Source organism: Streptomyces thermoalcalitolerans (assembly GCF_039525155.1).
Classification (GTDB): Bacteria; Actinomycetota; Actinomycetes; order Streptomycetales; family Streptomycetaceae; genus Streptomyces; species Streptomyces thermovulgaris.
Genome location: NZ_BAAAHG010000046.1, coordinates 1 through 51,608, shown reverse-complemented (window position 1 = coordinate 51,608; position 51,608 = coordinate 1). Strand labels below are relative to the sequence as shown.

The window sequence follows — 51,608 nt, the reverse complement described above, 5'->3', positions numbered from 1 at the left end:
CTCACCCTGCTTCCCCTACGCGCAGGGGTGGTCCCGACTGGGTGATCCGAACACTGGCGAAGGTGGTCTGCTTCCCCTACGCGCAGGGGTGGTCCCGACTGGGTGATCCGAACACTGGCGAAGGTGGTCTGCTTCCCCTACGCGCAGGGGTGGTCCCGCTCCCGCCCCGACCGGCATCCCCACCCTGGCCTGCTTCCCCTACGCGCAGGGGTGGTCCCAGGGCGTAGTAGCCGACGCCGAACGCACCGGTCTGCTTCCCCTACGCGCAGGGGTGGTCCCCGCAGCCACCGCTGCTTTGCCTGATGGACCTGCTGCTTCCCCTACGCGCAGGGGTGGTCCCCACTACTGGGAGAACGTCTACCTGGGGCTGCCCTGCTTCCCCTACGCGCAGGGGTGGTCCCGTCGGCCGCAGAGCCGCCAAAAAGGTGTCGTGCTGCTTCCCCTACGCGCAGGGGTGGTCCCGCCTGGACCACGTAGATGTCGATCACGAAGGGCTGCTTCCCCTACGCGCAGGGGTGGTCCCCAGTCCCAATCTGGCTCACGTCTGGGGGCTCTCTGCTTCCCCTACGCGCAGGGGTGGTCCCACGTCGACCCCGAACTCGAAGTAGGCGCCCGGCTGCTTCCCCTACGCGCAGGGGTGGTCCCGGCGTGGTGGTGTATGCCGAGGGCGGCAAGCTCTGCTTCCCCTACGCGCAGGGGTGGTCCCCAGTGGTCGGCGCGCTGCGCAGAGTGCGGCCGCTGCTTCCCCTACGCGCAGGGGTGGTCTCACCACCACTCGGAACCCCCACCCGGGAGGCGCCTGCTCCCCCGTGCGGGGGAAATGGTCTAGCGGCTGAGGTCGAGGCCATGGGCAAAGAGCTGTTGCTCCTTGCCCGCCACGGACACAGGCCCCCGGTCGCCCTTACCTCGAGGGGCGGCCGGGGGCGTCTGCTGCCTGGGGTGCCAGGCGTGTCTCGGCGGTCGTCAGCTCTTGCTTGCCTCCGGGTCCCCGGTGGTGTCGCGCATCCGGTAGGCGGTCCGGTTCGCGTACTGCCGCAGTTCGCGCCGCAGGTAGTCCGCGCGGCCCGGGTCGTACAGCAGGGCCGCTGCGAGGACCCCGCCGCCCACGGCGTCGTAGATCTGTCGCTGCTGGGCCAGGGCGCGCTCCATGATGGCGATGGCCTCCGCCCCTGCATCCAGCTCCTCCCGGCTCACGTCGCCGTCCGTGTCGTCCGGCTGCTGCTGGTCGGCGGCGGCCTGCGCCGGCATCGGGGGCGGCGCAGGAGCGAGCCGGGGCGCGCGGCCCTCGGCGGCCGCCACGGTGAGGACGTCACGCACCTGGTCCGGGCCGGCGAGGTGACGGGGCGGCGGGAGGACGGCGCGGGCCTCGGCGAGCGCGGCCGCGGTGACCTTCCCGCCGGTCAGTTCCCGGGCCTCGCGGTACAGGGCAACCGTCACCTCGGGTCCGTACGTCTTGAGGACGGGCGCTAGCTCCCGGGCCTGCGCCTCGTTGGTGTCTCCAATTGGAGACACCAGGGCAGCGGGCCGCCACGCCTCGATCATCCGGTAGGCGTGGGCCCGCTTCATCTCCCACACATCAGCGACGTAATCCGCGAACGTCGCGTGCGTCTCGCGGTAGAGCCTGGCCCGGTTGATGATCTCCAGCGCCTTGCCCGCGACGATGACGGACTTCCGGAACCCGTGGAGCGCCTGCTCGCACAGGGCGAGGTGCTTGCGTTCGCGTTCGTCCAGCGGCCGCGTCACGGTCTCCGGGACGTCGTACGGCGTGGGGAGCTGCGCGATGTCCAGCGGGGCCGAGATGTCCGCTCCGGTCAGCGAGGCAACCACCGAGGCGGACCGCGCGGCCGCCGGGGTGCCGACGGGCTCCAGCTCGTCGACGTCGTCGGGCTCGTCGCTCCGGGTCGACACCATGGCCAGGGCGGGACGGCGGCTCATGCGGCGGCCTCCTTCGCAGGCAGGATGACGGCGGCGGCCTGGTCGTAGTCCCCGGCCGGGGCCGCCTCGGGCGCGTACAGCCGGATCGGCTGCTCCGCCAGCGGGGCCTCCGCCGCGCGGACGCTGCGCCGGATCGGGACGACGGCCGCCTCCGGGTAGTCCTCCGCCACCTGCGCGGCGAGCTGCCGGGCAAAGGTCGACTTGTCCCACGCGGTCAGCAGCACCGCGCCCACGCGCAGCTTGGGGTTGGTCTTGCGCTGCACGCTGCGGATCGTCCGGTGAAGGCTGGCCATGCCCTTCATGTCCAGGCCGCCGACCTTGATGGGCACCAGGGCCTCGTCGGCGGCGGTGAGCGCGGCCACGGTGACCAGCCCGAGGGACGGCGCCCCGTCGATCAGTGTCACGTCGTACGGGGAGCGGCCGCCGGCCTGCTCCGCCTCCTGGGCGAGCGCGGCCGCCAGGGCCTGCTCCGCCCCGATCGGCCGCTCGTACTCCACCCGGGCCAGGTCCAGGCCGGACGGGACGATGTCGATGCCCTCGAACGCGGTCGGATAGGTCGCTTCGGTCAGCGTGCACTCGTCGAAGAACACCGACCGCAGCGAATGACGCGGGCCGTCCGGATACTGCGGGACTAGCCACACCGACAGGGCGGCCTCCTGGTGGTCGCCGTCGACGACACGCACCCGGTACCCGGCCGCCGCCCACGCGGCCGCGAGCTCCACGGTCGTCGTGGTCTTGCCCGCGCCGCCCTTCTGGTTCACCACGACGAACACGCGCGGTGCGGCCGCCGGGCGAAACGTCGGGGGTACGAGGATCTCCGGCCGCCACTCCCGATACGGGGTGGCGGCGTCCCATGCCGTGACGATCTCCAGCCGGTCGCCCGGCGTACTGGTCAATGACGGCAGCGCCGTCCTTGGTGATTCGGTCATGCCCCGGAACCTAACCTCCTGGGGCGTGACGTTCGCCAGACACCCGGTCGATGCTTCCATGAAGTGATCCGGTATGGGCGTCCAGCTCCTCCTCGCCGCGGATAAAGCGAAAACGCGGGCGCGCTGCATGAGCCGGCGTTCACATCGGTAGGAGGAGCGCTCGCGTGAGGCTGCGGCCCGGAGATAGGTATGCCGGGTCTGGGGTTTTGATGGGACAGGCTGATCGTGCCCAGCGTATGTCGGCCTTGGCGGGGGCCTCCCCGTCGCTTGCGGCGGCCTGTCCGATGAGGTCTGTCTGCTCTCCAGCACACCAGTGCGGCGGCCAGCTGGCTGGCCGCCGCACTCCGCTGAAGTCCACTTCGGGCCCTGCACCTGTAGCAATATGCCAGTGACGTTATCGCTACATGGTTGAGGGCAGCACTTTAGTAGATTCTTCCTCCGTCAGCTACCTGATCTGGGTTTGCTAAGAACTGTTCGATCTCTGCGAAGAAACGACTAAGCTCACTCTTTGTGAGATGCTTTCCAACTTCTTCCCTCCAGTAGTTTTCTTGTGATTCTTCCGGTTCGCGCGGTTCGCAGATCTTGTGACGAAGTGCAGCGATGCGAGCGTGTAGCAAGGTCACCTGCTTGAAGTGCTTTTGCTCTTCATGCAGTACTTCAAGGTAGTCCTTTGCGTCTTCGTCGCCAGACTTCGCTGCCTTTTCCCACCAAATCCTGGCGGCATCGGGAAGGTTCATCACTTCCAGGAGTTCCGCGACACGTCTCTCGTCGGACGGAGTAAGGGCCGATTTCTGCCACTTGCGCACGAGTGACGAGAGTTCTTCGAACGCTTGGAGAGGAATCTCGTTTTTCTTCTCCCAGAAGGCCAGTGCCCGATTCAGAACCCCGGCCGGGGGTCGGCCCTCGGGCCGACCCCCGGCCGTGTGATCCGATACTTCTCCCAGCCTGCGTTCGCCGTGAAGCGCCTGGTCGAAGAGTTCCAGCAAGACCAGTGCCGCAAGGGCGCTCCACCGCTCAGGGGGTGTTTGACTGTTCATGCTGTCACCTCCTCCGACAACGCAGTGATGTCCTTCACCAGCCTTCGCAAGGCTGCTTTCATGTATTTCTGTACGGTATCTTCATGGACGCCCAACTTCTTTGCCACCTCTGAGCGGGGCATCTGCTTGAGTAGGCAGAGGGTCACTACCTCCCTCTGGCGCTTCGGAAGCCCCATAACGAAGCGGTGAATCTCTGCCCGCACTTCAGCAACTTCCGAAAGGCCTAAAGAAGAGCGTTGCTCAGGAAGGTCTTCCGGAGCCGTGGGGATGGCCCTCTGCCGTCCCACCCTTCGAAATTCGTCACGAAGCACGTTTTTAAGGACGGCGCGGCTGTAGGCCTTCAGGCGACCGGGGCCCCACCCTTCCAAGGTGGAGTACTTCTTGTAAATCTTCTCCAACGTAATCTGGACGGCATCTTCAGTAAAATCTTGGTCGCCTGCTGCGCGCGCGATAGCCAGCAAAGAAGGTCTTATCTGAGCGAAATGGTTGTTTGGGTCACCGTCATGCTCGGGGGCCTCGCAGACTTCGTTGGTCAACTTGCCCTCCGATCCGGCGGCCGCAGACGGCTCCCGCCCGGCGGAGGGGAGCGCGGACGGGGCCAACAGGGCGGGTGTCAGACGGCGGCCGCGGGCCGTTCCCAGGCCACGCCGGGCGGGTCGTCCAGGTCGGAGTAGTCCGCCTCATCCATGGCGCGGGTCGGGTCCAGCATCTCGGTGTCCTCGGCGGCCGCGGCCTCGCAGTGCAGGCAGCAGGCGGGCTGTCCGGTCATGTCGGTCTCCTCCTGGTCGGTAGTGGTCAGGTCTTGCGTAGCAGGCCACGCGGTGGGGCGTGGCCGGTTGCGGAAACTGATCAGAGCCCGATGTCCTCGGTCGCGGCGTCCTCCCACCGCTCTCCCTCGTCGACGTACTCCCAGAACACGGGGGAGCTGGGCGACCACCCGCCCTGTGCGCGCAGCTTCTCCACGCGCTTGCCGCGCTTGCGGCCGGTGGTGACCAGGCCGCGCCGGGCGGAGTGCCCGGTGAGATGCACGTCCAGCCCGGCCCGGCGGGCGGCCCGGGTGATGACCAGGCGGCAGGCGTCCGGGCTCAGCCGGTGCGCGCCGAGCCTGCCCACCTGGTCCACCGGCAGGAAGGCCGGATCTCCCGGGGACAGGCCGGCGGCCTCCTTCCACGCGAGCCAGCAGCGCACCGGGCAGGTGTCGGGATTGCTGCCGTAGCGCACCGGCACCGTGCGGGACGGGCGCCCTTTCACGGACGGGACGCGGACCTCCAGGCCCTCCGCGACGAGGCGGATGCCGTCGACGTCGAGCGCGGCGACCTCCGAGGAGCGCCCCGCGATGGCGAAGGCGAGGGTGATCAGGGCGCGGTCACGCAGCCGCGCCAGCTCCGGGAGCCGCTGCGTGCCCCGGCGACGGCCGCCGCCGGGAGGCTTGGGCCGGTCGGCGGGCGCGGTGGCCATCGCGCGCAGGTGCTCCGGGGTCGCGCTCACAGCCTTGCCGCGGCCGCGCTGCGCCCTCGTCTCGTCGGCGCGGATACGGCGCAGCGCCTCCCGGGCCGCCTTGGTCGCCTCCTTCGGCACGTCCACGCCCCGGGCCCGTGCCTCCACGGTCACCCCGGTGATCCGCCGGTTGATCGTGTTCGGCGCGGCCTGCTTCACCTCGTCCAGCCAGACGACGAACGAGACGAGGGAGCCGCGCTGTACGGCGGTGTCCGGCAGCCGGTGCCCGGTGCGCGGGGCGAGCCAGTCCAGGAACTCGCACCACAGCTGCCAGTCGCGGGCGTACCCGGTGCGGGTCCTGTACGGGCGGGCGGCGTCCAGATGCGCCGTGGCGGCCTGGTCCAGCGCGGCGAGGACGGCAGCGGTCGCCTCGTCCTCGCGGACGGCGACGGCGGCGCCGGCCTCCGTCTCGTCCAGCGGCAGCAGCTCCGCCGTGACGACCTCAGCGCTCACGGGTCCTCAGCTCCTCCCGGCGCAGGACCTCCGCGGCCTCCTCCTCGGCGGACAGGTGGGTCACCGGCCCCCACGGCGGCGGTGTCGGGGTGTCGGCCCACTGCCCGGCGATGTGCGCCAGGCGGTTCCACTCCCGGCGGATCGCCTGGCGGAGCTCCAGCGCGTAGGCGGTCGTCCAGTCCGGCAGCTCGTCCCGCCGCGCGACGAGGTGGCGCAGCGTCCCGACGAGGTCTGGGATCACGAGGTCCAGCCCGGTGACCGCGCGGCGGGCGTCGGTGCCGGGCTCGGTGCCGGTGATCGCGTGGGACAGGCGCGCGGACAGGTACTCAAACAGGGCGTCGGCGTGGGCGGCCGTGACGTGGTCGGCGTAGCGGACCGGGCGGAGGTCGCGGGTGTCGTCCGTCGTCGTGTCGGTCATGTCGGGGCGTCTCCTCGGCTGGTGAAGGCCGGTCAGGTGACCTGTCGTCACCCCCTTTTACCGGCTCGGATATTGAATGTTATCCGAGTCGGTAACGCGACGGATGCGAAACACGGCAACAGGCACGACACATGCGACGGCTCGTTGAGCCGGGCAGGCCCGGCCGGGACCGCCCGCCGGAACGGACATCACGAGGAGAGCGCAATGGGACGCAACAAGTCGGCCCGGCAGCAGCGGCAGGACCGGCAACGCCGGGCACGCCAGGCACGGGCGCAGGCGACGGCCGAACCGCTGGTGACCTTCCACCAGGTGAGCACTCCGGAGGAGGTCGCGGCGGCACTGGAGCAGATGCTGCCGACGCCGAAGAGCGGCGACTGGCGGCCGGACGTCCTCGGGCAGGACCGCCTGTCCATGCAGCCCGGCCCGGACGGCTGGCCGCTGATCAACGGGCACCGGGTCACCGAGGAGATGTGCGCGGCGCTCCGGGCCGAGCGGCCGGAGCAGGCCGCCTACTTCCAGTACGAGGACCTGGTGGAGATGGCGCAGGCCATGGGGCCCGAGGTCGACGGGCCGCTGTTCGGCAGGCCCTGGTAGCGGCCGGAAGCGCCGGCGGGCGCTCGGCGGATGGCGTACGCGGCCAGGCTCCACAGGAGTACGAGGGCGAGCGCGGCAAGGTAGAGCGGGGTCATGGACGTCGGTCCGTTCTGCTGGTGCCGGACAGGCCCCGGCTCTCAAGCCTTCGCCCTTGAAGTCGCGCCCAGGACAGTACGGCTCGCCCATGATCCGCGTCACACTCCCCAGCAACCCCACCTGTTTCATAGGTGGTGGCCCTTGCCGCGGTCGCGGACCTCTTCGCCGGGGCAGAAGACCATCACGAGGGGCACCGGGAGGCCACCATGGGGGGGCGCAAGGCGACCTGGTCGTTCTGATTCCGGAGCGCCGTGAGATCGGCATCTCCGCAGGGGAAACCTCCCCGGAGGCACGAACGCCCACCAGCTGGCGGAGCGCGAGCAGCGCCGACCGGGCCTCGGACATGTTCGAGGGCCTCCAAGAGGGTCGTCGCTGGATGGAGGACGTCGACCAGGCCCCCATCCTGAACGACCCGATGCCATCTTCGCCGGCCTGGGCGCGGTGCGCTTCCCCGGCTCCGCCACAGCCGAGCAGGCCGCCGCGAGCGAGCCGCCGCCCTGCACAAGCGGCTACGCCAGCTGCAGGGACGGGACCAGAAGCTGACCGCGGAGAGCCAGTGGCTCAGGACGGCACAGCCCTTTGAGGCAGCCGCCACCTACGAGGGCTTGTCATCGCCGAGCCGGAGCTAGCCGAAGAGCACCAGGCAAGTGCCGCCCGGTACCGCGACTACACCGCCACCCACCACGAACTCGCCGACCTGCTCGGTGCGCAGACCACCCCGTAAAAGGCGTTCCGCGCCAGCCATCTGCCACCAGAATGATCAGGAAGCCGGTTCCGCAGGCGGCTGCCTGCGGAATCAACCACGTGACAAGGAGAGTTCATGTCGAGTCCCGACTTCGCCAACGGCGCCGATCGGTACGCCCACGTACCGACAGCAATGGTGTACGACACGTTCGCCGAGACGGCCGCCCGGCTGACCGGCCGTTATGTCTACCTCTCGGACAACGCGGCCAGCCCTGAGGAGCGCGAGCAGTGGCGGCAGAAGGTGATGGAGCTGCAGGAAGCCGAGGAAGCCGTCCCGCCTTACGACCGGGACCAACTCATCGCGCACATCCAGCGCTGGAAGGCCGAACTGGCGCGGCTGAAGGATAACCATGGCTGAGGCCAGCGACTTCTTCCTCACCGACAAGGAGCTACGCGACCGGTTCGAGGAAGACGTCCGGGACTTCGTCTTCTCCCGCTACACCCCGCAGGAGCAGCCGGTGCTCGTCCTGCTGGGCGGACAGCCGGCGGCGGGCAAGACCCAGGCCATGAAGGCCGCACGACAACGGTACGCCGACCGGCAGCTCGTGCCCTTGACCGGGGACAAGCTGCGTCCGTACCACCCCCGCCACGAGGAGATCCTGGAGAACGAGCCGTGGCTGTTCCCCAACGCCACCGGGCAGGCCTCCGGTGCCTGGGTGCGGATGAGCATCGAGTACGCGCGGGACCACCGCTACAGCCTGATGCTGGAGGGCGTCTTCCGGGACCCGGCCATGACGCTGGCCACGGCCGAGGAGTTCGCCGGACTCGGCTACCGCGTCGAGGTCGTCGGGCTGGGGGTGCGTGCCGAGCGCAGTCGGCTGGACAGCCTGAACCGATTCCTGGAGGGCGGCCGCTGGACACCGCCGGACCTGCACGACCTGGCGTACCGGATGATGCCGGAGACGATCGCGGCCGCTGAGGCCAGCCCGGCCGTGCACCGCATCACCATCACTGACCGCACCGGCGCCGACCTGTATGTCAATGACCGTGCGCCGGACGGACGGTGGACCGGCGAGCCGGCGGCCGTGGACGCCTTGCAAGCCAGTCGGGCCCGGCCGCTGCCCCCGGATGAAGTGGCCGACTGGCTGGGCCTGCACCAGCAGATCGTGACGGAGTTCGCGGTGCGCGGCCAGGTCAACGCCACGTCCATACCCGTGCTGCAGCAGGTGGCCGTCGACGCCGAGACGGTCGCCGCCATGGATCCCGACCCGCAGAGCCCGGCCCGTCTCATGCACACGGCGGTGCGGCCGCTGCTGCGGGTCCTGGCCTCCGAGCCGCTCTCCCCAGGCGCTCCACTGCCGCCGCTGCTGGAACCCGACAGCGTCCTGGCAGCCCGGGCGGAGCGGATGGCTCGGGCGGCCGCAGAGTCAGCTCCGGATATTCCCGGACCGCGGGTGGACCCGGTCCAACTGCTGATCGAGCAGGGCGCGCCAGCGGAGCTGATCGAGCGGGCGCGCACCACCGCACGCGAGGACCAGGCGTACGCGCAAGAGGCGGCCCGACGCGCGAAAGCGCAGAACGGCCACCGGCAGGAAGCCGTCGAGCGCATCTCCACCGAGCTGCAGCGGCGCCAGGGACTTCCGCCCGCGATGCGCCAGGCCGAGGACGCGGTGCGCCAACGCCTGCATGACCGTCTGCACAGGGTCTCGCCGCCGCAGACACCCCCACAGCCCGACGGTCCCCGCATACAAGCGCCACAGCAGCGCCCGCAAGGCCGCAGCCAGTCGCTTTAGCGAGCGGGACCCGGGAGGCGGCTTCCCTCCCGGGTTCTGTTGCCCACGCCGTGCTCAGCGTGCGGTCACCAGTCGGCCCGGTTAGCGGATTCCCCCTGCCGCCGTGCCTGATCGACCGGCCCCGAGGCGAATGCCGACGGGCCGGCCGCCGGACGCGGCGCCGGGGCAGTGGCCCGCTGCTGCCGCCGCTCGGCCGCCTCGGCCTGCTGCTGGGCGGGGGTGAGGTGCCGGCGTCGGCGGAGCTCGGCGTCGGCCTGCTCGGTCTGCTCGTGCAGCCGCTCGGCCCGGGCGTGCGCCTTCGCGGCTTGCTCGCGGGCGTACTGCTGGTCTTCGCGAGCGGCGATGCGGGCCCGCTCGATCAGCTCGCGCTCGGCCCCCTGGTCGGCCAGGCGCTGGGCCACGAGGGCGGCGCCGTCGGGCGCGTCGGCTTCCGCCAGGCGCCGGGCGGCTTCCTCGGCGCGGAGCAGCCGGGCTTGCCGCTGTCTGATCTCCCAGTCCGTCAGCAGCCGCAGCGGCATAGGGGAGTCGAGTCTCAGCGCCTCCGTCGCCGCACCGGGCCACGCGGGCGTGGCGCGCACGGGTTCTTCCGGGGTGCTCACCGGCGGTCTCCTCCTTCGCTCGGTGTGGACACGGGCACTACGCCGACATGCCCGGGGAGCCCGTCGTGGCGGGCGGGGCGGCGGAAGCGGCGACCTTGGGGCGTGGCGCGGCCACCTGTGGGGCGGCGGCGCGGCGGGCTGCGGAGCCGGTGAGCCCGGGCGGCAGGGTGACCGCGAGCCGTCCGCCGTGGTGCTCGGCCAGCGTGGCGACGGCCCGCAGGGCGTCGACGTCGGCCTCGGCGAAGCGGGGCGGCTGTCCGGCCCGGGCGCGTTCGGCGTTCGCGGCCTCGGCCCGCTCCACCAGGGCCTGGGCGCTGCGGCCGACGTCACCATAGGGGCCAGCCGCCGGGCCGGGGCCGTCGGGCAGGTCTGCAGCGGGCAATCGCTGCCACGCCTGGCGGAAGGCGACCACCCGGGGGTGGTCGGAGGCGGTGGTCAGCTCCTGCCCCATGGGGGTCTGCCGCCACGCCTGGAAGGCCTGGGCGACCTCCCGGGAGGCCTGCGCGGCCTCCTCGCGCGTCCCGTACGGGACCGGGGCGCCGGTCCGCAGGGTGGCGCGCAACTGCCCCACCTCGGCGGCGTGGTCGCCGACCGCGGCGGCCGAGGCCGGGCGGTCGGGGCGCGGGATGCCGGGGGCGCTGTAAATGAGGGCGGCGTCGCTGAGCTTGAGCAGGGCCTCGGCGGTGGGCAGGTCGCCACCGCGGCGGCCGCGGCGCACCCGGTCGGCGAGGGCCCGCGCGCCTCGGGCGATCGCCGTGGTGGTCCGGATGGAGACCGTGCGCCAGAAGCCCTGTACGCGCAGGTCGTTGCGCAGCTGCTCGAGGTACGCGCCCGCCCGCTCACTGAGCACGTTCCACAGGTGGGTGGTGGCGCCCCGGACGGTCTGCAGCTGCTGCCACTCCGGGAAGTCCTGCAGCGCGGCGGCGTGGGTATCGGCCTGCCGCAGGGCGGCGTTGACCGGCTCCGGATCACGCCGAGCGGGCACGGGGGCGCCGCGGTCGGCCCCGGGGACGGGCGTCGCCTGCCGCTCGCCGTCCGCGCGGGGAGCGGGCACGGCGAGCAGCCACTGTTCCTCCAGCTCGCGCAGCGGTGCCTCGACGGCTTCGAGCAGGTCTTCGACCGTGCCGTGCTCGGGCGGGACGATGTCGGCCCAGGCCTCGGCGACAGTGGAGGCGAAGGCCTGCCTGAGGTCGACGGATTCGTACGCGTCGGCCCCCGGGGCGGCCGGGCGGTTCCCGGTGCGCGTCTCCTCGGGCGGCTGGGTCTCGGATGCCGTCTTGAGCCGCCACTGCGGGGCGCCGTAGGCGTCGTAGAGGACACCGCTTTCCTCTCGCCAGGTCCCGGTCGGCAGGTCGGTGCCGGTCCACAGCGGCAGTCCCTGCTGCTCCCGGGAAGGTGCCGCCGCGGCCCGGGCCAACGCGCGGGCCTGCAGCGCGTCGCCCCGCTCCTGCGCGGGCGGCTCCGGCCGGATGCCGGGCTGGCTCTCCGGCTGTGTCCGGGCCACGGCCGTCTCGGCGGTCTGCGGGCGCTCGCCGCCGACGGCGGCGGGGGCGGGAGCTGTCTCCTCGCGGGACGGCTCCGGTGCCGCCTCGGCGGCGGGTGGGGCGAAGCGGGCCGGGGGTGCCTGAGCCGGTTCGGTGGCGGGCGTGGCCATGGAGGGCTCCTCCGTTCGTTCTGGTGCGGCGGTCTGCGGCCGGGTGGCCGGGGCCTCCGGCGGGGGCGGGGCATCGCCCGTACCGGCTCCAGGCGCAGCGGGGGGCGTGCCGGCGGCGAGCTTTCTGGTGCGCCGCTCCGGCACGGGCGGGTCCTCGGTGGACGGCACCTCGCCGGCCGCGGCCGGTTCCTCGGTGGCCGCCGGTGCCGCGTCGGTGGTGTCGCTGTCGCCCGCCTGTGCCGGGGGTGCTGCGTCCGGCATGGCGTCAGGGTCTGTGTCCGCAGCCGGGGATGCGCTCTGCGGCTCGGCCGCCGGGGCCTGCGGTTGAGAGGTTCTGTGGCCCGCGTCGGCCGCCTGCGGGGGAGAGGGGCGTGTGCCGACGGCGTCAGGCCCTGGCATCGGCTCCCGGAAATCGGCCCGCGAGGCAGGGGAGGTCTGTTCGGTGCTCGCTTCGTCGTCGCCGAACAGCCCGAGCTGTTCCACGGCGGTGCCGACGGTCGTGTCGTAAGTGGTGTGGGCGGCCGCCGGCCCGTCGTCCGGCTGTCCTTCCAGCGCGGTCTGCGAGGGCACGTCGGGCGTGGTTCCGGCCGTCGGCTGGGCCCGGTTCTCCTGCGGGTTGCCGCTGTCCGTCTCCGGTTCCGGCTCAAGGCCCTGGTAGGTGTAGGCGGCGCCCAGGGCGTCGAAGGCTGCCCGCAGGCCGCGGACGGCGCCTTCCCGCTCGTCGAGGGGCGTGTGCCGCGGCTGGTACCACATCTGCTGACGGCGCGACCAGCGGAAGCCGTTGTCGTGCAGCGCCTCGTGCACCATGCGTTCGCCTCGCCGGGTGCCGTGCACGGTCGTGCCCTCGGCGTCGTGCTTGATCAGGACGGTGGCCGGGGGCTGCTCGGCCGCGGGCTCCGGCGCCGGGGGAAGCTCGATGACCGCGCCGGGCGGGGCCGCGAGGATCGCCTCCAGATCCACTGTCAGCAGTGGCTCGGTCTCGCCGCTGTAGAGGGTGATCAGGTCGGCGGAGAGGAGCGTCAGCTGCTCACCTGCCCGGCCTCGCTCTTCGCCGACCTCGTAGATGACGAACGCGCGGGGGCCGCGCGGGTAGACGCCGGCCAGCCGCTCACCGGTGTGGGCGATCTTCTCGGCCAGGTCGAGCAGCGGGTTGTCCGGGTCGTAGCTGTAGCCGACCCCGGGGCGGTCGATGTAGGCGACCACCTCCGCGCCGGAGAGGCCGTGCCTCTGCAGCAGCGGCTCGTAGTAGCGCAGAACCGCCGCGCACCGGGCCATCTCGGGGGAGGGCCCCGTGTGCGGCTCCGGCTCAGCTGCGGCGGAGGGGGCCGCAGCCGCCTCCTGCGTGGTCGGGGTCTCCGTCTGCCGGCCGCCAGCCTGGCCGTGGGGAGCGCGATCGCGCATGGCGCCGGGCAGGTCCTGTGGAGGTGTCTGCTCGGCGTCCTCGGTCTCCGGCTCGGGTGGCGCGGGCGTCTGTTCCCCGGCTGAGGCCGATGCCGCCTCCTGAGGCGGCGGGGCCGACGGCGCGCCGCCCGGTGCGGGGGCTTCCGCGGCGGCTGCGGCAGGCCCGGCCTCCTCGATCGGCATGGCATCGGGGGCCGGCGTCTCTGGCCGCTCCAGGGCGGCGGGCTCCGCCGGAGCCTGGGTGGTGGTCTCGTCCGTCGGTGGCGGGCCGGTTTCGGGGGCGTCGACGGCGGCTGGCTCCTTGAGGGCCGCCGTGCTCGCGCCGGACCCGGTACGGAGGTCGCCGCGGGCCAGGGATCGGGCCTGTTCCTGGATGGCGTGCTCGTCGGCGATGGCCTTGCGGAGTGTGGCGATCTCCTCGCGCAGGGACGCCAGTTCCTCGTTCAGCTCCCGCGCGTACTCCGCGTTCACGCCCGCGGCGCGCTCGACGCGGTCGGCGAGGGCGGCCTCCTTCTCGTTGGCGACGACGAGCCTGCCCAGGGCGCGTTCCTCGCGCTCCTTGGACCGGGCGTGCAGGCGGTAGGGGTTGTCCTCCTTGGGCCGCAGATTGGCGGCGATCTCCTCGCGGCGGCCGCGCTGGGCGGCCACGGACTTGCTGAGCTTGTCGATGTCCTCCTCCAGGCGGCTCAGGAAGCGCTCCAATGCCTGGACGGCGCCGCGCCCGGTGGCCTGGGTGACGTGGGTGGCCTGCCATTGGGCTCGGTCGTCGCGCTGGCCCAGGGGAGTGACGTGGCCCCAGGCGAAGCGCAGGCGCAGCTGACGGCGACCGGCGTGGTCAAAGGAGACTTCCCCGTGGAAGTCCAGGCCGCCCAGTGTGCCGATCGGGACGCGCTGCCCGGGCCGCAGGGACTGGTCGCGGGCGAGTTCCACCATGCGGGTGCCCAGGGCGTCCGCGGCTTCCTCGCGGCTGCGGTAGGTGGCGTCTTCCACGGTCATGGCGAACGCGTCGCCGCTGGTGGGGCGGCGCCGCAGCAGCGCCGCCCGCATCCCCGCCAGGGCCGTGTCCGCTTGGGTGAGGAAGTCGTCCAGGTCGGCGAGCTGCTGGGCGCGGGAGTCCTGCTGCCGGTCCCAGCTGCGGGCCAGGCCCTGGAGCCGGGCGCGTTCGGCGGTGGCCTCCGCGAGCTGGAGGATGGTCGGGTCACCGGAGGACAGCGCGGCGAGCATGCCGAGGTTGATGGCTTCGGCGCCGATGTCCTCGATCTCGCGCAGGTTGAAGTCGCTGCGCTGGATCTGGCTGATGAACCGCGCCTTGCGGGCGAGGGTGGTCAGCCGGAACTCGTCGAAGGTCCTCTCGGTGATGTAGTAGAGGATCCGCACGTCGTCGGGTGTGCCGTCGACCCACGGGACGTTGAGGTTGCCGCGCCGCTCGATGCGGCCGTCCCGCTGCGCCATGTCCGCCGGCCGCCACGGGTAGGACAGGTGGTGCAGCGCGACCGCCCGGTCCTGGATGTTCGTGCCCGTGCCCATCTTCTGGGTGGAGCCGATCAGGACGCTGACCCGCCCGGCCCGGCAGTCGGCGAACAGCTTTTCCTTCTTGCGGTCGGTGTTCGCCTCGTGGACGAAGCGGATGGACTCGCGCGGCAGACCGCGCTCCACCAGCTCCTCGCGCAGGTCCGCGTACAGGTCGGCGCCGTGCTTGGCGGTGCTGCCGGGGGTGCCCTCGTCCAGGAAGACCAGTTGGAGGCCGCCCGGCAGGGGCTGGGGTGTGGGGTCGTGCTGGGAGGCGGGGTAGACGATGTCCTTCGTCTCCCGCCAGATCTCGGCGATCTTCTCCGCCGCGTACGGCAGCTTGCTGCCCAGGTCCTTGCCGCCGGCCCCAGCGTCCATGCCGCTGGCGGCCAGGGCGTCGGAGGCGTCGACCAGGTCCAAATCGAGGGAGGCGCGCAGGCCTTCGCCGAGGGCCTTGAGCACGCCGCCGGGCTTGCGCACCCATGGCTGGTGCGGCAGCGCCTTGATGAACTCCCGCTGGGCCGGGGTGGGCGGGATGAGGACCGTTTCGCCGCGCTGGCCGTCCTCGGTGTGCCGCACGGGCGGCGTGGGCAGGTTGAGGTCCTCGGCCAGGCGCACGTCGGCGAAGGTGCGGTAGGCGGCCATCAGCTCCGGCACGTTGAAGAACCGGGAGAACCGGGCCTTGTAGACGTAGCCGTTGCCCTTCGCGTCGGGCTCCAGTTGGGAGACGACCTCGCCGAAGGTGGCGGCCCAGTTGTCGAAGGCGGCCAGCCCCATCTCTTCGAGCAGGTGCGGGGCGAGGTAGCGCATGAGGACGTAGGCCTCGGTGACGCTGTTGGCGATCGGCGTGCCGGTGGCCAGGGTGGCGACGCGGCCGGAGTCGTTCGTCTCGCGCAGCCAGCTCAGCACCATGTGGAGCTTGGTCGCCTTCGCGGCGCCCTCGATGGCGGCCCCGGGGATCGCCGAGACGGTGCGCAGGTTCTTGTACTCGTGCGCTTCGTCGAGGAACAGGTAGTCGATGCCGGTGTCCTCCAGGAAGACGCCGACGTCGTCGGACATCGACTCGATCTGCTGCTCGATGGTCGCCTCGGCGTTGGCGATGGTGTTCTCGATCTGCTTGACCGTGCGCGAGTCCATGCCGGATTCGGCGGCGCGCTCCAGCTGCTCGCGCAGCGAGGCCGTCTCCCTGGCCAGGTAGGTGCGCTGGGTCTGCGGGCGCAGCGGCACCCGGTTGAAGGCCTCGTGGGTGAGGATCACCGCGTCCCAGTCGCCGCCCGCGATCCGTGCCATGAACTTGGCGCGGCGCTTCTTGCCCAGGTCGCTCGCGCTGATCGCCAGCAGCTTGGCGTTCGGGTAGAGCTCCCGGAACTCGCGGGTCCACTGCTTGAGCATGTGGTTGGGGACCACGATGCACGGTTTCTTGGCCAGGCCGGTGCGGCGCAGCTCCATCGCGCCGGCCGCCATCGTGGCCGTCTTGCCCGCGCCGACGACGTGGGCGAGCAGCGCGGTCGGCTCGTTGACGATCCGGCGGATCGCCGCATTCTGGTGCGGCCGCATCTCCCAGTCGGCGACGAGGCCGGGCAGGGTGAGCGGCAGGGTGCTGTACTCCGGCAGCACCAGGTTGTTGAACTGCTCGTTGTAGAGCGTCGCGAGTCGGGCCGCCCGGTTCTCGTCCGCCCACACCCAGTCCTCGAAGGCGTCGGCGATGAGCTTGGCCTTCTCCTGGGCGGCATCGGTGGCGTCCTGGTCGACGTAGGTGCGGCCCTCGCTGTCGGTGTGGGTAACCCGGATGATGGAGTCCGTCTGCCGCAGCAGGGCCTCGAACAGGGCCTGGGTGGGCCGTTGCGGGGTGCCCCACTCGGCGCGGGCCAGGTCGCCGGCCTTGGCGCCGCGGACCTCCCACACGGTGCCGCCCGCGTGCACGACGCGGGCGTCGTCGAAGCCCAGGTGGCGCAGGAAGTCGTTGTAGACGTCGACCGGGATCCACGGCGCACCGATCTTCGCCTTGATCTCGGACGGGGCCAGGTCCTCGGGCTGCACCCGTTCCAGGGCGGAGACGTTGCCCGCGAACGACGGGGCGCTGGCGGCCCGCTCCCGGGCCGCTGCGAGCTTGGCCCGGACGTTGCCGGACAGGTAGCGGTGGCGCGGCTCCCAGGCGTCGCTCTGGTCCGGGTCGCGGAAGGCCAGACCCGCGTTGGCGCACTGGGCGGCCGCGCTCTCCTCGTCCGTACCGAGCAGGCCGGCCACGCGCGCCATGTCGAGGCGGCCGCCGTCCCATTCCATCGCCAGCGCGATGGCGTCCTCGGCGGTCGCCGCCCGCGTCGGCAGGCGCCGGGGCTCCAGGACCCGGGAGTGCAGCACCTGCTGCTCGGTCGCCGTGCCGGTCTTGTCGTCCCACTCCTCCAGGCCGAACAGCAGCGAGGCGTCGGGGTCGTCGTCGATCCAGGCGTAGGCGGTGCGCTCCTTCCACTCCTGCGGGACCGCCGGCAGGCCCTCGCGCTGCGCCCGCTCCTTGGCCTCCGGCGGGGTGAACGTGTAGGCCTGGCGGGGCTTGGACAGCGGCGGGTTGGTCTTGCGGTAGTCCCGGTAGGCCGTGCGCAGCTCGGCGCGCAGCCGCGCCAGTTGCGGGGTCTCCCCCCGCTCCGCGGTGGCGGCCTCCGCCTCGTACAGGGCCTGCGTCATCGCCTTGAGGCGGATCAGCTGTACCAGCTTGCCGCGCTGGTCGGGGTGGATCTCCAGCGGCACCGCGCGGCCGCCCTCGACGATGGTGGGGTTGCCCTCCGCGTCCAGGCCCAGGGAGCCCTCTGTGCCGCCGAGGACGGCCGGCCGGTCCGTGTCCCCGTCCCGGGCGGCGGCCGCGGCGGTCAGGCCGGCGGCCTCCGCCTCCGCGGCGATGGCGGCCACCGCCACCTCCAGTTCGGCGGCCGGTGAGCGCGCCCCGCGCCCGGTGACCGTGACCTCCGGGCCGAACTGTCCGATCCTGGCGCGCAGGTCGCCGAGCACGTACTCAGGGTTGACGTCGAAGTACGCGTTCACGGCGAGCTCGTCGTCGTGGCCGGGCAGCACCCGCTTGCGGGAGGTCAGCCAGGTCGCGTCGCCGGGCTCCTCGCCCTTGGCGCGGCGCCGCAGGAACAGCACGTCGGTGACCACGTCGGTGCCTGCCGCCTGCGCATGCGCGCGGGCGGGCAGCCGGACCGCGCCGACCAGGTCGCCCAGCCGGTACATCCGCTCACGCGCCACGGGGTCCTCGGCGTCCAGGGTGTAGCGGGAGGTGATCAGGGCGACGATGCCGCCCGGGCGGGTGGCATGTAGCGACTTCAGGACGAAGTGGTCGTGAATCGACAGCTTCAGGTCGGGGTTGTGGACCTTGTCGAACCGCTTGTAGCGGCCGAAGGGCACATTGCCGACCACGGCGTCGAAGCCGCCATCGGCCAGCGGCACCTCTTCCAGGCCGCTGGTGATGATCTCGGCGTCCGGGTACAGGTAGCGGGAGATCGCCGCGGTGGTCGGCTCGACCTCCACGCCGGTCATCCGCACCCCGCGCGGCAGGGTGGGGGCGAAGCCGATGAAGTTGCCGGAGCCGGAGCCGGGCTCCAGGACCCGGCCGCCTTGGAAGCCGAGCCTTTGCACGGCGCCCCACACGGCCTGCACCAGGGCGGCGTCGGTGTAGTGGGCGTTGAGGGTGTTGCGGCGGGCGGCCGCCCATTCGCTCTGCGACAGCAGGGAGCGCACCTGCGCGCGGACGTCGCTGAGGGCGTCCCAGCGTTCCACGGCCCGCTGGTGGGCCTCGTCCGAGTCGAACCCGGCCCGCGCCGGCCGCGGGTTGAAGATGCCCGGCAGCGCGCCCCAGCCCGACCAGCGGGCCAGCACCCGCTGCTCCTCGGCGGTGGCCGGGCGCTGCTCGGCCTGCAGGACCCGGAGCGTCTGCAGGGCCGCCAGGTTGGCACGGACCCGCTCCGCCTGCCCGGACGGGGCGAGGTCCTGCTGCCCCCGCGGCACAAACCGCGGGGGCGGGCTCACATCTCCCGGTGCTCCGTCCCCGGCTCCTTCTCCAGGAAGATCTCCTCGGCGTACACGATCTCCTGCGCCTGCGCGCGCACCGTCCGCCGCGCCGCCGCCCGCTGCCCCGCCGGCACCTGCTGCAGCAGCTCCTGCGTCAGGGTGCCGATCTTCTCCGTCACCCGCAGGTCCAGGGCGTGGAAGAACTCCTGCTGCCGCTCCGGGGGCCCCAGCTCCTGCAGGGCCTGCGGCCGGTACGTCTGCCAGTACTGCTGTGCCAGCCGCCCGTGCCTGCTCAGCTGCGTCACCGCGACCGTCCTCCTCTGCACGCCGTGCGTCCCTAGTCTCTCCCGTGCTCAACGCGCTCTCCCCGTGTCCTCCAGCGCCCCGTCGGCGGCAGGCGCCCTGCTACAGCGGCGGGTCCAGCTCGGCGGCCATCCGCTGTGCCTCGGCCTCGGCCGGGTGCCGCGCCGGGTCGGTGGTGTCGGCGGAGGTGGCCAGGTACAGCTCCCACTCCTGCTCGGCCTGCGGGGGCGGCGGGGGCGGCGGGGGCGGTTCCTGGTGGCCGCCGGCGCAGGCGGGCAGCTTCAGGTGCGGCTTGAACGCGAGCAACGTGTTGATCCACTCGGCCTCGGCGAGCTCGCGCCCGGGCGTCCTGTCGCCCTCGTAGGTGCGCAGCCAGCCCAGGTACAGGGCGGTGAGCATCTCCCGCACCCACCGGTGGCGGTACCAGCAGGGCGGGATCTCGTTGTGCAGCTCGGCGGTGTGGCGCAGCCACTCCACCCAGGTGCGCAGTTCGCGCAGCCGGGCGCGGCGTTCGGGCGGTTCCATGGCCGCCCACACCCAGCGGCGCGGCTGCGGTGCCGTGCCCGGCGCCAGCGGCGTGGCGGGCCACAGGGCGGCCGGGTCGTCCAGGAAGTCAGCCACGGCCCGCCCCTTGCGCCGCAGCCGCCTTGTCCAGGCTCACCGCCTTCTCGCCGGCGGCCGGCTCCGGGGCGGCCAGCAGTCGTTTGAGGTCGCGGTCGCGGAAGGTCAGCCGCATCTTCACCTTGATCGGGGCCTGGTTGGAGTACTGGGCGATCGCGGTGAACTCCTTGAGCTGCTGCAGGGAGTGCACCGGTGCGAGGTCGGTCTCGGTGGGCGAGGTGTTGGTGGAGAACTCGCCGCGGGAGCGGCCGTGGGAGGTGCGCAGGGTCTCGGTGCGCCCGTACAGGCCGGAGAAGTACCGCAGGGTCTCCAGGTCGCCGCAGCCGGGCAGCAGCATGCGCAGCCCGGAGGCGGACAGCACGGTGTTGGCCTTCTGCACGCCGAGCCGGTCGCGCAGCTGGGACAGGTCGTGCCACACGGTCAGCAGGGTGATGCCCATGCCGCGGCCGGTGGTGAGGATGTTGGGCAGGCGGGGGTAGCGCAGCATGTTGCCGGCCTCGTCGACCAGCACTCCCAGGCCGGGGTCGAGGGGCTTGCCGGTGGCGTTGTAGGCGACCTCGGCGCCGTGGATGATCGAGGCGATGATCGAGGTCAGCAGCGGGGCGAAGCGTTCGGCGTCGGCCTCGGAGGCGATCAGGCACACGGTGCCGTTCTTGGTCAGCAGGTCCTCGACGGTGAAGTCGGTGCCGGCGCAGGTCTCGCGGACCTCCTCGTCGGCGTAGACGCGGGCCAGGACGTTGAGGCTGAACTGGATGGAGCCGATGCCGTCCTCGTGCAGCCGCAGCCAGGGGGAGGCGTAGTCGTCAGCGACCTCGGTGTAGCCGTGCTGCAGCAGCACGGAGCGGACGTGGTCGACGGCATCCTTGCCCAAGGAGAGCCAGCGGCGCATGGCGTTGATGCCGCCGCCGGAGAGGTTGGCGGCCAGCAGCACGCCCTTGAGCACGTTCTTGGCCTGGTCGATCCAGGGGGCGGCGCGCTTGTCGTCGCTGGAGGAGGAAGCCTCGGCCATCCAGGCGGCCATGCGGTCGGCGGCCTTGGCGTCGGTGCAGTACTCCACCGGCGACCACTTGTTGGTCTGCCGGCCGGGGATGCCGGCGGGGGCGATCACCCAGACCGGGCCCAGGGCACGGCGGCGGGCGTAGATGACGTCGAGGTCGGCGGCCTTGGTGGTGGTCACCACCAGCGGGCCCTGCCATTCGGCGGCGTTGGGCAGCACCAGCCCGGTGGTCTTGCTGCTGCCGGGCACGCCGAACACGGTCGCCGAGATGTTGGGCTGGGCGGCCACGATCTTGTTCGTGTGCAGGCCGCGGCCGGCGGTGATGCGGTTGGCGCGCCGGGCGGGGTTCTGCGGGGCCTTGAGCTTGCGTTCGACCTTCGCGCCGCCCCACTGCGCGCCGCCGGTGTGCGCGCCGGTGTTCAGCTTGGTGACGGTCTTGAGCAGCAGCAGGAAGAACACCGCCAGCAGCGCCACGGCCAGCAGGTAGAACAGCCAGTCGGGCGGGGCCGGGGCGAAGACCGCGCCGGGGCCGTTGACCACGGCGCGCAGCACGGTCTCGGGCAGGCCGGCGGTGGGGTGCGCCCAGCCGCGCCCGGACAGCAGCGCAGCCAGCGGGCCGGCCAGCAGTACCGCCCCGCCGAGGCAGACGGCCAGGCCGACGCCGTACGCGGCGAGCAGGGTGTTGTCGTCCAGCCCGCCGCCCGCGGGCTTGTGCGCCACTTAGATCACCATCTTCTCGTCGGTTTCGAAGAGCTGTTCCTCGGTGCGGGAGAGCACCAGCTGCACGGCGTGGCTGCCGCCGCCGCGGCCGACCTTCCACAGCGCGCGGCCGCGCTGCCCGGCGCCCCAGGAGCCGATCAGGTCGCACTCGGCGTCGGTCAGGCCGATCGCCTCGCGGGTCATGCGCAAGGGGCGGGTGTCCTGGGCGAGCTGGATGCGGGTCTCGCAGGAGCTGATGAGGTCCTTGGCGATGTTGACGGCCTCGGAGCCGGCGGCGCCGACGCCCTCGAAGTCGCTCAGGCGGTGGGTGGCCAGGATCTGGATGGTGCCGGTGGCGCGGGACAGCCGCAGGTCGGCGTCGATCTTCTTGACCTGGGAGGCGCCGCCGGAGCGCATCTGCCGCCACAGCTCGTCGCGCACCACGATCCACGGCCGGCTGCCGGGCCGGTCGATGGCGGCCTGCGCCCAGGAGGAGACGCAGGTGAGCACCATGGCCACGGTCTCGTCGCCGTACTGCTCCAGGGCGGAGATGTCCACGGACTGGATCGGCGCGTCCCAGTCCAGGCCGATGGAGGTCTGGTCGTCGAAGAGGCCGGCGACGTGCCCGTTGACCATGGCGCCCAGGGCGGAACGGATGGACTCCATCTGCTCGCGGGCCCGCTGTACCTCGCCGTCGCGCACCCGCAGCTCCTGGGCCATGCGGTCGGTGGGGTCGCGCAGCTTGTCGTAGACCAGCGGCAGCGTGGGTGTCTCCAGCCGGGTCTGCCCGTGCAGTTCACCGGTGACCTCGCGCACCGCGACGTCGAGGGCCTCCTCCTCCTGCGGCAGGAGGGTGCGGCGCAGCTGCAGCTCCAGCAGCGCCTTCAGCAGCGTCAGCCGCCTGCGGTGGATCTCCCGCAGCCGGTTGTTCAGCTCCCCCGGGTCCTTGATCTTCTCCAAGCCCTGGCCGAGCGGTCCGGCGTCCAGCGGGTTGACGCGGCCGGGCAGGCCGGGGCCGAGCCGGACCGGCTCCACCCCCAGGTGGCGGCACAGGGGGGCGTACTCGCCCTTGACGTCCCCGGCGATCAGGGTGCGGTGGCCGAAGGCCATCAGCCGGAAGCACAGCGCCTTGATGTGCGCGGACTTCCCCGAGCCCGGGATGCCGGTGATCATCACGTTGGGGTTGGTGCACAGCCCCTCCTTGACCCAGACCGCCGGGTGCGCGCTGAACGCCTCGGTGGTCAGGGTGTTCTGCCCGATGTAGGCGCCGACCGGGGGCAGGGAGGCGGCGTGCAGGAACGGGTAGGCGCCGGCGGCGTTGGCGGTGTCGGCGCGCACCACCTCCACGCGGGGCAGCGAGGCGGCCCGGCCCGCGTACGGCTGCGCCCAGCCCTTCTTCGGGGCGATCCGCATGACCGTGGCGGGGTCCTCCAGCAGCCGCGCGCGGCGCTGGTCGCGGGCGCTGGGCGCCGGCGGCGGCGCCTCGACGGGCCGCCGGGCAAGGCCGGTGGCCTCGCCGAACGCGGACTCCTTCAGCGCCGTGTCGCCGCCGTCGCGGCGCTTGAACAGCAACGGCATCAGAATCCGATCCTCCGATCCGGCAGTCCCTGGCCCAGCGGCAGCGCGGCCGCCGCGAACCCGACGTCCTGGGCGCCCCACATGCGGCGCAGCTCCAGCCCGGAGGCGGCCGCATCGGCCTGCAGCTCGGCGCAGGCGGTCTCCAGCTCGCCCAGGCCGGTGACGGTGACGGCGAGGATGGCGGTCATCCGCACCACACCCTGGCCGGAGGCGCGGGCGACGTCCTGTGCCCGGGCCTTTTGCGCCTCGAGCAGCTCGTCGGCGGACTCGTCCTGGCCGGTCTTGGCGCGCAGCTTGCGCGCGGATTCCCGCTTGGCCTTCTCGCGGGCCAGGTCCTGGCGGGCCCGGCGGGGCCCGATCGGCTCGTAGACGATGCTCAGGCTGCGGCGGGCGTTTTGCCGGGGCCGCAGCAGCGGCTGCAGGAAGGTGGCGTACACGTCGGCCTGCGGCCAGGTGCGCACCTGGTAGGAGACGGTCCAGGCGCCGTCGTGGCGGTAGGTGCCCCAGTCGGTCTCGGCATACGCCGGTCCGGCCAGCTCCGGGGCCACGCCGGGCGGCAGGCCCTGCCAGTCGGGGGCCTGGGCGGCGGCGTTGCGGGTGGCGAGCATCAGCTGCGCCTCCGGGTCGTAGGCGGTGCGCACCACCTGGGCCAGGGCGCGCGGGGACAGCCACTCCACGACCTGCAGGCTCGCCGAGGACAGGGCGCTGTGCATCGCGTGCAGCTCGCGCACCAGCACCGCCGCGGCGCCGACCTGCCCGCCGCCGGCGCCCTTAATGGCCAGCCGGGCCCGGGGCGCGGACAGGGTGACCGACAGGTAGGTCTCGCGGGTGGTGGCGGCCGGTCCGGCGCCCTCCATCAGCTCCGTCAGCGCCGCGACCGCCTCCTTGGGGGCGTCCGGCGCCAGGTGCCGCTCCGTCCACGAGCGCAGCGCCGCGCCGTCGTCGGGCAGGCACCGCTGGTGCACGGCGATCCGCACGATCGGCGAGTCCTCGGTGCAGAAGCTGCGCAGGAAGTTCGCCCAGGCGGCGACCCGGGCGGCCTGCCGGTCGCTGTCGATGAGCGCCAGGCCAGGGAAGGTGATCCGGGCGACGGCGGTGTAGGTGTTCGCGACCGGGTCGTGGGAGATGCCCAGCACACCGCCGAGGCCGTCGGGGGCCTCCAGGAAGCGCAGGCGGGCCAGCACGCCGGGCAGGTCCATCGGCTGCTGCCCGGTCGTCTTCGAGCGGGGGGCGAACGCCCCGGACATGAACACGTTGCGCCTGGTGGCCACGTTGATCTGATGCCTTACTGCGAGAAGGATCCATTCGTCGGCGCTCAGGCCCAGCACCCGCCCGAAGGCGAGGGCGAACAGCACGGCGGCCAGCGGCACGCACACCAACGCGGCCGTCCAGCTGCCCAGGTTCAGCGGCGTCAGCAGCAGCACGCAGCCGCCCACCACGAGGGTGAAGCCGACCCCGGACAGCTGGCCCATGAAGCCGCTGCGCTCTGACTGCCATCCGCCGTAGGTGACGGGGGTGGGGCTGGACATGGGCTATCCCTCCCTCGGCGATGGGACGTCGGTGTTGGGCGGGCCGGTGATCACCGGCGCGGCGTCCGGCCGCGGCTGCGGGGCGCGCTCCTGCACGGCCGGGGGCAGGCCAGCGGTGTCCGGGCCGCGCGGCGGGATGACCACGTGCCGGCCGCCGGGGGAGGCGGAGTCGAGCCCGGCGTGCGCGGCGGTGTTGGCCATGCCGGACTCCAGGACGTCCTTGCCCATGGCCAGGACCTGCAGGCCCAGGCCGAGCGGCCCGGCCACGCGGGTGCCCAGGCGGCCGCCGGGCCCCTTCATACGGGCCTTGAGCGACTCGTTGGTCCAAAAACCGCCGCCCCCCTGAGCGTTGGAGCCGCTGGCCTGGACCTGGGCGTTGTCCCGCTCCAGGGCGCGGGTGTAGGCGGGCCCGCCGCCGACCGCGCCCGCCCCGGCAAGCTCGGGCCGGTAGCCGCCCCCCAGCGAGGCGGCCGAGGAGCCCAGCGAGCTGATCAGCCCGCCCGCCATGGCGGCGCCGGCGCCCAGCGTGGAGAAAGTCATGAACTTTGCCAGCACGGGCCAGCAGAAGCACGCCATCAGGAAGATGACCAGGCCCACGATCATGTTCCGTACGCCCTCGCCCTGTTCGATGGCGAAGAAGCCGATGGCGAAGCAGAACACGATCATCGGCTTCATCAGGATCAGCGCCAGCAGCGCGTCCCGGGCCTTGGGCCACCAGTCCTTGGTGGCGTCCGACATCTGCCCGACCAGCACGATCGGCATGGTGGACACCAGGATCATGATCCCGGCCTGGCGCAGCAGCATCTCGATCCACAGCGCGCCGATGGCCAGGATGCACACGATGCCGATGACGATGACCACGGCGACCGCGGACGAGGCCACCCCCTGGCCGGTGACCAGGGCCCCGCCGACCGTGGCGGCTCCACCGCCACCGGTGATCAGTCCGCCGAACATCTTGCCGAACTGGGCCTTCATGGTCTCCGCGGCGTTCCCACCGCCACCGTGGAACGCCTTGTTGATGATCCAGGTGGAGATCGCGTCGGAGAACTCGAGCGCGGTCACGGTCACCGTCCAGTAGGCGGAGGAGATCACCACCCACTTCGCCAGGCCGGAGATGGCGGTGGCCGCGGGGCCGCCCTGGTGGGACAGGGAGACCTTGCCGAACTGCAGAAGCAGCAGGAACACCGCGAGGACCACGGACACGGCCGTGGCGATGCCCATCGGCTCGCTGATGCCGGTGGAGTCGAGCTTGATCGTGGATGTCTCGTTGAAGACGTCCGCGAACTGCTCCAGCAGCCACACCACCGCGTTGCCGACGTACTGGGCGGCCTCCTCCAGCGCGTCCCGCGCCAGCTGGGAGATCTTCTTGCCGACCCAGTCGCCGATGCTCTGTCCGCCCACCGAGCCGTACTTCTTGTAGGCCGCTTCCTTGCAGGCGCTGAACGACGTTCCCTTGTCGACGCACTGCTGCAGGAACTTGAACCACTTGTCGAAGTCGGCCTGGTCGAGCTCGCCCTTCTGCACCAGCTCGAGGTTGGCCTGGCGCCACTTCTCCAGCTTCTTCTTCTCGAGCGCCTTCCAGGTCTCGTCGCTGCACTCCGGCGACTTCTCCCCGCCGGCGTTCTCGCACTCCCCGATCGTGCCCGGCAGCTCGCCGGCCTCGGGCATGCGGCAGAGGCTCTCGTCGTTGATCTCGTCGTAGAGGCAGTAGTGGCCCTGCTTGTCGATGCCGCAGGGGGCGCCGCCGCTCCAGTCGACCGGGCACTGTTTACCGCTGTCCGGCCCGTAGTCGAGGTGATACTTCGGGTCGTCCTTCGCCAGGGCCGCCGGGGCGGTGCTCAGGCTGGTGCCGAAGCACAGCACAACGGCGGTCAGCAGGACGACGAGTCGGGCCAGAGGGTGGGTTCGGCGCTCAGTCCGCATGCCTCACCTGCTGCCAGCCGTCTGCCCAGGAGATGTGGGAGTCGGGGAAGTAGGCACGCGGGAAGGAACGCTTTTTCCAGTACTGCGGCTCATTGGTGATCTTCCAGGCGCCGTCCTGCCACTTCAGCAGCAGGTCGGTGTCCTGGTCCTTGAGCGGTTCGTCGTCCGGACTGCCGTCGGCCTTGGTGGCGTAGCGGTCGTAGTTCATCCAGACCTGCACGACCTTGCCGCCCGTACCGGTCAGGGAGGTGGCCCGCACGGCGTTGACCGTGGTGCTGAAGGTGATTCCGGCCGGGGTGCCGCCGGACGGCGGCAGGCCGACCTGTTCGCGCAGCTTGCGCACCTCGGAGATCTGCTCGTCGATGTAGCCGTCCGCGTCCGGGGAGACGATCGCCTCCAGTTGCTGGCGGGCCTTCTGGTCGTCGAGGAAGGCGTACTCCTCCCAGAAGTACACGGCTGTGGAGACCGCTCCGACGGGCCCTTTGGAGAAGCCCGTGGACAGCCCGTTCTTCTGGCCGGTGGGCTTTTCCAAGACGAGCTTGCGGGCCTTGTCGGGGGTCATCGCCGCCTGCTCGCCGGTGGAAGACGCCGTCGGCTTCGCCGTGGTCGGCGCGGACGACGCCTTGCCCGGCTTGGGGTCGTCATCCCCCAGCAGCGCGGCCGCGGTCACCCCGCCGCCGATCAGCGCGCCGGCCGCCAGGACGCCGAGCGCGGCGAGCGTGAGCCGGGCCTTGCGGGTCTTGCTGTCGCTCACCACGTCCTGCCTCACTTGGCCATGTTGTAGAAGGTGGTCACCAGCGCGGCGGTCACGCCGATGCCGCCGGCGCCGAACAGGCTCCACAGGATGGCCTGCTTGCCGCGTGCGGCCAGGGCGGCCCGCTCGCTGTTGTGGCCGACGGCGACCGCGGCCCAGCCGAGCAGGCCGCCCAGGACGGCTCCCGCCAGGCCGAGCCCGGCGGTCCAGTTCAGGATCTTCTGCACCGGCTTGTCGACGTCCTTGGGCATCTCGGGGGTGACCCCGGGGACCGCGTCGGCGAGGGTGTGCCACTGCGGATCGGCGGCGGCGGTGTGCAGGGTGGTCAGGAGCTGGCTCATTTTCCGATTCCTCGTCAAGAAGCGGTGACTGCGGGAGCGAGTGGGGCGGGCTGCGGCGCGTCCGGGAGCGGCCGGCCCCAGGTGGTGTGCGCCGCGGCGAGGACGGCCCCGGTGAGCTGGGCGGCCGCCTGCCGGGTGCGTGAGCGCAGGCGGGCGGTGTTCAGGCCGTGGGCGCGGATCTGCGGGTCGTAGGGCAGGTGCACCACCGCGGCGGTGCGGGCGGTGAGCATGGTGGCCCCGGCGCGCACGGCGGCCGGCGGGCGGCCGTGCGCGGTGTCGGCCAGCACGACGACCGTGTGCTGGAGGGGAAGGCCCTCGGCGTGCAGGGCCATCACGGCCTGCTGCAGGGCCCGGATGCCGTCGGCGGTGGCGGCCGCGCACACCACGGGCACCGTGTAGGGCAGTTCGTACCAGCCGCGGGTCTGCCCCAGCTCGCCGGCGCAGCGCGCGGCGAGGATGTCGTGGGCGAGCGGGTGCACGGTGTCGGCGATGACGATCTGCCAGCCGCCGATCGCGGCCAGCTGGTACCAGGCGGCCGGGGGCTCGGGCAGTGCGAGCGGCTGAGTGTGCCATTCCCGCCCGTCCGACAGCACCTGCCACCGGGCGCCGTTCGCGCCGGTGTTGACGGCGCAGGCCTGCTGCACGGCGCTGCGGGTCAGGGGCTGGTCGGGCGGCAGCACCGCCAGCCCGCCGACGCCCTGCTCGGCGAGCCGGGCGGGCCAGGGCGACGACAGACGCGGGGCGAGGTCGAGGACCACGGTGGAGCCGCTGGCGGCAAGGCCCGAGGCCAGCAAGCCCGCAACGGTGGTGCGGCCGCTGCCGCCGGTGGCGGCCATCACGGGTACCACGAGCCGTGCCCCCGCAGGCAGCACCGGAGCCGGAACAGATTGTTTGCCCACGAATTCCCCCGTACGTTCCTTTCGGCGTTTGCGTAGGCTAACCACTCCCGCAGCTGCGGTTACCGCACCCCTGAACTGGAACCTTACACGCGGAAGTCATATGCCCCTCAAGGGAGTTTCCCCCGCCTCACTGAGATGCAGGGATGCCGTACTGTCACACTTCATCACGCACGGATTCGAGCACCGGTTCCCATACCGCTGCCCGAATTGGTGATTTGGGAAAGCAAACCTGAGGGCAGGCCAGGAGGGGGACTGCATGGGGGGCAAGGCGGCCAGACGCCTGCTGATGGCCCTGGGTGTGGGGTTCGTCATGACACCGGTCGCGCTCGGCCTGGGCGTGGTGCTGCTCATCGCCACCTTCAGCGATGACGACACCAGCGTCGGCAACCCCATCGGGGGGCTGCGCATCGGCGGGGGCGGCGTGCCCTCCGCATACGCGCCTTTGATCCTGCAGGCGGCCGCCGACTGCAGCGAAGGCCTTTCCCCGGCGGTGCTGGCCGCTCAGCTGAAGCAGGAGAGCGGCTTCAACCCGAGTGCGCGCTCCGGTGTCGGCGCCCAGGGCATCGCCCAGTTCATGCCCGGCACCTGGGCGACCTGGGGCGTGGACGGCAACCACGACGGCAAGAAGGATGTGTGGGACCCGGCCGACGCCATCCCCGCCCAGGGGAGGTTCATGTGCTCCCTGCTGAAGAAGGCCAAGGCCCACCCCGACTACAACGGCGCCCCGATCGAGCTCGCCCTGGCCGCGTACAACGCGGGCTGGGGCCGGGTCGACCAGTACAAGGGGGTGCCGCCGCCCTCGTTCGCCGGCGGGCAGACCTACCACTACGTGCAGAACATCATGAAGATGTCCGCCGCCTTCGCCGCCCCGGCCTCCAGCGAGGACGGCACCCTGCCCGCCGGCTACGAACTGCCCGTCGGCACACCCAAGCAGGTGCGCATCGCGGTGGCGTGGGCGCTGAAGCAGCGCGGCGGCTGGTACCACCTGGGCGGCGACTGCACCGACGCCCTGGGCAAGGACCCCGCCCACTGGTGCGACTGCTCCTCCCTGGTGCAGCAGGCCTACAGGGCGGCCGGCATCGGCATTCCGCGCACCACCTACGAGCAGATCAACGTCGGCACCCAGGTCGACATCGACCACCCCAAGCCGGGCGACCTGGTCTTCACCCCCGGCTCGGACGGCTCCGACGCCAGCCCCGGCCACGTGGGCATGTACATCGGCGACGGACTGCTGATCGAGGCGCCGCGCACGGGCCTGAAGACCCGCATCGTCACCTACAGCAGCTGGCGCAACAGCACCAGCTACATGACCCGCATCACCCAAGTCCGCCGCGTGGTGGACTGGTGAACGTCGTACCGCAGCAGGGGAGTTCATCCATGTCCGAGCCGCTCTACCGTCCCTGGGGCACCGTGACGCCGGAGTTCTGGGCCACGGCCGCCCCCGGTACGGCAACCGTCCCGGAGGGTTTGCGTCCGGAAACCCTGCGCGCCCGGCTCGCCAAGGTCGCGGAAGTCGCCCAGGACGGCCGCCTGCAGGACGCGGCCGCGCTGGCCGCCCAACTGGACCTGGACACCACCGCCGAGTACGGCGAGAGCCACCTGCACACCGTCCAGGTCCGCGAGGTCCGCGGCTACATCGCCGCGCTGATGGGCGACCACGCCACCGGGCTGGCCTGGTACCTGCACGCCGTGCAGCTCCGGGTCACCATCCAGGGCCCGAAGCATCCGGACGTCGAGGCGGCCACCCGACGGGCCTACAGCCTGTGGCGGGCCATGCCGCCGGAAAGCGACCGGCCGGGGCTGGGCGCCGAGCTGCTGACGATCGCCACCGACATCCACGGCGCGGACTCGCTCCTCGTGCGCCACATCCGGGAGCGGCTCTACGGCCTCGCCCTGACTCCCACCACCGCCCCGGCGGGACTGCACAGCGCTTGATTCCGCGCCCGGGCGGGCCCCAGACGTTCGCCGTGAAGTCGTCCGGTCCCCGGATAGGTGCGGGGCCGTGTAGCCGGTCTCACCGGTTACGTATTCGGTGTCACCTGCCAATGGGGCTACGGCCCCGCAGGTGTTGCTGCGGGTGCCAGCGCTGGGCCTGCCGGGCGCGCAGCGCGTTCTGTCGCCGCTCTCGCTGCAGCGCGGCGTCGCGTGCCGCCTCCTCGGCCGCGTGCCGCTGCGGGGCCTGGGCGCTGATCTGCCGGCGCAGCTGCTGTTCGGTCTGGAGCTGCTCGGCGGCCGCCCGCAACTCGTGGGCCTGGGCGCGCAGCGCGACGGCCTCGTGGCGGGCCTGCCGGGCGGCCTCGGCGCGTGCGGTGTCGATCTGCGTAGCCAGGGCGGGCAGGTGGGCGCGCATCGCGGCGAACTGCTGCCGCATGACCACCGGGTCGTCGGGAGCCTCGCCGAGCGCGCCCTGGGCGCGGAGGGCCTCCGCGTAGGGGGAGGTGCGCAGCGTCTGCCAGGCCTGCTGGCGGGCGGCGGCAGCGGCGTGCTCGGCGCGCCGCTGCTCTTCCTGTGCGTCGGCCAGCTGCCGCGTGTAGTGGGCGAGCAGGGCCTGCTGCTCGGCGCGGGAGGTGCTGGCCAGCCACAGCGCGATCCGGCTGCGGCCGGAAGCCGCCTCGATCCTCTCCTTGATGCTCTCGGCCTGCGCGACGGTGGCCGCGGCGAGGCGGGCGGTGCCGGTTGCCTGCTGGGCGATGGCGGCGAGCCGGTCGGCTTCGGCGAGGACGGCGGCCGCGGCCTGCGCGGTGCGCTGTCCGGCACTGGGCTGCTCGGCCGCGGCGGCCGCCAGCTCCTGTGCCTTGCGGGTCTGCTCGTCGGCGGCGTGCTCGGCGGCCGCGGCCGCGTGCAGCGTCTTCGCCAGCCGCGCCTCCAGCCGGGCGCTGGGCAGCGCCCCGTACGGGCGGGCGTCGTGGTCGTCCCAGGCCGGGAAGGCGGGCTCGCCGACCGCGGGAGCCGGCGGGGCGGCCGGCGAGGGGGCGGCGCGCAGCTGGTCGCTGACCATGACGTCGGGGCGGTCCTGGCGCAGCAGGGCGGTGTAGGCCTGCAGGGCGCGCTCGAGGAGTTCGGCCTCGTCGCGGGGATCGCCGAGCCGGGCCCGGATTTCCGGGTCCTCCAGGGCGGCGGCGGGCAGCCACAGGTGGTTGGCCGTGCGGGCGCGGGTGATGCCGGGGTAGAGGGCGTAGGCGTTCGCGCCCAGCCCGTAGACGAGGGCGGTGTCGCAGGTCAGGCCCTGGGAGGCGGCGATGGTCATCGCGTAGCCCAGGGAGAGGGCCCCGGCGGTGATCTGGTCGGGGGTCAGCCAGGCCTGGCCGGTGCGGGTCGTGCCGTCGCTGGTCCTACGCCGCCAGGTGATCTGCACCCGATGGTCGTCGGCAATGTCGGTGACCACGGCGCGGTAGCCGTTGAGGACGTCGGGGCCGGCGCCGCGGCGGGAGCGGTAGTCGTTGGCGCGCACCCGGACGACGTCGCCGACGGCGAGGGCGAGGTGGTCGCCGCCGGGCAGGGCGTAGCGGTGCTCGCGGCCCAGTTCGCCGACTGCCCGGCGCAGGGCCTGCGCTCCGGCGTTCAGCAGGTCGGCGTCGTGGTTGCGTGCGGCCAGCACCACCAGGTTGTCGAGCAGGTCGTAGGCGTCGCCGTAGCGGGCGCGGGCCTGGTTCCAGGCGGTGAGGAGGGAGCGGCGGGCGTCGTCGGCGCTGTCGGTGGCGTGGATGCGGCCGCGGTCGGCCAGCAGGTGCAGGGCCTGCTCACGGGCGCCGGTGCGCCAGATCTCCAGCGCGGCCCGCTCGCCCGCGTCCTTCTGGCGCCGGTTGACCGTGAGGATCTCGCCGCCGACCAGGCGGTGCACCTCGGCGAAGCCGCCGCCGGGGCCGATGGCCTGCAGCTGCTGCGGGTCGCCGACCGCGATGACCTTGGTGCCGGTGCGGGCGGCCTCGGTGAGCAGCGCGGCCATGGACCGGTCGTCGGTCATCGCCGCCTCGTCCAGGACCAGGACATCGATGCCCGCCAGGCCGGTGCCCTCGTGGATGCGCTGCAGCCAGGTGGCAACCGTGGAGGAGGGGATGCCGGAGCCCTCGTACAGGTTCTGCGCGGCCACCGCCGACAGGGAGGCGCCGGCATAGGTCAGGCCGACTGCGTCCCAGCCGATCCGGCAGGCCTCCATCAGGCTCGTCTTGCCGGATCCGGCGACGCCGATGACGGCGTCCACGCCGTGCCCGGCCGTCAGCAGCCGCTGCACCACGCGGCGTTGTTCGGCGGCGAGGGGGAATCCGGCGGCCACCTCGAACACGGAGACGGCGGCCGCCGCCTGCTCCGGGCTCAGGCGGGCGGAGCCGTCGGCGTAGCGGGCCCGAGCCTGCTCCACGATGATCCGCTCGGCTGCGAGGATGTCGCGGGTGGTGTACCGCTCGGTGTGGGCCATCAGCTGCGAGCCGCGCGGCGGCAGCGCCCTGACGTATCCCTTGACCGCGAGCACCCGCTCCGCCAAGGCCTCCAGCTCGGCCGCCTCCAGGCCCAGCGGGCAGGCGTCCGCGACCCGGGCGAGCAGCTGGGCCTTGCTGAACTCCTTGTCGAACGCGGTCAGCCCGCCTTCCGGGTCGAACACCTCGGCGGCGATCTGCTCGGGCGAGGGGGTGCGCGGCCCGTCAGGCCCGGCCGCGGCTAGCGGCCCGCCGGGGCCGGGCGGGCCGGGGGCGGCGGCCGCGATCATCGCGTCGACGTCGTAGCCAAGGTCCTCGGCCCGCCGGCGCCAGGTGGCGCGCAGGTCGATGGCGCCGGTGTCGTGCTTGGCGTGCCGGGTCGCGGCCGACACCCGCAGCTTCTCCTCGCGGCTGGCGTCCGCGCCGGCGATGGCGTCGACCTGGGCGGCGCGGCGGGAGTAGTGGTCGCGCAGCGGCTCGGGGATGCCCTCGACCTCCCACGCGCCGGTGCGCGGCGAGCGGGCGTAGCGCACGCCGAACCGCTCGTGGGCCAGCGCCCGCACGCGCGCCTTGAACAGGGCGTCGAAGGCCTTGGCGTGCCGGTGCAGGTCCATGCCGCCGTTGGCAATGGCCCGCCACTGCCCGTCCTCGCAGCGGGCCATGTTGACGATGACGATGTGGACGTGCAGGTGGGGGTCGCCGGGGGTGTCGTCGACCGGGCGGGCGGACTGGTGCTCCACGCTCCAGCCGAGCAGCCCGCCGGTGGCGATGCGGTGCAGTGTGCCGTCCTCGCTCGCCAGGCCGTAGCCGATCCACCGCTCCAGCTCGGCGAAAGCCTCCCGCTTGGCCTGGTGGACCAGGGCGCGGAACTCCTTCTCGTGCCGCTCGGCGAGCAACGCCCACAGGGTGGAGTCGCTCTTGGGCAGGTCGGCGACGACGTCGTAGGCGCGGATGCGGACGCTGACCCGCTCGCCCTCGTGGGCGCGGGCCTCGGCGAGTTCCTCGGCGTCGTAGATGTCCTCCAGGGCGAGCCCGGCGGCGCGGGCGAGGCGGTGCAGGGAGTCGACCTGCAGCCGGTGCCGCTCGCCTTTTTGGTGCACCATCCGCGCGAGCGTCGCCCACTTCTTCGCCTGCTTGGGCTTGCCAGCGAACAGGTCGGCCGACTCGCAGCCAGCGGCCTCGGCGGCCGCCTCGATCGCCTCCACCAGCCGGGCGCCGGTCAGCTTGGCGCGCGGGTGCGCGCGCAGCTCGGGGCGTACCAGCTGCTCGCCGGTGACGGGGTGGACGCCGTTGGCCAGAGCCCGGGCGGCCCGCTTGCCCGCCTCGTCCAGGACCGTGCCCGGGGTCTGGCCGACCGCGACGAGCCCCTCGCCGATCCACACGAGTGTGCCGTCCTCGGCGGCGTCCATGCGGTAGTCGACCTGGCCGTCGGCGGCCGGCTGGGCCAACTCGGCGAGGCCTTCGCCGTCGTGCTGGACGTAGCAGCCGGCGTGACCGGTGAGGCGGTATTCGACCTGCTCGTCATCCACGATGCCGGTGACCCAGGCCATCGACCGCCGCCCCCCCCTTCCCCGGTCGTTCGCGGCCGAGGGCCGCGTACGTCCCCGCAGGGGACGTACCTTTGTCCATCCGCTCGTGATCTTGAACGGATGGTGACGATAGGTCGATGCGCGAAGAGAGTCAACTGCGGCAGGTGCGACTGGGGGTGAAAGAAGAGGGGAGCTGTTGGGCGGTCAGCGGGTCCGGCCTGGAGCACTGCGGAAGCGGAAGCTGTCGACGGCAGGCGGCAGCGGGCGCGAGCGGCGGATCTGGAGGCTTGGCCCGACTTCCCGACTTACAGAGTCCGGCAGTACCTGATTTCCGCAGTGCCGGGGTCTGGGACTGCCGGGTTGCCGGACTGCCGGACTTCCAGGCCGTGCGTGACGATGCGGTCGTGGTCGCCCGGCCCAGACGGCGCCGAGCACGTGCAAGTGCTCGCGCGGGTGGTTGATGGGGCAGACGACGGTCAGCGGCCCGACGTCGGCACGGCGCGGATCCCGGCCTTCGGGGTCGGTGGGGTCCCGCTGCGGCCGCCGGGGCACGGGCGCTTCTCCGTGCAGCCGCACCCGGCGCACCGCGGGCCGTCGTCAGCGGCGTCGGCCGCTTCGGTGCCGCCGTCGACGGCGGGGCGGGTGAGGCGGCTCTGGGCCAGCAGGCTGGCGGTGAGGTCCTGCACGGCCGGGTGGTCGGCGATGGCGGCGGGGTCGTCCTGGCGCAGGCCGGTGACGGTGTCGAGTACGGGCCACAGCCGTTCGCCGGCAGGCCCGTACTCCGGGGCGGCGATCGTCAGGCGGAAGACCACAAGGGCGTCGTCCTCGAAACCCCACTCGTCGTCACCGTGGACGGCCACCAGGAGCCCGGCCCGGTCGGCGGCGTCGCAGGCGACAGCGCGGTGAAGTGTCATGGTTGCTCCTTGATCAGAGACTGCGGGCGTGAGCGAGGTCGGCGGCCTGCTCCAGCACGCGCAGCGGCGTGCGGGGACCGGCCCACCGGTCGTTGAAGTCGGGCACCGACTGCGCGTCAGGGGCGTGCCAGCGAATCGTCTCCAGCAGGACAGCGAGGGCGGCGTCCAGCTCGGCCGGGCTGGTGGCCTCGGCGCGCAGCGCCCCGTAGAGGCAGCGGCGGCCGTCCTCGTCGACGGTGGCCCCGGCGCACCAGCCGTCCCGCTCCAGGCGGCGGTGAGCGCGCTGCAGAACGGCGGCGACCGGGGTCGGGTACAGGCCGACGGACGGGGGCGGTACCTGGTCAGGGGCGCGGACGACGTCGACCAGGTCGACCGGCCCGACGTCGGGGAGGCGCACGTCGACGGCGAGGGCGGCGAGGGTGAGCCGGTCGTCCATGCGGGCGGCGACGTCCGCAAGGCGGGCGTCCAGGCCGCGCGGGGGCCGGTCGGGGGTGATAGCCGGGGCGGCCCGCTCCGGGGCCTGCACGGCGGCGCTGAGGGCGGTCACAGGGTCCTCCGGATGAAACGGCCGGGGCCCCTGGCGGCCGTCGTACGGCGCGCTCAGGGGCCCGGCGAGGGGTGCGCGGGATCAGGACGGGTTGGCGGGGGCGTCGGCGGCCTCGAGGCGCTTCCACACGCCGTGTCCGACGCGGGCGACGAGCCCGGCCTCCGCCAGCCTCGTCAGGACGTTGTCGACGGACCCGGCGGCGGGTCCTCCCTCGGTGCCGACGCCGACCCGCTGGCGGATCTCCCGGGTGCGCAGCGGCCCGTCGGCGAGGGCGTCCAGGACGTCATCCCGCAGGGTGCGGGCGGAGGCTGGCGGGGCGGGGACGCGGGAGGCCGCGGCCGTGGCGCCGGCGCCGTCCTCGACGGTCGCGCCGGGTACCTCGCCCTTGCCGTCCCAGCCGTCGAGCAGCGCCAGGGCCATGGTCAGACCCTCGTCGTACGCGCGGCGGAAGACGTCGGCCTCGGCCGGGGTAAAGCCGGGCATCGGCGCGGACTCCATCAAGGCGATCAGCCCGGGATAGGTGCGGTTCTGTTTCTCCGCGCGCCAGGTGCGGGTCAGGGTGGGGTGCCCGGACTGGATGAGCCAGGCGGTACCGGCGGTCGTCGGCCCGGTGGGGGCCTCCTCGCCGGACCATGCCGCCTCCAGCTCCGCTGAGCCGCTGACCCCGAAGTGCTGCGGGATCGGGGTGACCTCCACGGTGCCGGTCGTCATGTCCGTCGCCATGGAGCGGGTCATGCTGGAGTTGACCCGGCCCAGCCACACGCTGCCGTTTTTCGCGTTGGCGCGGATCTTCTCGGAGTCGCCCAGGTCCTGGAGGTGGATGGACTGGCCAGCGATCCGCACGCCCATGCCCACTTTGCGCCAGGTGATCTGCCCGGCACCGAGCATCCCCGAGACCCATTTGCGGAAGGGGGCGGGGTGCCCGGCGTCCTCCGCGATCAGCCGGTTGATCTCGTCCATCGTCAGGATGGCCAGCGGCCACGGCTTGCCGAGTACGAACGAGCCCCAGCCGCGGGCGGCGGACTCCTGCTGCCGGTAGGAGGCAACGGCGGAGAACGCCGCCAGGGTCGCCGCGGACTCGGCCACCCCGGCACCGAAGTGGTACGTGCGGCCCTCCGCCTCCGGCAGCGACATGCCGTCCTGCGCGTCCGCGACGACAGACACCACCCCGCTGAGCCGCTCGGCAGTGATCAAGGTCAGCAGTGTGACGCTCTTGCCGGAGCCGGGGGCGCCGACGAGGAGATCGGTCAGGGCGCCCAACTCGGGGTCCCAAAGAGGCCAGCGGGCCGGGCGGCCGTCGTGGCGCAGCCCGATCGCGATGCGGCCCTGTGCGTCCATCACGAGGTCGTCGGCGGTGGCCTCGCGCACGGTCATCAGCGGGTGCTGGGCGTAGATCGTGACGACGCCCCGGGCCATACCGTCGGTCTCCACCATCAGCAGCTCGGGGTCCTCCAGCCCGAGGGCGCGAGCGAGGGGGAGCCGCGGCAGGCGCAGCAGCTCGGTGTCCGGGGCCTCCACCCGCAGCACGATGCGGTCGGCCTCGAAGCGGTGGGCGACCAGCTCCACCCCGGGGGCGACGCCCCTCGGGGAGGACACCCGCGCCTCCCACAGCGCGGTCAGCTCGTCGGCCGGCGACCGCCTGCCTTGGCGGGCCAGGTACTCGGTCGGGGCGACCTGGACGGCGAGGCGGCCCGGCCCGTGCCCGGGGACCGGGGCGAGCCGTACGACGTCCTCGGGGACGTCGAAGACGGCGGCCACCGTCCTTGCGTCCAGGGTGGCGGGGACGGCCTCGCCGGGCGGGGCCAGGATGATCGCCTCAAAATCGGGGGCGTCCGGCCGGTACTGGCGGATGTGGGACAGCCGCGTGTCCCCGGTCGCGGGAGCGGCGGCCCAGTGCCGGGCGAGGTCACCGAGGTAGCCGGTGCCGTAGTCCTCCTCGTCGGGCTGTGAGGGCTGCTGCGCGGCGACGGTGACGGGCAGGGTCTCGGCAGCGTGGCGCACGCCCCGGGAGCGGGTCAGGGGCGCGGCGACGGCGGAGCCGAGGGCGACGGCGGCGGACGTGGCGACCTCCCACCAGGAAGTGCCCGGGGTGGCCAGGCCGACCCCGTACGCGGTCGACAGCCCGAGCGCCGGCAGCGCCCGGTAGGCGGAGGTGAGCAGCCGTGCGCCGCCGTCGTCACGGGCCCGGGTCCACAGGCGGTACAGGACTCCGGCGCCGGTGCCGAGGGCGGCGGCGTGCAGCTGCCACAGGTCGGTGCTCGGGCCGATGGCGGTCGCGAGGCCGGCGGCGCCGTAGGCGATGCGCTCGACGGTGGCCAGGCGGCGGGCGGCGGGCGGGGAGAGCGGCCGCCGGGCGTCGGCGGCCGGGCTGGCGGGGGTGACGGTCTCGGCAGTCACGGGCGGGTCCTCCCTCGGGATACGGGACGGGGCCCGGCCGTAGGTGGCCGGGCCCCGTGGGCTGGTCGGTGTCGGGTGAGGGTCAGCGGGTGCGGTAGAAGCCGGGGCGGGCCTGCCGGACCCCGGAGGCGTTCACCGCCTCGTATACGCCCCGGTACTCGTCCTGGTGAGCGTCGTGGAGTGCCTGCGCGTTGTGCTGCACCTGGTCAGCGGTGCGGGCGAGGTCGCCGGAGGCCTCCGCGACGGCGCGCAGCGCGGCCCCGGCCTCGGTGATCAGGGCGGTGAACCGCTGCTCGACCTCGGCAGCGGTGCACAGGTCCGCGAGCTGGTCGGCCTGGTCGGCGTCGCGCTCCATGCGGCGCTGCAACGCCCACAGGCCCTCTTTCAGGGCGAGGGCGGAGGCGGTCAGCGCGGCCGTGCGGGCGGCGAGCTGGGTGAAGCTCGGGGCGCCCCCGCTTTGGGCGGAGGGCAGGTTGACGGGGCGCGGAACGAGGTCGCTCATGATCATCCTTCGTTGTGGATGCGGGCGGAGGGCATGGCCAGGCCGGCGTCGGCGGCGGCCTGCTGGACCGGGCGGTAGGCGTCGTGCATCTCGTCGTGCGCCTGCTCGACGGCCTCGGCGGCGCGCAGGGACTGGGTGCGCATCGCGTCCGCCTGGCGGGCCAGGGCGTCCATCGACTCCGACAGCCGGTCCAGGGCGGCGCTGGTGAGACGGCCGATGATGTTGTGCCGCTCGCGCAGCTCGACGGCCAGGGAGCGCATCGCGTCCCGCAGCTCCCGCGCCCGGTCGACCAGGGCGGCGCACTCGTCGTAGGTGGCGAAGCAGTTCTTCTTGGACGTCGCCAGGGCGTCCAGGACGTCGTCGAGGGTGACGTCCGTCAGGTGCTCGGAGGCGACCCCGGGCACAGTCGGCCGGGGCGCACGGGTCGGTGCGCTCACGCGCGTCTCCTTCGTCGTGGCGGTGGTGGTCCCGGCCGCGGTCGCGGTCGGGGAGGACGAGGCGGGGGCGATGGCGGCGGGCTCCCAGCGCGGAGCGGCGTCGCCGGGCCGGTCGACGCGCTCCACGGTCCAGGTCACCTGCGCGTCCCACATGGCCTCGAACAGGGAGTCCCAGGGGTTGCGGCGGCCGCCGCCCGGAGGCCCGTAGGACTCCCCTCCGGCGCTGTCCGTGCCCGAGGCGGCCCCCGAGGGCTGGTCGGCCGCAGACGACCCCGCAGCGCCCGTCTCAGGGCCTCCGGTGCTGGTGCCATCGCCCGGCTCCCCGGCCGTCTCCTCGCCGCTCCCGTCGCCCTTCCGGGGCACCCGGCGGAAGACCGGTGGGTCGGGGGTCTCACGGCGCCGGCGCAGGCGCTCCTCGGCGCGGCGGTGGGCCTCGTCCACGAGGGCGGCCCCGAGGGTGACGCGGCCGGTGTCGGTGTCCGTCGACGAGCCCGCAGCGCGGGCCCTCGAGGACCCGGCCCCCACGCTCCGGCCCTTGGTCAGCGCCCCCGGGGAGCCGGTGCCGCCCGGCGAGCCCGGGCCCGTGCCGGGCGCGGACGGTGTGCTGCTGCGGCGTCGTCGGCCGCGCCCGGTGAGCTTGTCGAGCAGACCCGGCCGACGTCCTCCGCTGCCGGTCGCTCCCGACCCCGAGGAGCCGGTGCCGCCCGGCGCGCCCGAGCCCTTGCCGGTGCCCTTGCCCGTGTCCTTGGTCAGCGTCCCCGGGGAGCCGGTGCCGCTCCCCGGCCCGGAGCCGCGCCCCTTGCCGGGGCCGGTGCCCATGCCCGTGCTCCTGGTCGACGAGCCCGCCCCCGAGGGACCGGTGCCGCCCCCTCCGCTCCGTCGGCCCGGGCCGGTGCCGGCGCTCCCCGAGGGCGAGCTGCTGCGGGACGTCCCCCCGCCGGACGACCGGCCGGAGGAGCCTCCGCCGCCCCCGAGGGCGCGGCGGCCGTATTCGTGGCTGGAGGGGATGCGGCCGCGGCCTCCCCCTCCGCCGCTGATGCCGGCGGCGTCGGCCCGCATCCGCGCCTCGGCGAGCTTGCGGCGGGCGGCGCGCAGCGGCGCGGCCTCGGCTGCCCGCTCCATGCGGCGCTGCCGCCAGTCGGTGATGGCGCTGGCCGTGCCACGCAGCGCGGCCAGCGCGATAGCGAGGATCGCCGCCAGGCTCAGCGCCCCCATGCCGATCTCCTCCCCCTCGTCCTCGTCGTCGAGGCCGTCCGCACGGAATGCCGCCGGGACGGGCGGCGGGTCGGGGAGCGGCGGGAGGTCCGGAGCGGTCGCGGCGGCGAGGGAGTCGGCGGCGGACCGGCGGCCGTTGCTGGTGGGAACGGAAACCGCCCCCGGAGGAGGGTCCGGGGGCGGGGCGGTCGGGGGCGGCTCGGGCCGCCGGGGCGGTGGGGGGAGCGGCGGGAGGCCCGGCGAGGCCGGTGACCTCGGCCGCATGGTGATCACGTTGTCGTCGTCCACGCGGACGCTCCTTGACAGTCGGTCACCGGGCGGGGCATCCTCGCGCGCCCGCGCGCCCGCTCGCCCGAGCGCCCGCATTATGCGCACGCGAGGCCCGGCCCGGCCCGGTGATGATGAGGATGACGGTTACTGTGCGTAGCGCTGCTGCTCGCGCTGCTCGGCCTGCTGGCACCAGTTCTCCAGCGTCCGGGCCAGGTGGTCCCACAGCGCCGGGTCGCCCTCCCGCTCGGCGCGGGTGGCGATCGCTCGGGCGTGGTCCCACCAGACGGCGGCGAGCCCCTTCGGACCTCGGGCGAGGTTTGCTTGCTGCCTCGCCTGCAAATGCCGGACCCGGTTTGCGTAGCGGCGCTGCTCTGGAGTGACGATCTCGCTCACGCGCCCCTCCGCTGGTTCCACAGGTCGTTGATGCTGCGTGCGGCCGGACGACCGGGCTCGGAGGCCGGGGCCGGGCTGGTGTCCCCGGTCGGGGCCGGGACGAACGCGGCCGTGCTCTTGTGCAGCGACTTGGTGACCCCGGCGGCGAGGGCCTGACGGCGGCCGGCCTTCCGGGCGGCCTTCGCAGCGCGCCTCTCGGGCAGGGCCCGGACGTGCGCCTGGTGGGCGGCGGCCGCCAGCCGGAAACGCTCCATGGCGGCCTCCTGGCGGCGGGCGGCCCTGATGGCGGCCTTCAGGTGCTTCTCCACCTTGCGGGCCCTCAGCGGGGCGGACAGGCGGCCGTCGCCCTCGACGACCTCCGAGCGCAGCGCGGCCTGGAAGAGGGCCAGGATCTCCTCGTAGGCGGCGGCGTCGGCGTGGTGCACGCGCTGCCGGTCCAGGGTCCAGGCGGTCAGGACGTCCAGGTCCAGCAGCCGCGCATAGTCGGCGTCTCGCCGGTTGATTTCGGTCACGGTGTCCTCCGTGGTCGTGCCGTGTCGGGCGTGGTCGGGGGGCGGGCTGGTGGTCCCGCAACCGCTCCCGGCCCGTGAGGGGAGGGCCGGGAGCGGCAGCAGCAGCACCAGACGCGGCGAGGGGCGGCCGCTGGGGCCGCCCCTCGAGGGGTTGTTGCTGGTCAGGCGTCGCAGCCGGGGCGCGCCTCGGGCCGCTTCTCCATCAGCCCTCCTCCTGGCCGGTGGTGCTGCCGTGGCCGGCGAGGGCCTTCTCGTGCCGGTACAGGCGGTCCACCAGGGCGGTGGAGCCGCGCAGTCCCCGGGCGCGCATCTCGTCCCGCATCCGGGCGCGGAACGCGCGCAGGGAGGGCGGCCGCTCCTCGTTGGGCAGCTCGGTGCACAGGGCCGCGTAGACCTCGGCGGCGAGCAGCGCCAGGGCCTTCTCGTCGACCGTGCCGGGCACGCGTGCCGGGCCATCGGCCTCGTGGGCGTCGTGGGGCGTGCCACCTGCGGTTTCGTCGTCCGGCACGGTCACCCGCTGAGGGCCGTTGAGGAACGCCTTCAGGTCCTCGTCGGTGATGAGCCCGAAGTCGTCCGGCACAGTGCCGCCCTCGCCGCCCTCGCCGCCCTCGAGGGCCGGGACCGGGTTGTCGGTGACGACCTCCACGTAGGCCGCGTGCGCCTCGTGGTGGGTGCGCTGCGCCTCGCCTCGGGCCGCGTACTCCGAGCGGCGCAGCGCGGCGTCCACGGTGTACCCGGTCGCCTTGGCCCATGTCGTGACGCGGGCGACGGCGACGCGGTCGCGGGTGCCGGCGCGGATGGCGTCGATCGTCCGCTGCGCGTCCGGGCTGATCCGGACGGCGTCCGCGTCTGCGGCCATCTTCAGCGTCAGCTTGGACAGGACGGGGATCAGGGCTCCGACGATGGCGGCCAGGAGGTTGGACGCCTCCCAGCCGTGCCAGAACAGGATGCCGACGGAGACGACCAGGAAGGCCCAGCCGAGGACCTGCGGCGTGCGGCCGTCGGAGCCTTGGCGGCGGTGCTCGTGCTCCTGGTACAGGGCGTACAGCCAGATCGCGTCATACAGCCCGGCGGCGGAGTAGGCGAGGCCGGCGGCCGCCTGGTCGTCGAGCAGGTCACCGATCGCGTACACGCTCCAGCCGAGGGAGATACCGGTGAGCACCAGGGGCGGCGCCCAGTTCGCTACCGTGCGCACCGTGGCGCGGGACTTCTTCACGCGGTGGATCCTTCCGTGCTACGGGGTCCCCGGAGGGTGCGTCCTCCGGGGACCGTGGCGTACGGGGGGGGGTCAGTGTCGGGTGCGGGGGTCACGGCCGCGGGCCAGGGTGCGGGCGGCCTCCGCCGCCTCGGCGGCCTGCTCGGCGGCGCGCAGGTGTGTCAGGGTCAGCTCCACCAGCCGCTCGTGCGCCAGGTCCTCCACCCAGGCGGCAGGCTTCTCGGCGGGGTCCTCGGGGGGTTCGTTGATACGGTCCATGAGGTCGTCCTCCTGGTGATTCGGTGTGGGGGCGAACACGGCCCCGAGACGCTGACTCCGTCTCGGGGCCGCGCCGTGCCTGGGCTCAGGCGTCCTCGGCGTCCCCGGCCCGCTTCTTGGCCTTCAGGTACTCCTCGTGCACGCGGTCCCAGGCCGCAGCGGCGGCCCGGCGGGCGTCGTCGAGCTCGCGCAAGGCGGGCTCGACCTGGCCCATGTCGGTGACCCGGCGTCGCCACTGCTCGGCCTCGTGCAGGCGGGTCTCGGCGGCCCAGGCGTCCTGGATCGCGGCCTCGCGCTCCGGGTCCAGCTCGATGGCCATCGGTGCTCCTCTCGGTCGGTGGATGGGGTCGGGGTGGTGCTGGTCGCGCGACGGTCCCCCGGAGGCGGAGCCGGTGCCCCGGGGGGCCGCCGCAGCGGTGGGGGGGTCAGGCCGCGGCCGCCAGGCCGGCGCGGACGACACGCGCGGCCATCGCCCGGTAGTCCGCCCTGCGGGCGCGCTTGGCGTAGTCGGCGGCGATCAGGGCCGCCTCACCGACCGTGTAGCGGCGGCAGGCGCGGGCCGGGGCACGCCCGGCGTACGAGACCCCCGCGGTGCCCTCGATGCCGAGGCGGGCCGCGCACCGGCGCATCGTCCCGGCCGCCGACCGGGCCTCGCGGATGGTGAGGCCGGCAGCGACGGCGTGGGTGGCGAGGCTGCCGACACCGGTCCGGGCGATCCGGGCGGCCGCGCGCTGGGTGCGGGTGCGGGCCCGCACGATGCGGCGGAGGGCCGCGCGACGCGCGCGGCGGTCGGCACGGGTACGGGTACGGTTGCTCATCAGCGGATCTCCTGGTGACGTCAGGTGGTGTCCGTCAGGCCCGGCCGGGAGGGTGAGAGCTCCCGCCGGGCCGCTTTGCTGAGGTGCGCGCACGCGTAGGGGCGGGGCGCGCACCAGTGCCCTGCGGCCGAGTCGAACGGCCGGCCCGGCAGAGGCCGGGCTGATCCCTCCAGGGCGCCACCGGTTCCGCGAGCGTGCTCGCGTGGGTAGGTCGGTGGCCCACCGTCTGGACTGCCAAGGCGCCAGCCGCCATGCCCCTGTCGGGACCCTTCCGGGCTTTCACCGGCATCGCGATGCCGTCAGGCCGCCATTACGCGCTGCTCTTCGGTCGCTACCCCCAATGTAGACCACTATCGATCCATAGCGCTAGTGGTAGCGTTAGAGGTGTACGTAAGTTAGCCTCGTGGTACACCGATGCGCATATAGATGCAGCGCACACAGGAAGGGGGTAGCCATGTCGGGGAAGAGCACCGGCTATGCGGCTATCGCGGCGCACTACCGCCAGCAGATCCAGAGCGGCGAGCTGCGCCCCGGCGACACGATGCCGTCACTGAGGCAGGTCTGCGAGCAATTCGGCGTAGCGCAGACCACGGCCAACCGGGCCTTTCGGATGCTCAAGATGGAGGGCCTGACGATCCCGAAGGCGGGTGTCGGCACCATCGTCGCTGGCCCCGCGAGCAACAACATCGCGACGCGGGTCGCCCTGCACGCAGCCACGGGGAAGGCCCTGGACGCCGGCGAGACCTCTCAAATCCTCGAAGTCGGCACCACCGGTGCCGACGAGCTGATCGCGTCACGTCTCGACGTCGCGCCCGGAACGCCGGTCCACATGCGTCGGCGGCTCGTCAGCCGCGGTGGTGTGCCAGTACACCTCAGCACCTCCTACTACCCCGCATATGTGATCGCGGTGACGCCGGAGCTGACTCAGCCAACGTCCACCGGAGGGTCGCGGGAGCTGGCTGCGGAGCGGCTCGGCGTGGAGCAGGAAGAGGTGCTGGAGGAGGTCACGTCGCGCCACGCCACCGACCAGGAGAAGGCGGCGCTCGGCCTCACGGGAGAGAACGTGCCGGTGACCCAGGTCGTCCGGACCGTGACCCTCGCGGACGGGCGCGTGGTCGAGGTGGCGGTCAAGGTTGCGGGCGGGTCCACCATCCTCCGCTGGTCAACGTCTCTCCGCTCGAGGGCGTGACGAGCCGGGACTTGCTGAGATGTGTCCGCCTCGTACGCAAGAATCCGCATAGCCGCGCGAGCGGCAAACAAGTCCAGACAGCAGAGCGCCCGACCCCTCTCGATCCGCCAAGATTCCTGAGGGGCCGGGCTCCAAGAAGACCCGCGCTACGCGGACGTCTGCAAACGATCGTACGGGAACGCGTAGTCCCTGCGCTAGGCGACCCGTCGGCATCGTCGCAGGCACCCGCGTCGTCAAGGGTCGGAAAGGCCCACATGGCTACGCGCATCGCCACGGCCGGTGCCCTCGCCGCCGTGCCGAACGTCACACCCACACCTGGCTGGTTTTGGGCCGCAGGTACGAGCAACGCCCGCACCGCTTCCCCCAGGAAAGGCAGCAGCACGGGCGCCGACAATCGAGAGGTCATCTTGCCGTACCCGCCCGACATTCGCCGCTACGTCCCCGCCGAGTCCTTTGCGGGGGGCGCCCGGTGAGGAAGCGTCCTTCTCGCCCTGCCCGCTTCACCCAAGTCGACAACGGCGCCATCGACAGCATCCAGTCGATGATCGCAAAGGGCCTGCTCGTGACCCTGGTGCGCGCCCGAGACGGCGCGGACATCACCATCGAGGGCCTCGCTGAGACACACAACGAGGGACGCGCATCTCTCGAAAAGGCCATGCGTGCGCTGGTCAAGGACGGCTACGTCGTCAAGTTCAAGATCCAGCAGCAGACCAGCGACGGTGTCCGCCGGGGCGGAGCATGGCGTACCGAGGTGATCGCCGACACGATTCCCATCGACCGCGAGTGGGTCGCCCAGCAGCTCGACGAGATCCTCGCCGAGGGCAACGTGCGGGCGGTCCGTATCGAGCCTGAATTCCTCGACCCGCGGGCCCGAAACAGGCGCCCGACCGACCGCAGGAATCCTGCGGTCGGTCCGACCTGCGAAAACGCGGCGGACAGCGACAAAACCGCAGGTGGGACCGACCGCAGGATTACCGACGGTCGGTCGACCGACCGTCGGTCGGGCGGCGGCTCTATAAGGAAAAACACTGTTGTTAAAGACTCTCTCTCTGGTCGCACCCGACCCTTGGGTGACGAACTCGAAGCCGTGACGTCCGAGGAGAGAGAGAGCAGCGCTACGCGCGAGGAAGACACCGCCGCCGCTACTGCTGATGCGGCCGCACCGGTCGTCGACGCGTGGGTAAGCGCTCGCACACAGGCCGGGCACGGTATCCCGCTGCGTGGCTCTGACCGGATCCGCCAGGACGCCGTGCGTCTCCTGGCCGACGGCGTGAGCGTCGAGCACTTGGCGGCCGCCGCCGCGGACATGGGCCGCCGCGCCGACTGGCTCGACCTCGGCCGCCACCTGGAGCGGTTCGTGGCGCCGGCCTCGAAGCAGCCCGAGCCGGACGGTCCTCGCTGCCCGTACCACCAAAGCCGCGCGCTTGACGAGTGCCCGTGCCAGCGCGCCGAGCACGACGACGCTGAGCAGGACCAGGAGGCGGCCGCCGCGCCGCCGCCGCGTGATGTACTTGCCGCGATCATGGCCGCCGTCGGCGCCGCGCAGACCGCGTCGGCCCGCCGCCGGCCGCGGATGCCGACCCGCGCCGAGCGTGACGCTGCGGCCCGCGCCGAGGAAGAGGCCAACCGTCGACGTGCCAACGAGCTCCTCGACGCCTCGACCGGCCCGCTCGTCGCGCAGTAACGCAAGACGGGCCGCCCCGGCCAGGGGGCGGCCCGCAGCACCCACAACCCGCAGACCAGGCGCAGATTCGGAGTGCTTTCCGTGACCACCGTACCGACCCAGCACACCCCCGCCGACGACTTCGGCCGGGTGCCGCCGCACGACATCGACGCCGAGCAGTGCGTGCTCGGCGGGATGCTGCTCTCCAGCGACGCGATCGGCGACGTCGTCGAGGCCCTCGCACCGCTCGGCGGGCAGGCGTTCTACCGGCCGCAGCACGAGGTGATCTACGAGGCGATCCTCGACCTGTACGCGCAAGGCGAGGCCGTGGACCCGATCACCGTCGCGCACAAGCTGACGAAGGACGGTGACCTCGCCCGCGTCGGCGGCGCCGCCTACCTGCACACGCTCGTGCAGGCCGTGCCCACAGCAGCCAACGCCGCCCACTACGCCGACATCATCCTCGACCGTGCGAAGCTGCGCCGCCTGGCCGAGACCGGCACGCGCATCGCACAGATGGGTTACGCCGCGCAGGGCGACGCCGACAGCGTCCTCGACGACGCCTCGGCCGCTCTCGCCCAGGTCACCCAGGCCACGGCCGACCGCACTGGCGGGACGACCCTCGCCGACGTCTTTGCCCAGGCCGTGCACGCCGCCGAGCAGATTCAGAGCGAAGGCCACGCGATGGGCGTGCCGACCGGGTACACCGACCTCGACGCCCTGCTGCACGGACTGCACCCCGGGCAGATGGTCATCGTGGCCGGTCGCCCCGCGATGGGTAAGACCACGGTCGCGCTCGACATCGCCCGCGCTGCCACCATCAAGCACGGCCGCCGGACGGCGTTCTTCTCGCTGGAAATGGGCCGCGAGGAGCTCGGCTTTCGGATTGCGTCCGCCGAGGCGCGCGTCGTGCTGGATCACCTGCGCGGCGGCCGCATGACCGAGGACGACTGGGCGCGCGTGGCGAGGGTCGCCGACCGCATCACGGCCGCGCCATTGACCATCTTCGACGACGCCGTGACCACCATCACCCAGGTGAAGGCTGCCTGCCGACGGCTCCAGCAGCGGCAAGGGCTCGACCTCGTGATCATCGACTACTTGCAGCTCATGCAGAGCTCGGGCCGCCGTGCTGAGAACCGGCAGGTGGAGGTGTCGCAGATCAGCCGCGACATCAAGCTCATGGCGAAGGAACTCGGCGTGCCCGTCGTCGTCCTGTCGCAGCTCAACCGCGGCCCCGAGCAGCGCACCGACAAGCGGCCGCTCCTGTCTGACCTGCGCGAGTCCGGGTCCCTGGAGCAGGACGCCGACATCGTGATCCTCGTGCACCGCGAGGACGCCTACGAGAAGGAGAGCCTGCGCGCGGGTGAGGCCGACCTGATCGTCGCCAAGCACCGCAACGGCCCCACCGAGACGATCACCGTGGCTGCGCAGCTCCACTACTCGCGGTTCGTCGACATGAGCCAGACCTGAGCAGCTTGAGCTCGAGCTGCTCGTTTGACCGACGTCTGATCGCAGGCCTCGGCCGCCCCTCCGACGAGGGCGCGGCCGGGGGGTATCTCCACGACTGCCTGCAGAGGCAGCGTTCCGCCAGGCATCCTGGCGAGGAAACCCGGGGGAGGGCAGTGGTGGACTTCGCGTTCGTGTGCGGCTGGTGCGGCGCATCGTGCACCGTGTGGGGCGAGCCTGTCGCCTCCTGGTGGACGGACAAGTACGAGCTGCCGGACGAGTTCGAGTGCTGGTCGTGCGGTGGCATCAACACCACCCCGCCCCCGCCGTGGACACCCGCCGACTAGGGCGAGGCTGGTCGGCGGCCGCGGTTATCTCGAGTGAGGAATGAGCGTCAGGCATGTAAGGCAAGTGCCTGTTCAAGAACGTGCCTCACAGATATCCAAGGGGTCATCAGGCACGTCGGTCACGGTTGGCAGATGTCACTTCGGTTCGCCCGAACCGACGTCGGACCGCAGGCCGGGCGCGCACCGTGGGCCCCACGCGGCGCCTCACCCGTGGAGAAGAGGGGATGCCAGGCCACGCCTGTACCCCGCGCTACGGTGCCCGGCGCAGCTCCTCGAAGGGGTCGAACCCGAGCTGCTCGATCACCCGCTGCCGGGTGGACTCCTTGGGCCGCCACTGCTGGCTGGCCGGGTAGACGAGGTTCAGCCCGGCCGCCGGAGGCGAGAGCAGGTAGTCAGCCCTGGGACAGCCGGTCAGGTGCGGGCACTCCTCCATCACCCGATTGCAGAAGGCGCACAGAAGCCCCCTCACCTGACCCGTCTGGTGGTCATGATCGACCATAGCCCCGGGATACCGGCCGCACCCGTGGCAGTCGGCGCCGAGCGCGTCGACCAGGGCGGCACGCAGGCGCCGGATGGACGCCGTGCGGGCCGGAGGCGGGGGCCACAGGTGCATCAGCTCGTACCGTCCGCCGCGGCAGCGGTTCGGCAAGTCGACGGTGTCCGGGTCCACGCCGGGCCCGGTCGCCCTCACCGGCCACTCGACAACGTGGGAGCGCCAGGTCACCGGCTCGGTGTCGTCCACGCGGCCGCTCACCCACTCCTGCGGCTCGTTCCCTCGCTCGATCCATTCGCAGTGCTGGCGGTGGCCCCAGACGCCGGCGGTCTCCGTGTCCGCGCACAGCATTTGGCCCGCCCGTGCGAGGTGGAACCGGCCGTCGTCACCGGGCACCGCGAGGGTCCGGCCCGGCGGCCCGGGTGGGGGAGTCGGCAGCCGACAGGGCTCCTTCTCGGCATTGCGCACCAGGTCCTCGACGAACCCGACCCCCATATGGGCCCAGCGCCACAGCAGTTGTGCGCGTCGGTACGGGGGCAGTTCGTCCAGGCTGGCCATGGGAAGGATTCTGGTCTACGGCACTGACAACCGGGCCGAGCGTCTCAGCGAGGGGCTGGGGCCGCCGAACCTGCCTAACGCGCCTGACGCCGGATCACTCCGTCAGACTCGCGCGAAGTGCCCCGTAACCCGAGACAAGCGCAGATGCGGCGGCCCTCGAGGGAGCGCAGCCACGCGATAAGGCCGGAGTGTCAGTGCCGACCCTTACCCTCCTGCTCCCACCACCAGGAGCGCTCGAGGGAGCACGTGTGTCCGCTTCTGCCTCTTCTGCTTCTCCCGCGACAACCGACAACGTCGCGATCAAGGTCTACCGGTACGCCCTCGATCCCACCCCGCAGCAGGTCGAGATCCTCCGCCGTTACGCCGCAGCCGCCCGCTGCGCCTTCAACTTCGCCCTCGGCCTGAAGGTGGCCGTCTACGAGGCGTGGAAACGTCACCGTGACCGGCTCATCGCGCAGGGCATGACCAGGGAGCAGGCGAACAAGGCCGCGCCGAAACTGCGCGTGCCGACCCGGAACCGGGCGCAGGCGTACTGGCGCCAGACGAAGGGGCAGCCGTTCATCGGCCCTCTACGCGAGGGCGAGGAGCGGCCGGTCTCCTACCCGTGGTGGGAACGTGTCAACAACCGCGCCTACTACACCGCGTTCGAGGACGCCGACCGCGCATGGCAGAACTGGCTTGACGGCCTCGCCGGGAAGCGGCCGCCCGTCGGCTTCCCCCGCTTCAAGCGCCGGAACAGCTCCCGCGAGTCCTTCCGCATCGTCCACAGCCTCACCAGCCCCGACATCCGCTTCCAGGGGCACCGGCGCATACGCATCCCCGGCGGCGGCGGACAGCCCGCCTTCACCGTCCGCCTCCACAAGACCGCCCGTGCCCTGGCTCGCAAGGTCGACGCCGGGAAGGCCGTCATCACCAGCATGACCGTCGCCCGCGAGGGACACCGCTGGTACGCCTCGGTCGTCGCCCGCGTTCAGCACACACCTCCCGCCGGTCCCACCCGCCGCCAGCGTGAGGCCGGCCGTATCGGCGTCGACCTCGGCGTCGCGAAACTTGCCACGCTCTCCGACCCCCTGCACCTCGCCCCCGGAACACCCGCGGTCGAGTTCGTCCCCAACCCCCGGCTGCTGGAGAACACCGCCCGCAAGCTCGCCCGCGCCCAGCGCGTCATGGCCCGCCGCTACGTCAAGGGACAGCCGCCCTCCAAGGGCTACCTCGAGGCCAAGGCCCGCGTCGCCAAACTGCACGCCCTCCTCGCCGCGCAGCGCGCCACGGCCCAGCACCTCTTCACCAAGCGGCTGGTCCAGCAGTACGCGGAGATTGCCCTGGAGACCCTCAACGTCAAGGGCATGACCGCCTCGGCGAAGGGCACCGCCGACAAACCGGGGAAACGCGTCCGGCAGAAGGCCGGCCTCAACCGCGCGATCCTCGACGTCGGCTTCGGAGAGATCAACCGCCAGATCGAGTACAAAGCCGCCTGGCACGGCGTCACCGTCTTCCGCGTGCCGCGCTTCTTCCCGTCCTCCAAGACGTGCCACAAATGTGGCTGGATCGACACCGGCCAGACTCTCAACGACCGTCAGTTCCGGTGCGGATCCTGCGGTATGGTCATGGACCGGGACGCCAACGCGGCCCGCAACATCAAGCTCAACGCAGTCTGACCCGCTGCAAGGGTCCAGTCCCCTGGAAGAGGGGCTGTAACGCCCGTGGACTGCATGTAAGACCCGGCCGCCCCACGGGGTGGCCAGGCAGGCAGGAAGAAGCGGGAAGGCCGACGCTCCAACAGTCGGTCACCCTGGAGCGGCAACGCTCCAGCCACCCCAACTCCATAGCGCGTGCAATGGGCGGAAAGTCCGAATCAGTGAAACTCCCCCAGAACCGGGGACTCTCACTGGATCGCCCCAGGTCATCGAGTCTGCTTCCCCTACGCGCAGGGGTGGTCCCCTCGCTTCGAGGGTGGCGGCGAGTTTCTGCTGCTGCTTCCCCTACGCGCAGGGGTGGTCCCTCGACCGCGTCGACGCCGCAGCAAGGACAGCACTGCTTCCCCTACGCGCAGGGGTGGTCCCCCTCCTACCGGCAGGGGACCCTCACCCTCACCCTGCTTCCCCTACGCGCAGGGGTGGTCCCCCTCCTACCGGCAGGGGACCCTCACCCTCACCCTGCTTCCCCTACGCGCAGGGGTGGTCCCGACTGGGTGATCCGAACACTGGCGAAGGTGGTCTGCTTCCCCTACGCGCAGGGGTGGTCCCG

41 protein-coding genes and 2 CRISPR repeat arrays are annotated in these 51,608 nt (G+C 72.7%); of the genes, 10 read left to right on the top strand and 31 right to left on the bottom strand.

Going from position 1 to position 51,608, the window contains the following annotated elements:
- Positions 1-6 precede the first annotated feature (6 nt).
- A CRISPR array of direct repeats spans positions 7-767; the repeat unit is 29 nt; unit sequence CTGCTTCCCCTACGCGCAGGGGTGGTCCC.
- A 196-nt stretch (positions 768-963) separates the two neighbouring features.
- From ABD224_RS22750 to ABD224_RS22720, 7 genes are all read right to left on the bottom strand, one after another.
- Positions 964-1,935, bottom strand: a complete 972-nt coding sequence (locus ABD224_RS22750) for a hypothetical protein (RefSeq protein WP_344052836.1) — start codon at positions 1,933-1,935, stop codon at positions 964-966.
- Positions 1,932-2,864, bottom strand: coding sequence for a ParA family protein (locus ABD224_RS22745; RefSeq protein ID WP_344052834.1), 933 nt, complete (start codon positions 2,862-2,864; stop codon positions 1,932-1,934). The genes ABD224_RS22750 and ABD224_RS22745 overlap by 4 nt, the downstream gene beginning before the upstream one ends.
- A 422-nt stretch (positions 2,865-3,286) precedes the next feature.
- Positions 3,287-3,901, bottom strand: coding sequence for a hypothetical protein (locus ABD224_RS22740; RefSeq protein WP_344052832.1), 615 nt, complete (start codon positions 3,899-3,901; stop codon positions 3,287-3,289).
- Positions 3,898-4,437: an RNA polymerase sigma factor gene (locus tag ABD224_RS22735; RefSeq protein WP_344052830.1), complete on the bottom strand. Its 540-nt coding sequence runs from the start codon at positions 4,435-4,437 to the stop codon at positions 3,898-3,900. Before ABD224_RS22735 ends, ABD224_RS22740 begins: the two co-directional genes overlap by 4 nt.
- 77 nt (positions 4,438-4,514) lie before the next feature.
- Positions 4,515-4,670 carry a hypothetical protein gene (locus ABD224_RS22730; RefSeq protein ID WP_344052828.1) on the bottom strand — a complete coding sequence of 52 codons (156 nt, stop codon included), beginning with the start codon at positions 4,668-4,670 and terminating at the stop codon, positions 4,515-4,517.
- Between the two features lie 80 nt (positions 4,671-4,750).
- Complete coding sequence (locus ABD224_RS22725) at positions 4,751-5,851, bottom strand: tyrosine-type recombinase/integrase (protein WP_344052826.1); 1,101 nt, start codon at positions 5,849-5,851, stop codon at positions 4,751-4,753.
- Positions 5,841-6,269 carry a hypothetical protein gene (locus tag ABD224_RS22720; RefSeq protein WP_344052824.1) on the bottom strand — a complete coding sequence of 143 codons (429 nt, stop codon included), beginning with the start codon at positions 6,267-6,269 and terminating at the stop codon, positions 5,841-5,843. The genes ABD224_RS22725 and ABD224_RS22720 overlap by 11 nt, the downstream gene beginning before the upstream one ends.
- A 204-nt stretch (positions 6,270-6,473) precedes the next feature.
- On the opposite strand from ABD224_RS22720, the gene ABD224_RS22715 reads away from it, so the two are divergent.
- The 3 genes from ABD224_RS22715 to ABD224_RS22705 all read left to right on the top strand — a co-directional run bounded on the left by ABD224_RS22715 (position 6,474) and on the right by ABD224_RS22705 (position 9,436).
- Positions 6,474-6,863: a hypothetical protein gene (locus tag ABD224_RS22715; RefSeq protein ID WP_344052821.1), complete on the top strand. Its 390-nt coding sequence runs from the start codon at positions 6,474-6,476 to the stop codon at positions 6,861-6,863.
- 916 nt (positions 6,864-7,779) lie between these two features.
- Positions 7,780-8,061, top strand: a complete 282-nt coding sequence (locus tag ABD224_RS22710; protein WP_344052819.1) for a hypothetical protein — start codon at positions 7,780-7,782, stop codon at positions 8,059-8,061.
- Complete coding sequence (locus tag ABD224_RS22705) at positions 8,054-9,436, top strand: zeta toxin family protein (RefSeq protein ID WP_344052817.1); 1,383 nt, start codon at positions 8,054-8,056, stop codon at positions 9,434-9,436. Before ABD224_RS22710 ends, ABD224_RS22705 begins: the two co-directional genes overlap by 8 nt.
- A gap of 65 nt (positions 9,437-9,501) precedes the next feature.
- Here the strand turns inward: ABD224_RS22705 and ABD224_RS22700 are convergent, their stop codons facing one another.
- From ABD224_RS22700 to ABD224_RS22650, 11 genes are all read right to left on the bottom strand, one after another.
- On the bottom strand, positions 9,502-10,035 hold the full coding sequence (locus ABD224_RS22700; RefSeq protein ID WP_344052815.1) for a hypothetical protein: 534 nt from the start codon (positions 10,033-10,035) through the stop codon (positions 9,502-9,504).
- Between the two features lie 37 nt (positions 10,036-10,072).
- Positions 10,073-18,619 (bottom strand): DEAD/DEAH box helicase family protein, encoded by an 8,547-nt coding sequence (locus ABD224_RS22695; RefSeq protein WP_344052813.1) that lies wholly within the window; start codon positions 18,617-18,619, stop codon positions 10,073-10,075.
- Positions 18,616-18,906 (bottom strand): hypothetical protein, encoded by a 291-nt coding sequence (locus tag ABD224_RS22690; RefSeq protein WP_344052811.1) that lies wholly within the window; start codon positions 18,904-18,906, stop codon positions 18,616-18,618. Before ABD224_RS22690 ends, ABD224_RS22695 begins: the two co-directional genes overlap by 4 nt.
- Before the next feature lie 100 nt (positions 18,907-19,006).
- Complete coding sequence (locus tag ABD224_RS22685) at positions 19,007-19,525, bottom strand: hypothetical protein (RefSeq protein WP_344052810.1); 519 nt, start codon at positions 19,523-19,525, stop codon at positions 19,007-19,009.
- Entirely contained in the window at positions 19,518-21,242 is a 1,725-nt protein-coding gene (locus ABD224_RS22680; protein ID WP_344052809.1) for a type IV secretory system conjugative DNA transfer family protein, read from the bottom strand. Before ABD224_RS22680 ends, ABD224_RS22685 begins: the two co-directional genes overlap by 8 nt.
- Positions 21,243-22,799 carry a type VI secretion protein gene (locus ABD224_RS22675; RefSeq protein ID WP_344052807.1) on the bottom strand — a complete coding sequence of 519 codons (1,557 nt, stop codon included), beginning with the start codon at positions 22,797-22,799 and terminating at the stop codon, positions 21,243-21,245.
- Entirely contained in the window at positions 22,799-24,328 is a 1,530-nt protein-coding gene (locus tag ABD224_RS22670) for an SCO6880 family protein (protein WP_344052805.1), read from the bottom strand. Before ABD224_RS22670 ends, ABD224_RS22675 begins: the two co-directional genes overlap by 1 nt.
- Before the next feature lie 3 nt (positions 24,329-24,331).
- Positions 24,332-26,251, bottom strand: a complete 1,920-nt coding sequence (locus ABD224_RS22665) for a hypothetical protein (protein ID WP_344052803.1) — start codon at positions 26,249-26,251, stop codon at positions 24,332-24,334.
- A complete protein-coding gene (locus ABD224_RS22660; protein WP_344052801.1) occupies positions 26,241-27,020 on the bottom strand; it encodes a hypothetical protein in 780 nt (259 codons plus the stop codon). The genes ABD224_RS22665 and ABD224_RS22660 overlap by 11 nt, the downstream gene beginning before the upstream one ends.
- Positions 27,017-27,346: a hypothetical protein gene (locus ABD224_RS22655; protein WP_344052799.1), complete on the bottom strand. Its 330-nt coding sequence runs from the start codon at positions 27,344-27,346 to the stop codon at positions 27,017-27,019. The genes ABD224_RS22660 and ABD224_RS22655 overlap by 4 nt, the downstream gene beginning before the upstream one ends.
- A gap of 14 nt (positions 27,347-27,360) precedes the next feature.
- Positions 27,361-28,182, bottom strand: a complete 822-nt coding sequence (locus ABD224_RS22650; RefSeq protein WP_344052797.1) for a hypothetical protein — start codon at positions 28,180-28,182, stop codon at positions 27,361-27,363.
- 319 nt (positions 28,183-28,501) lie between these two features.
- On the opposite strand from ABD224_RS22650, the gene ABD224_RS22645 reads away from it, so the two are divergent.
- Together ABD224_RS22645 and ABD224_RS22640 are read left to right on the top strand one after the other, a co-directional pair.
- The gene (locus ABD224_RS22645) at positions 28,502-29,593 is read left to right on the top strand and encodes a C40 family peptidase (RefSeq protein WP_344052795.1); all 1,092 of its coding nucleotides are present in this window, start codon (positions 28,502-28,504) and stop codon (positions 29,591-29,593) included.
- A 29-nt stretch (positions 29,594-29,622) separates the two neighbouring features.
- Positions 29,623-30,180, top strand: a complete 558-nt coding sequence (locus ABD224_RS22640; protein ID WP_344052793.1) for a hypothetical protein — start codon at positions 29,623-29,625, stop codon at positions 30,178-30,180.
- 100 nt (positions 30,181-30,280) lie between these two features.
- Here ABD224_RS22640 and mobF read toward each other — a convergent pair whose 3' ends face one another.
- The 12 genes from mobF to ABD224_RS22580 all read right to left on the bottom strand — a co-directional run bounded on the left by mobF (position 30,281) and on the right by ABD224_RS22580 (position 43,665).
- On the bottom strand, positions 30,281-34,207 hold the full coding sequence (gene mobF, locus ABD224_RS22635; protein WP_344052791.1) for a MobF family relaxase: 3,927 nt from the start codon (positions 34,205-34,207) through the stop codon (positions 30,281-30,283).
- A 455-nt stretch (positions 34,208-34,662) separates the two neighbouring features.
- Positions 34,663-35,100: a hypothetical protein gene (locus ABD224_RS22630; protein WP_344052789.1), complete on the bottom strand. Its 438-nt coding sequence runs from the start codon at positions 35,098-35,100 to the stop codon at positions 34,663-34,665.
- 13 nt (positions 35,101-35,113) lie between these two features.
- Complete coding sequence (locus ABD224_RS22625; RefSeq protein ID WP_344052787.1) at positions 35,114-35,647, bottom strand: DUF6197 family protein; 534 nt, start codon at positions 35,645-35,647, stop codon at positions 35,114-35,116.
- Positions 35,648-35,728: 81 nt separating this feature from the next.
- Complete coding sequence (locus ABD224_RS22620; protein ID WP_344052785.1) at positions 35,729-38,044, bottom strand: winged helix-turn-helix domain-containing protein; 2,316 nt, start codon at positions 38,042-38,044, stop codon at positions 35,729-35,731.
- An 82-nt stretch (positions 38,045-38,126) separates the two neighbouring features.
- On the bottom strand, positions 38,127-38,546 hold the full coding sequence (locus ABD224_RS22615; RefSeq protein ID WP_344052783.1) for a conjugal transfer protein TraB: 420 nt from the start codon (positions 38,544-38,546) through the stop codon (positions 38,127-38,129).
- 2 nt (positions 38,547-38,548) lie between these two features.
- Entirely contained in the window at positions 38,549-40,486 is a 1,938-nt protein-coding gene (locus ABD224_RS22610; protein ID WP_344052781.1) for a hypothetical protein, read from the bottom strand.
- A 126-nt stretch (positions 40,487-40,612) separates the two neighbouring features.
- Positions 40,613-40,882 (bottom strand): hypothetical protein, encoded by a 270-nt coding sequence (locus tag ABD224_RS22605; protein ID WP_344052779.1) that lies wholly within the window; start codon positions 40,880-40,882, stop codon positions 40,613-40,615.
- A complete protein-coding gene (locus ABD224_RS22600) occupies positions 40,858-41,373 on the bottom strand; it encodes a hypothetical protein (protein ID WP_344052777.1) in 516 nt (171 codons plus the stop codon). Before ABD224_RS22600 ends, ABD224_RS22605 begins: the two co-directional genes overlap by 25 nt.
- 202 nt (positions 41,374-41,575) lie before the next feature.
- Positions 41,576-42,589: a hypothetical protein gene (locus ABD224_RS22595; RefSeq protein ID WP_344052775.1), complete on the bottom strand. Its 1,014-nt coding sequence runs from the start codon at positions 42,587-42,589 to the stop codon at positions 41,576-41,578.
- A 72-nt stretch (positions 42,590-42,661) separates the two neighbouring features.
- Positions 42,662-42,847: a hypothetical protein gene (locus tag ABD224_RS22590; RefSeq protein WP_344052773.1), complete on the bottom strand. Its 186-nt coding sequence runs from the start codon at positions 42,845-42,847 to the stop codon at positions 42,662-42,664.
- An 85-nt stretch (positions 42,848-42,932) separates the two neighbouring features.
- Entirely contained in the window at positions 42,933-43,166 is a 234-nt protein-coding gene (locus ABD224_RS22585) for a hypothetical protein (protein ID WP_344052771.1), read from the bottom strand.
- Between the two features lie 106 nt (positions 43,167-43,272).
- On the bottom strand, positions 43,273-43,665 hold the full coding sequence (locus tag ABD224_RS22580; protein ID WP_344052769.1) for a hypothetical protein: 393 nt from the start codon (positions 43,663-43,665) through the stop codon (positions 43,273-43,275).
- 454 nt (positions 43,666-44,119) lie between these two features.
- Here ABD224_RS22580 and ABD224_RS22575 point away from each other — a divergent pair, with 454 nt between their 5' ends.
- From ABD224_RS22575 to ABD224_RS22560, 4 genes are all read left to right on the top strand, one after another.
- On the top strand, positions 44,120-44,854 hold the full coding sequence (locus ABD224_RS22575; protein ID WP_344052766.1) for a GntR family transcriptional regulator: 735 nt from the start codon (positions 44,120-44,122) through the stop codon (positions 44,852-44,854).
- Between the two features lie 469 nt (positions 44,855-45,323).
- Positions 45,324-46,538, top strand: a complete 1,215-nt coding sequence (locus tag ABD224_RS22570; RefSeq protein WP_344052764.1) for a hypothetical protein — start codon at positions 45,324-45,326, stop codon at positions 46,536-46,538.
- A gap of 81 nt (positions 46,539-46,619) precedes the next feature.
- Positions 46,620-47,987, top strand: coding sequence for a replicative DNA helicase (gene dnaB / locus ABD224_RS22565; RefSeq protein WP_344052762.1), 1,368 nt, complete (start codon positions 46,620-46,622; stop codon positions 47,985-47,987).
- A 155-nt stretch (positions 47,988-48,142) separates the two neighbouring features.
- Positions 48,143-48,310, top strand: a complete 168-nt coding sequence (locus ABD224_RS22560) for a hypothetical protein (protein WP_344052760.1) — start codon at positions 48,143-48,145, stop codon at positions 48,308-48,310.
- Between the two features lie 250 nt (positions 48,311-48,560).
- On the opposite strand, the gene ABD224_RS22555 is transcribed toward ABD224_RS22560, so the two are convergent.
- Positions 48,561-49,361, bottom strand: coding sequence for an endonuclease domain-containing protein (locus tag ABD224_RS22555; protein WP_344052758.1), 801 nt, complete (start codon positions 49,359-49,361; stop codon positions 48,561-48,563).
- 248 nt (positions 49,362-49,609) lie between these two features.
- On the opposite strand from ABD224_RS22555, the gene ABD224_RS22550 reads away from it, so the two are divergent.
- Positions 49,610-51,019, top strand: a complete 1,410-nt coding sequence (locus ABD224_RS22550) for an RNA-guided endonuclease InsQ/TnpB family protein (protein ID WP_344052756.1) — start codon at positions 49,610-49,612, stop codon at positions 51,017-51,019.
- A gap of 254 nt (positions 51,020-51,273) precedes the next feature.
- A CRISPR array of direct repeats spans positions 51,274-51,607; the repeat unit is 29 nt; unit sequence CTGCTTCCCCTACGCGCAGGGGTGGTCCC.
- Between the last annotated feature and the right edge of the window lies 1 nt (position 51,608).

Excerpts from the sequence above, each read along its gene's own strand:
- ABD224_RS22655 (WP_344052799.1), bottom strand. The coding sequence starts at position 27,346 with ATGAGCCAGCTCCTGACCACCCTGCACACCGCCGCCGCCGATCCGCAG.
- ABD224_RS22615 (WP_344052783.1), bottom strand. The coding sequence starts at position 38,546 with ATGAGCGACCTCGTTCCGCGCCCCGTCAACCTGCCCTCCGCCCAAAGC.
- ABD224_RS22585 (WP_344052771.1), bottom strand. The coding sequence starts at position 43,166 with ATGGCCATCGAGCTGGACCCGGAGCGCGAGGCCGCGATCCAGGACGCC.
- ABD224_RS22710 (WP_344052819.1), top strand. The coding sequence starts at position 7,780 with ATGTCGAGTCCCGACTTCGCCAACGGCGCCGATCGGTACGCCCACGTA.
- ABD224_RS22670 (WP_344052805.1), bottom strand. The coding sequence starts at position 24,328 with ATGTCCAGCCCCACCCCCGTCACCTACGGCGGATGGCAGTCAGAGCGC.
- ABD224_RS22740 (WP_344052832.1), bottom strand. The coding sequence starts at position 3,901 with ATGAACAGTCAAACACCCCCTGAGCGGTGGAGCGCCCTTGCGGCACTG.
- ABD224_RS22750 (WP_344052836.1), bottom strand. The coding sequence starts at position 1,935 with ATGAGCCGCCGTCCCGCCCTGGCCATGGTGTCGACCCGGAGCGACGAG.
- ABD224_RS22705 (WP_344052817.1), top strand. The coding sequence starts at position 8,054 with ATGGCTGAGGCCAGCGACTTCTTCCTCACCGACAAGGAGCTACGCGAC.
- ABD224_RS22630 (WP_344052789.1), bottom strand. The coding sequence starts at position 35,100 with ATGACACTTCACCGCGCTGTCGCCTGCGACGCCGCCGACCGGGCCGGG.
- ABD224_RS22640 (WP_344052793.1), top strand. The coding sequence starts at position 29,623 with ATGTCCGAGCCGCTCTACCGTCCCTGGGGCACCGTGACGCCGGAGTTC.
- ABD224_RS22555 (WP_344052758.1), bottom strand. The coding sequence starts at position 49,361 with ATGGCCAGCCTGGACGAACTGCCCCCGTACCGACGCGCACAACTGCTG.
- ABD224_RS22645 (WP_344052795.1), top strand. The coding sequence starts at position 28,502 with ATGGGGGGCAAGGCGGCCAGACGCCTGCTGATGGCCCTGGGTGTGGGG.
- ABD224_RS22745 (WP_344052834.1), bottom strand. The coding sequence starts at position 2,864 with ATGACCGAATCACCAAGGACGGCGCTGCCGTCATTGACCAGTACGCCG.
- ABD224_RS22575 (WP_344052766.1), top strand. The coding sequence starts at position 44,120 with ATGTCGGGGAAGAGCACCGGCTATGCGGCTATCGCGGCGCACTACCGC.
- ABD224_RS22665 (WP_344052803.1), bottom strand. The coding sequence starts at position 26,251 with ATGCGGACTGAGCGCCGAACCCACCCTCTGGCCCGACTCGTCGTCCTG.
- ABD224_RS22590 (WP_344052773.1), bottom strand. The coding sequence starts at position 42,847 with ATGGACCGTATCAACGAACCCCCCGAGGACCCCGCCGAGAAGCCTGCC.
- mobF (WP_344052791.1), bottom strand. The coding sequence starts at position 34,207 with ATGGCCTGGGTCACCGGCATCGTGGATGACGAGCAGGTCGAATACCGC.
- ABD224_RS22675 (WP_344052807.1), bottom strand. The coding sequence starts at position 22,799 with ATGCCGTTGCTGTTCAAGCGCCGCGACGGCGGCGACACGGCGCTGAAG.
- ABD224_RS22650 (WP_344052797.1), bottom strand. The coding sequence starts at position 28,182 with ATGGCCGCCACCGGCGGCAGCGGCCGCACCACCGTTGCGGGCTTGCTG.
- ABD224_RS22730 (WP_344052828.1), bottom strand. The coding sequence starts at position 4,670 with ATGACCGGACAGCCCGCCTGCTGCCTGCACTGCGAGGCCGCGGCCGCC.
- ABD224_RS22580 (WP_344052769.1), bottom strand. The coding sequence starts at position 43,665 with ATGAGCAACCGTACCCGTACCCGTGCCGACCGCCGCGCGCGTCGCGCG.
- ABD224_RS22720 (WP_344052824.1), bottom strand. The coding sequence starts at position 6,269 with ATGACCGACACGACGACGGACGACACCCGCGACCTCCGCCCGGTCCGC.
- ABD224_RS22715 (WP_344052821.1), top strand. The coding sequence starts at position 6,474 with ATGGGACGCAACAAGTCGGCCCGGCAGCAGCGGCAGGACCGGCAACGC.